This is a genomic window from Allocatelliglobosispora scoriae (genome assembly GCF_014204945.1).
Taxonomy (GTDB): Bacteria; Actinomycetota; Actinomycetes; order Mycobacteriales; family Micromonosporaceae; genus Allocatelliglobosispora; species Allocatelliglobosispora scoriae.
The window spans coordinates 749731-807401 of sequence record NZ_JACHMN010000003.1; the positions used below are offsets into that span (position 1 = coordinate 749731).

The 57671-nt window shown below is 70.3% G+C and carries 47 protein-coding genes (2 of these 47 only partly in view); 20 read left to right on the forward strand and 27 right to left on the reverse strand.

Annotation, left to right across the window (positions count from 1 at the left end):
• Positions 1–1290 carry the 5' portion of a vWA domain-containing protein gene (locus tag F4553_RS29935; protein WP_184842617.1) on the reverse strand. Its footprint begins 657 nt before the window's first position, so the window shows 1290 of its 1947 coding nt (coding positions 1–1290); its start codon is at positions 1288–1290; its stop codon lies off the left edge, out of view.
• Complete coding sequence (locus F4553_RS29940; RefSeq protein ID WP_184842620.1) at positions 1271–2680, reverse strand: magnesium chelatase ATPase subunit I; 1410 nt, start codon at positions 2678–2680, stop codon at positions 1271–1273. Before F4553_RS29940 ends, F4553_RS29935 begins: the two co-directional genes overlap by 20 nt.
• 159 nt (positions 2681–2839) lie before the next feature.
• On the opposite strand from F4553_RS29940, the gene F4553_RS29945 reads away from it, so the two are divergent.
• From F4553_RS29945 to F4553_RS29960, 4 genes are all read left to right on the forward strand, one after another.
• A complete protein-coding gene (locus F4553_RS29945) occupies positions 2840–4336 on the forward strand; it encodes a ricin-type beta-trefoil lectin domain protein (RefSeq protein ID WP_376776310.1) in 1497 nt (498 codons plus the stop codon).
• Between the two features lie 176 nt (positions 4337–4512).
• Complete coding sequence (locus F4553_RS29950) at positions 4513–4935, forward strand: MarR family winged helix-turn-helix transcriptional regulator (protein ID WP_184842623.1); 423 nt, start codon at positions 4513–4515, stop codon at positions 4933–4935.
• Between the two features lie 30 nt (positions 4936–4965).
• Positions 4966–6726, forward strand: a complete 1761-nt coding sequence (locus F4553_RS29955) for an MFS transporter (protein ID WP_184842627.1) — start codon at positions 4966–4968, stop codon at positions 6724–6726.
• Positions 6727–6890: 164 nt separating this feature from the next.
• A complete protein-coding gene (locus F4553_RS29960) occupies positions 6891–9899 on the forward strand; it encodes a phosphatidylglycerol lysyltransferase domain-containing protein (RefSeq protein ID WP_184842630.1) in 3009 nt (1002 codons plus the stop codon).
• A 351-nt stretch (positions 9900–10250) separates the two neighbouring features.
• Here F4553_RS29960 and F4553_RS29965 read toward each other — a convergent pair whose 3' ends face one another.
• The 7 genes from F4553_RS29965 to F4553_RS29990 all read right to left on the reverse strand — a co-directional run bounded on the left by F4553_RS29965 (position 10251) and on the right by F4553_RS29990 (position 17021).
• The gene (locus F4553_RS29965) at positions 10251–10931 is read right to left on the reverse strand and encodes a DUF4328 domain-containing protein (RefSeq protein WP_184842633.1); all 681 of its coding nucleotides are present in this window, start codon (positions 10929–10931) and stop codon (positions 10251–10253) included.
• Between the two features lie 78 nt (positions 10932–11009).
• Positions 11010–11858 carry a sugar phosphate isomerase/epimerase family protein gene (locus F4553_RS29970; protein ID WP_184842635.1) on the reverse strand — a complete coding sequence of 283 codons (849 nt, stop codon included), beginning with the start codon at positions 11856–11858 and terminating at the stop codon, positions 11010–11012.
• On the reverse strand, positions 11855–13003 hold the full coding sequence (locus tag F4553_RS29975; RefSeq protein ID WP_184842638.1) for a Gfo/Idh/MocA family protein: 1149 nt from the start codon (positions 13001–13003) through the stop codon (positions 11855–11857). The genes F4553_RS29970 and F4553_RS29975 overlap by 4 nt, the downstream gene beginning before the upstream one ends.
• Positions 13000–13836: a sugar phosphate isomerase/epimerase family protein gene (locus F4553_RS40270; protein ID WP_312875442.1), complete on the reverse strand. Its 837-nt coding sequence runs from the start codon at positions 13834–13836 to the stop codon at positions 13000–13002. Before F4553_RS40270 ends, F4553_RS29975 begins: the two co-directional genes overlap by 4 nt.
• Positions 13833–14702, reverse strand: a complete 870-nt coding sequence (locus F4553_RS40275) for a carbohydrate ABC transporter permease (RefSeq protein WP_312875443.1) — start codon at positions 14700–14702, stop codon at positions 13833–13835. Before F4553_RS40275 ends, F4553_RS40270 begins: the two co-directional genes overlap by 4 nt.
• Positions 14699–15679 carry a carbohydrate ABC transporter permease gene (locus F4553_RS29985; RefSeq protein ID WP_184842641.1) on the reverse strand — a complete coding sequence of 327 codons (981 nt, stop codon included), beginning with the start codon at positions 15677–15679 and terminating at the stop codon, positions 14699–14701. The genes F4553_RS40275 and F4553_RS29985 overlap by 4 nt, the downstream gene beginning before the upstream one ends.
• Before the next feature lie 10 nt (positions 15680–15689).
• A complete protein-coding gene (locus tag F4553_RS29990) occupies positions 15690–17021 on the reverse strand; it encodes a sugar ABC transporter substrate-binding protein (RefSeq protein ID WP_184842644.1) in 1332 nt (443 codons plus the stop codon).
• Positions 17022–17196: 175 nt separating this feature from the next.
• Between F4553_RS29990 and F4553_RS29995 the strand changes: the two genes are divergently transcribed.
• Together F4553_RS29995 and F4553_RS30000 are read left to right on the forward strand one after the other, a co-directional pair.
• Positions 17197–18225 (forward strand): LacI family DNA-binding transcriptional regulator, encoded by a 1029-nt coding sequence (locus tag F4553_RS29995; RefSeq protein WP_184842647.1) that lies wholly within the window; start codon positions 17197–17199, stop codon positions 18223–18225.
• Positions 18226–18355: 130 nt separating this feature from the next.
• Positions 18356–19432 (forward strand): hypothetical protein, encoded by a 1077-nt coding sequence (locus tag F4553_RS30000; RefSeq protein WP_184842650.1) that lies wholly within the window; start codon positions 18356–18358, stop codon positions 19430–19432.
• On the opposite strand, the gene otsB is transcribed toward F4553_RS30000, so the two are convergent.
• Positions 19388–20191, reverse strand: coding sequence for a trehalose-phosphatase (gene otsB / locus F4553_RS30005; RefSeq protein ID WP_184842653.1), 804 nt, complete (start codon positions 20189–20191; stop codon positions 19388–19390). The two genes, F4553_RS30000 and otsB, sit on opposite strands and share 45 nt — an antisense overlap.
• Before the next feature lie 302 nt (positions 20192–20493).
• Between otsB and F4553_RS30010 the strand changes: the two genes are divergently transcribed.
• The 7 genes from F4553_RS30010 (at position 20494) to F4553_RS30040 (ending at position 28011) form a co-directional block, all read left to right on the forward strand.
• Positions 20494–21807 (forward strand): L-fuconate dehydratase, encoded by a 1314-nt coding sequence (locus tag F4553_RS30010; RefSeq protein ID WP_184842656.1) that lies wholly within the window; start codon positions 20494–20496, stop codon positions 21805–21807.
• Complete coding sequence (locus tag F4553_RS30015; protein ID WP_184842658.1) at positions 21800–22552, forward strand: SDR family NAD(P)-dependent oxidoreductase; 753 nt, start codon at positions 21800–21802, stop codon at positions 22550–22552. The genes F4553_RS30010 and F4553_RS30015 overlap by 8 nt, the downstream gene beginning before the upstream one ends.
• The gene (locus tag F4553_RS30020) at positions 22549–22884 is read left to right on the forward strand and encodes an L-rhamnose mutarotase (protein ID WP_184842661.1); all 336 of its coding nucleotides are present in this window, start codon (positions 22549–22551) and stop codon (positions 22882–22884) included. The genes F4553_RS30015 and F4553_RS30020 overlap by 4 nt, the downstream gene beginning before the upstream one ends.
• Positions 22885–22903: 19 nt before the next feature.
• A complete protein-coding gene (locus F4553_RS30025) occupies positions 22904–23575 on the forward strand; it encodes a FadR/GntR family transcriptional regulator (RefSeq protein WP_184842664.1) in 672 nt (223 codons plus the stop codon).
• A 220-nt stretch (positions 23576–23795) separates the two neighbouring features.
• On the forward strand, positions 23796–26285 hold the full coding sequence (locus tag F4553_RS30030; RefSeq protein ID WP_184842667.1) for a discoidin domain-containing protein: 2490 nt from the start codon (positions 23796–23798) through the stop codon (positions 26283–26285).
• A 211-nt stretch (positions 26286–26496) separates the two neighbouring features.
• Positions 26497–27462, forward strand: a complete 966-nt coding sequence (locus tag F4553_RS30035; RefSeq protein ID WP_184842670.1) for a DUF4240 domain-containing protein — start codon at positions 26497–26499, stop codon at positions 27460–27462.
• Positions 27463–27525: 63 nt separating this feature from the next.
• Positions 27526–28011, forward strand: a complete 486-nt coding sequence (locus F4553_RS30040; RefSeq protein WP_184842672.1) for an RICIN domain-containing protein — start codon at positions 27526–27528, stop codon at positions 28009–28011.
• Positions 28012–28112: 101 nt separating this feature from the next.
• On the opposite strand, the gene F4553_RS30045 is transcribed toward F4553_RS30040, so the two are convergent.
• Genes F4553_RS30045 through F4553_RS30060 form a run of 4 tightly spaced genes read right to left on the reverse strand, consistent with a single transcriptional unit; the run spans position 28113 to position 31034 of the window.
• Complete coding sequence (locus tag F4553_RS30045; RefSeq protein WP_184842675.1) at positions 28113–28571, reverse strand: hypothetical protein; 459 nt, start codon at positions 28569–28571, stop codon at positions 28113–28115.
• A gap of 52 nt (positions 28572–28623) precedes the next feature.
• Positions 28624–29325, reverse strand: a complete 702-nt coding sequence (locus tag F4553_RS30050; protein ID WP_184842678.1) for a response regulator — start codon at positions 29323–29325, stop codon at positions 28624–28626.
• Between the two features lies 1 nt (position 29326).
• Positions 29327–30493: a sensor histidine kinase gene (locus F4553_RS30055; protein ID WP_184842681.1), complete on the reverse strand. Its 1167-nt coding sequence runs from the start codon at positions 30491–30493 to the stop codon at positions 29327–29329.
• A 10-nt stretch (positions 30494–30503) separates the two neighbouring features.
• On the reverse strand, positions 30504–31034 hold the full coding sequence (locus tag F4553_RS30060) for a hypothetical protein (protein WP_184842683.1): 531 nt from the start codon (positions 31032–31034) through the stop codon (positions 30504–30506).
• A 177-nt stretch (positions 31035–31211) separates the two neighbouring features.
• Here F4553_RS30060 and F4553_RS30065 point away from each other — a divergent pair, with 177 nt between their 5' ends.
• Entirely contained in the window at positions 31212–32435 is a 1224-nt protein-coding gene (locus F4553_RS30065; RefSeq protein WP_184842686.1) for a chymotrypsin family serine protease, read from the forward strand.
• Positions 32436–32536: 101 nt separating this feature from the next.
• Here F4553_RS30065 and F4553_RS41310 read toward each other — a convergent pair whose 3' ends face one another.
• The 3 genes from F4553_RS41310 to F4553_RS30080 form a co-directional block, all read right to left on the reverse strand.
• Complete coding sequence (locus F4553_RS41310; protein ID WP_246467519.1) at positions 32537–35413, reverse strand: beta-L-arabinofuranosidase domain-containing protein; 2877 nt, start codon at positions 35411–35413, stop codon at positions 32537–32539.
• A 111-nt stretch (positions 35414–35524) separates the two neighbouring features.
• Complete coding sequence (locus F4553_RS30075) at positions 35525–35731, reverse strand: hypothetical protein (protein WP_184842689.1); 207 nt, start codon at positions 35729–35731, stop codon at positions 35525–35527.
• Positions 35728–36771, reverse strand: a complete 1044-nt coding sequence (locus F4553_RS30080; protein WP_184842691.1) for a helix-turn-helix transcriptional regulator — start codon at positions 36769–36771, stop codon at positions 35728–35730. Before F4553_RS30080 ends, F4553_RS30075 begins: the two co-directional genes overlap by 4 nt.
• 201 nt (positions 36772–36972) lie before the next feature.
• Here F4553_RS30080 and F4553_RS30085 point away from each other — a divergent pair, with 201 nt between their 5' ends.
• Positions 36973–37683: a hypothetical protein gene (locus tag F4553_RS30085; RefSeq protein ID WP_184842694.1), complete on the forward strand. Its 711-nt coding sequence runs from the start codon at positions 36973–36975 to the stop codon at positions 37681–37683.
• A 151-nt stretch (positions 37684–37834) separates the two neighbouring features.
• Here F4553_RS30085 and F4553_RS30090 read toward each other — a convergent pair whose 3' ends face one another.
• From F4553_RS30090 to F4553_RS30100, 3 genes are read right to left on the reverse strand one after another with little or no spacing between them, the layout of a single operon-like run.
• The gene (locus tag F4553_RS30090; protein ID WP_184842696.1) at positions 37835–38761 is read right to left on the reverse strand and encodes an LLM class F420-dependent oxidoreductase; all 927 of its coding nucleotides are present in this window, start codon (positions 38759–38761) and stop codon (positions 37835–37837) included.
• 16 nt (positions 38762–38777) lie between these two features.
• Entirely contained in the window at positions 38778–40193 is a 1416-nt protein-coding gene (locus F4553_RS41975) for an ATP-binding protein (protein ID WP_184842699.1), read from the reverse strand.
• Complete coding sequence (locus F4553_RS30100; protein WP_184842702.1) at positions 40190–41848, reverse strand: NAD(P)/FAD-dependent oxidoreductase; 1659 nt, start codon at positions 41846–41848, stop codon at positions 40190–40192. Before F4553_RS30100 ends, F4553_RS41975 begins: the two co-directional genes overlap by 4 nt.
• 207 nt (positions 41849–42055) lie before the next feature.
• Here F4553_RS30100 and F4553_RS30105 point away from each other — a divergent pair, with 207 nt between their 5' ends.
• Positions 42056–42595 carry a SigE family RNA polymerase sigma factor gene (locus F4553_RS30105; protein ID WP_184842705.1) on the forward strand — a complete coding sequence of 180 codons (540 nt, stop codon included), beginning with the start codon at positions 42056–42058 and terminating at the stop codon, positions 42593–42595.
• Positions 42592–43680: a GerMN domain-containing protein gene (locus tag F4553_RS30110; protein ID WP_184842708.1), complete on the forward strand. Its 1089-nt coding sequence runs from the start codon at positions 42592–42594 to the stop codon at positions 43678–43680. Before F4553_RS30105 ends, F4553_RS30110 begins: the two co-directional genes overlap by 4 nt.
• Positions 43681–43685: 5 nt before the next feature.
• Here F4553_RS30110 and F4553_RS30115 read toward each other — a convergent pair whose 3' ends face one another.
• Complete coding sequence (locus F4553_RS30115) at positions 43686–44996, reverse strand: outer membrane protein assembly factor BamB family protein (protein ID WP_184842712.1); 1311 nt, start codon at positions 44994–44996, stop codon at positions 43686–43688.
• A 325-nt stretch (positions 44997–45321) separates the two neighbouring features.
• On the opposite strand from F4553_RS30115, the gene F4553_RS30120 reads away from it, so the two are divergent.
• Entirely contained in the window at positions 45322–45981 is a 660-nt protein-coding gene (locus F4553_RS30120) for a DUF998 domain-containing protein (RefSeq protein ID WP_184842715.1), read from the forward strand.
• A 78-nt stretch (positions 45982–46059) separates the two neighbouring features.
• On the opposite strand, the gene F4553_RS30125 is transcribed toward F4553_RS30120, so the two are convergent.
• Positions 46060–47640, reverse strand: a complete 1581-nt coding sequence (locus F4553_RS30125; RefSeq protein ID WP_184842718.1) for an LLM class flavin-dependent oxidoreductase — start codon at positions 47638–47640, stop codon at positions 46060–46062.
• A 135-nt stretch (positions 47641–47775) separates the two neighbouring features.
• Here F4553_RS30125 and F4553_RS30130 point away from each other — a divergent pair, with 135 nt between their 5' ends.
• On the forward strand, positions 47776–48546 hold the full coding sequence (locus F4553_RS30130; protein WP_184842721.1) for an SAM-dependent methyltransferase: 771 nt from the start codon (positions 47776–47778) through the stop codon (positions 48544–48546).
• A gap of 67 nt (positions 48547–48613) precedes the next feature.
• Here the strand turns inward: F4553_RS30130 and F4553_RS30135 are convergent, their stop codons facing one another.
• From F4553_RS30135 to F4553_RS30150, 4 genes are all read right to left on the reverse strand, one after another.
• Positions 48614–49492 (reverse strand): ADP-ribosylglycohydrolase family protein, encoded by an 879-nt coding sequence (locus tag F4553_RS30135; RefSeq protein ID WP_184842724.1) that lies wholly within the window; start codon positions 49490–49492, stop codon positions 48614–48616.
• An 86-nt stretch (positions 49493–49578) separates the two neighbouring features.
• Positions 49579–50223 (reverse strand): LysE family translocator, encoded by a 645-nt coding sequence (locus F4553_RS30140; protein ID WP_184842727.1) that lies wholly within the window; start codon positions 50221–50223, stop codon positions 49579–49581.
• A gap of 195 nt (positions 50224–50418) precedes the next feature.
• Positions 50419–51060, reverse strand: a complete 642-nt coding sequence (locus F4553_RS30145; protein WP_184842730.1) for a GOLPH3/VPS74 family protein — start codon at positions 51058–51060, stop codon at positions 50419–50421.
• 255 nt (positions 51061–51315) lie between these two features.
• Complete coding sequence (locus F4553_RS30150) at positions 51316–52719, reverse strand: APC family permease (RefSeq protein WP_184842732.1); 1404 nt, start codon at positions 52717–52719, stop codon at positions 51316–51318.
• Positions 52720–52995: 276 nt separating this feature from the next.
• Between F4553_RS30150 and asnB the strand changes: the two genes are divergently transcribed.
• Positions 52996–54822: an asparagine synthase (glutamine-hydrolyzing) gene (gene asnB / locus F4553_RS30155; RefSeq protein WP_184842735.1), complete on the forward strand. Its 1827-nt coding sequence runs from the start codon at positions 52996–52998 to the stop codon at positions 54820–54822.
• A 163-nt stretch (positions 54823–54985) separates the two neighbouring features.
• Here asnB and F4553_RS41980 read toward each other — a convergent pair whose 3' ends face one another.
• Positions 54986–57671 carry the end of an ExeM/NucH family extracellular endonuclease gene (locus tag F4553_RS41980; RefSeq protein ID WP_312875444.1) on the reverse strand. 3122 nt of this gene lie beyond the right edge of the window, so only the last 2686 of its 5808 coding nucleotides appear in the window; its start codon lies off the right edge, out of view; the stop codon is at positions 54986–54988.

Below are 57671 nucleotides of genomic sequence, written 5' to 3' on the forward strand. Positions count from 1 at the left end.
GGAGATGGTGCGCACCACGTCGAGGGGTTGCTCGTCGCCGTACTCCCAGGGGCGGGAGGCACCGGTGATCTCGCCGGACGCGCCGGCGTCGCGCACGTCGTGCTGACCTCGGCGTCTGCTGCCCAGGTCGGCGAAGACCTGGCGCAGCGCGGTGCCGCCGAGCCGCCGCAGCGCCTTGGGGCTCAGCGTCATGCCGTCGGCGCCCTGGGCCACCCAGCCCTGGCGGCGCAGCTCGCGCTCCAGTTCTTGCAGCTGGCGTACGTCGTCCGCCGCGGACCGGCCGAGCGTGCGCGACACCTGCTCGACATCGACGTCGTCGAGAGTGGCACCGGGGTGCTCCTGCCCGAGCTGGTCGAGCATGTCGTCGAGGTCGGCGATCTCGGCGAGGGCACCGGTCGCCTCGCCGTAACCGAGCGGCTGACCGCCACGCACCTGCTCGCTGCGGTTCCACGAGAGGTCGGGGCGCAGTGCGCGGAGGTTGTCGCTGAGCGCCGCCATCTGCCGGCCCAGCTCCCCGTCGCCCAGTGCCTGCTGCATGAGCTGGGCCAGCTCCTCGCGCTGCTGCGGGGAGAGCGAGCGCATGAGGCGCTCTCCGGCGGCGGCGCGACGGGCGAGGATGTCGACGAGCTCCTCGACGGAGCCCGGCTGCTCGGGGAAGAAGTCGCCGTGCCGCCGCATGAACTCGGCGAACTGATCGGTCGTGTCCTCGCCCCGGGCATGACGTTCGAGCAGCGCGTTGAGGTCGGTCACCATCTCCGCGACGCCCTGCTGCGCGGCGGGATTGGCGAGGCCCTGCTTGAGCCCCTGGAACCGCTGCTCCAGGACATCGCGGCGCAGCCCGTCGAGGATCTGCTGGTAGAGCTGGCGGGCCTCGTCGCTGGCCCACCGGTAACCCGAGAGCTCCTCGACCGCGCGAGCGGTGGAGCTCGGCAGGTTGTCGAGTGTGGACCGGGCGAAGGCGGCATCGTCGTCGTCGCGGTCGGCGAGCATGTCCCGCTCGGCCGCGAGCGCCTGGTCGAGCAGCTGCGCGGCCCGGGTGACCGCGCCGTCGAGATTGCCGCGGCGCAGTGCGTCGCGGCGCATCCGGCGGGCGCGGGCGAGCAGGTCGTCGAGGCCGCGGCGACCGTCGAGACCCCGGCGCAGCAGGTTGCGCAGGGCCTCGCGGAGGCTGCCCCCGGCGAGCACCTCCTCGCCGACGGAGTCGACGGCGGCCCGCACGTCGTAGGGCGGCGCGAGCGGGTCGGGCCCGTCCGCCCAGGCGCCGTAGCGGTTACGCTTCCCGGCTGCCATACAGGGTCCGTCCTTCGTCGGTCTGCGCCTTCGACATCCGCCTCGTCAGGTGCAGGCCCTCCAGCGTGAACTCGATGCCGGCGGCGGCCTCACCCCGGCTCGGCGCGTCACCGAGGCCGAGGCGTTCGAGCACCTTGGCGAGGCCGGGCACGGTGCCGACCTGGCGGAGCACCTCGTCGGCGCCGACGAGCTCGCCCGTCTCGACGATCTCGCCCTCGGCGACGAGGTTGATGAAGCCGGACAGGTCGAGGCCCGCGAGCCGGGCCCGGAAGGTCTCGGCGGTGGCCTGCCGGAGCAGGTGGCTGAGGATCTCGACCTCGCGCCCCTCCTCGCCGGACTCGAACTCGACCTTGCCCCGCAGCGTGCTGGTGACCGAGACGGTGTCGCCGATCCGGGCGACCGGGTCGGCCTCGTCGAGCAGCCCGCCTCGGCGCAGGGCGGAGGCGGCGACGGTCTCGGCGGCGGCGATGGCGAAGCGGGCGGAGACGCCGGAGCGGGAGTCGACCGCGGGGGACTCCCGGACCGCGCGGGCGAAGCGGGCCAGCACCTCCACGACGTGCTCGGGCACCCGGGCGACGAGCTGCGCCTCCTGCTGCACCAGCGCGATCTCCAGCTCCAGGTCGAGCGGGTAGTGGGTGCGGATCTCGGCGCCGAAGCGGTCCTTGAGCGGGGTGATGATGCGACCCCGGTTGGTGTAGTCCTCCGGGTTGGCGCTCGCGACGAGCAGCAGGTCGAGCGGCAGGCGCAGCTGGTAGCCGCGGATCTGGATGTCGCGCTCCTCCAGCACGTTGAGCAGCGAGACCTGGATGCGCTCGGCGAGGTCGGGCAGCTCGTTGACGGCGAAGATGCCCCGGTTGGTACGCGGAACGAGTCCGAAGTGGATGGTGTCGGGGTCGCCGAGCGTACGGCCCTGGGCGACCTTGATCGGGTCGACGTCGCCGACGAGGTCGCCGACGCTCGTGTCGGGGGTGGCGAGCTTCTCACCGTATCGGGCGGAGCGGTGCAGCCAGCCGATCGGGAGCTCGTCGCCGACCTCCTCGACCGCGCGGCGGGCCGACGGCGTGATGGGTTGCAGCGGGTGCTCGTTGAGCTCGGAGCCGGGGATCACCGGGGTCCACTCGTCGAGCAGGTCGACGAGCGAACGGATGAGCCTGGTCTTACCCTGGCCGCGCTCGCCGAGCAGGACCATGTCATGGCCGGCGAGGATGGCCCGCTCGACCTCGGGCAGGACGGTGGCGTCATAGCCGACGATGCCGGGGAAGCGCGGCTGGCCCGTGCGCAGGCGCGCGAGCAGGTTCTCCCGCAGCTCCTCCTTGACCGTGCGGTAGCGGTGTCCGGCGGCGCGCAGCTCGCCCAACGTCTTCGGAAGACCAACTGGTTCGAGTGTCACTACCGCACGTTAGCTCGTCACGGAGGCCATGGCCACGATCTGCCACGCTCTATAACGTTGCATCGAGATTCATTGACTTATTTCGACACAACTGTAAAGTCTCTTCAAAGAGAGCGCTCTCACGCCTCGTCCCATACCCCCTCCCGATAAGGACCTGACGTGAGATACACCGTGCTGACCAGCGCAGCGGTGCTCGCCGCCGCGCTCGTCCTCCCCGGATCCGCCCTGGGATCCGCTCCCACCGCTCCCACCACCCCCGCCGTAGGCATGGAGCAGGCGCTCCAGCGGGATCTCGGCCTCACCGCCGAGCAGTCCCGCATCCGCCAAGCCCACGAGGCCGCCGCTCCCGTCGTGGAGAAGCAGCTCAGAGCCGCCCTCGGCGACCGGTTCGCCGGCGCCTGGTTCGCCCCCGCCGAGGGCCGCCTCGCCGTCGGCGTCGTCACCACCCGCGACGCCGCGACGGTCCGGGCCGCCGGTGCGACCCCGGTCCTCGTCGCACGATCCGAGAAGCAGCTCGCCGGGCTCAAGGCCGCGCTCGACCGCACGTCCGCCGACCGTTCCGTTTTCGCCTGGTACGTGGACCCCGCGGCCAACTCCGTGGTGGTGGCTGCCGCCAGCACCGATGCCGCCGAGCGCTTCGTGAAGGCGAGCGCGATCGACCCCGCCTCGGTGAAGCTCACCATCGGCGAGGCGCCCCGGACCCTCTACGACATCCGGGGCGGGGATCAGTACGTCATCAACGGCAACACCCTCTGCTCGATCGGCTTCTCCGTCGCGGGCGGCTTCGTCACCGCCGGCCACTGCGGCGGCGCGGGCAGCCCTACCCTGGGTTACAACAACGTCAGCCAGGGCACCTTCGCCGGATCGTCGTTCCCGAACAACGACTACGCCTGGGTGCGGACCAACGGCAGCTGGACGCCGCAGCCGTGGGTCAACAACTACGGCGGCGGCAACGTCGTCGTGGCGGGCTCGCAGGAGTCGGCGGTCGGCGCGTCGATCTGCCGCTCGGGGCGTACCACGGGCTGGCGCTGCGGCACCGTCCAGGCGAAGAACGTCACCGTCAACTACAGCGGCTCCCTCGTCTACGGCCTGACCCAGACCAACGCGTGCGCCGAGGGCGGCGACTCGGGCGGTGCCTGGATGAGCGGCAACCAGGCGCAGGGCGTGACCTCGGGCGGCTCCGGCAACTGCTCCACCGGCGGCACCACCTTCTTCCAGCCGGTCAACGAGATCCTCGGCGCCTACGGTTTGTCGCTCACGACCAGCGGTGGCGGCGGCAGCACGAGCCGGATCATCGGGTGGCAGGGCAAGTGCATCGACGTCCCCAACTCCAACGGCGTACCGGGCCAGCGGCTCCAGCTCTGGGACTGCAACGGCACCAACGCGCAGAACTGGACCTGGCCCGGCGACGGCACGATCCGCGCCTTCGGCCTCTGCATGGACGTGGCGTGGGGCTCCACCGCCAACGGCGCGGCGATCCAGCTCGCGTCGTGCAGCGGCAACCCGGCGCAGCAGTTCGTCCTGTCCGGCGCCGGTGACCTGGTGAACCCGCAGGCCAACAAGTGCGTCGACGTCACCGGCTGGGGCGGCACCGGCACGCCCCTGTCGCAGTGGGAGTGCACCGGCGGCGCCAACCAGAAGTGGTACCGAGGCTGACCTCAGCCCCCCTCGAAAGATCCGTCCCACGCTGAGCCCGATCCCGCCCGGGGTCGGGCTCAGCCCCTGAATTTTAATGCTGGACACGCCGGGAAAAGCGTCACCAAAGTCAGGATCAACACCTCGTGTGGGGGATTGCATAAGCAACTTCTATAAGTCGGTGATATAAAAGTCGTATGCGCTCTGTCGATCTCGACGTGGACCTCGCGGTCACCGTGCAGCGGCTCTTCGGCTCGATCCGGCGGCTCAGCCCGCCCGGCCTCAGCCTCACCGCCGCCTCGACGCTCGCCACGCTGGAGCGCGAGGGTGCGCACCGGCTGACCGAGCTCGCGGCCAAGGAGGGTGTCACCCAGCCCGCGATGACCCAGCTCGTCACCCGGCTGGAGCGAGACGCGCTGGCGCAGCGGGTGCCCGATCCACAGGACGGCCGGGTCGTTCTCGTCGAGATCACCCAGGCGGGCCGTGACCTGCTCAATCACCGCCGCAGGGCCCGCGCCGACAAGGTCAATTCGCTGCTGGCAGAGCTGCCCGCAGCCGATCGGCGGGCCATCGAGTCCGCCCTGCCGGCCCTCAACCGGCTCGCCGACCTGATCCCCTGAAGCTCAATCCCCGGAGAGGGGCGCACGACCATGACCGACGATCGCTACAAGTGGATCGCGCTGTCCAACACCACCCTCGGCATGCTGCTCGCCACGATCAACTCGTCGATCGTGCTGATCTCGCTGCCCGCGATCTTCAACGGCGTCGACCTGAATCCGCTGCTCCCGGGCAACGTGAGCTACCTGCTCTGGATGCTCATGGGCTACATGCTCGTCACCGCCGTGCTGGTGGTGACGCTGGGCCGGCTCGGCGACATCTACGGTCGAGTCAAGATCTACAACCTGGGCTTCGCCCTCTTCGCCGTCACCTCGGTCATCCTCTCGCTCGACCCCTTCACCGGCGGCAAGGGCGCGCTGTGGCTGATCGGCTGGCGGGTCGTGCAGGCGGTCGGCGGCTCGATGCTGATGGCGAACTCGGCGGCGATCATCACCGACGCGTTCCCGGCCGCGCAGCGCGGGATGGCGCTCGGCATCAACATCGTCGCGGGCATCGCCGGATCCTTCATCGGGCTGGTCCTCGGCGGCGTGCTCGCCGAGTGGAACTGGCGCTCGGTCTTCTGGGTCAACGTGCCGATCGCCATCGTCGGGACGGTCTGGGCATACCGCTCGCTGCGCGACAACGGCGCCCGGCGCCCCGGCCGGATCGACTGGTGGGGCAACATCACCTTCGCGGCCGGGCTGACCTCGCTGCTCGCGGCGATCACCTACGGCATCCAGCCGTACGGCGGCCACAGCATGGGGTGGACCAACCCGTGGATCATCGCCGGGCTCGTCGGCGGTGTCGCGATCCTCGTCCTCTTCTGCGTCATCGAGTCGCGGACCGCCGAGCCGATGTTCCCACTGCACCTGTTCCGGATCCCGGCGTTCGCCAGCGGCAACGCGGCGAGCCTGCTCGGCTCGATCGCGCGCGGCGGGCTGCAGTTCATGCTCATCATCTGGCTGCAGGGGATCTGGCTGCCGCTGCACGGCTACGACTACGCCGAGACGCCGCTGTGGGCCGGCATCTACCTGCTGCCGCTCACCATCGGGTTCCTCGTCGCCGGGCCGCTCTCCGGCTGGCTCTCCGACCGCTTCGGCGCCCGGCTCTTCGCCGCGGGCGGGCTGCTCGTCATGGCGATCTCCTTCGCCGGGCTGCTGCTCGTGCCGACGAACTTCCACTACGGGGTCTTCGCGGCGCTCGTCTTCCTCAACGGGCTCGGCGGCGGACTCTTCTCCGCTCCGAACACGGCGCTGGTGATGTCGAGCGTTCCGGCGCACCTGCGCGGTGTCGCCTCGGGGATGCGGGCCACCTTCATGAACTCCGGCATGGTGCTCTCCATCGGCGTCTTCTTCTCGCTGATGGTCGCGGGGCTCTCCAGCTCGCTGCCGTCGACGCTCAACGCCGGACTGACCGCGCAGGGCGTACCGGCGGAGTCTGCGGCGACCATCGCGCAGCTCCCGCCGGTCGGGACGCTCTTCGCGGCGTTCCTGGGTTACAACCCGATCCAGGAGCTGCTCGGGCCGCAGGTGCTCGGTGCCCTGCCGCCGGAGAACGCGGCGACGCTGACCGACCGGCAGTTCTTCCCCAACCTGATCGCGGGCCCCTTCCACGATGGACTCGTCGTGGTGTTCTGGCTCGCGATCATCATGGGGCTGGTCGGAGCGGCGGCGAGCCTGATCGCGCCGCGCAAGGCGGTCACGCCGCCGGACCTGGTGAGCCAGGAGACCGAGCTGATCGACGAGACCTTCGGTGCTCAGCCGCTCACGGCGGTCCCGGCCGCCGCCGAGCCCCTGCCCGCCGGTCCGCGCTAGCCGCAAGATCGCCGCAACTCTTGAAGAGTTGTGCTTAAGGCCTGGCGGCCTGAAGCAACAACTCTTCAAGAGTTGCGACTATCTCGGGTTGAGTCGGCGATCAAGCAGCGCGGCGGGCCGGTTGACCGATGTGGCCGATCGGGCTGCTGGCGTACCTTCCGTGCATGTCCACCGATGAACCGGTCGAAGCCGTCACCGTGACCTTCCCGACTCCCTCGAAACGGCTGGTCGTGCTGCCGTGGCTGGTGCTCGGTGCGACCCTGCTGCTGGTGCTGCGCAGCATCGGTACGCTGCTGGCGCAGGTGCAGCTCGCGAGCGGACCGTCCTTCGGCGACCTGGAGGCGATCGCGAGCGGGCCGAGCTTCGACTTCGTCGGCGACACCCGGGAGCTGCTCGGGACCTGGAAGCAGGCGGCGCTCGAATCGGACTCGGCCTACTACCTGATCGCATGGGCGGCCCGGGCGTACACGATCGGTGACACGATCTTCATCGCCGTCTACACGGTGCTGCTGGTCCAGCTCTGGCGCCGCGTGCGCACCCACCTCCCCGCCAACATCGAGGACTCGCGGGCGACGTGGACGCGCCTGCGCCAGGCCGCGCACCGCAAGTACCTGCCCTACCTGGCGATCGGCGGTGCCGCCGCCGACGTCATCGAGAACACGCTGCGCCTGATCATGGTGGAGCGGGCGATCGGACAGCGCTCCGTGCCCGATGTGCTCATCGTCTTCTCGTGGATCTCGACGACCGCGAAGTTCGGCCTGCTGGTGGCCTTCGGCGTACTCGTCGCGGTGCTCCTGCTCGACACCGGGCTGCTGCGCCAGTGGCTGCGCCGGGCCGGGTGGGCGCTGTGGCGGCTGCGCGTCGCCTTCGCCGCCGCCACGCTCTACGTCCTGATCCTGCTCGCCGACGCGACCGGCCAGGCCGTGGACCTGGTCCGTCGCTGGGTCGACGATGCCTCCGGCATCCTCGTCGGCGTCTTCTCCATCCTCGCCGCGCTGCTGCTCGGGCTCGTCATCTGGATCCAGGCCCGGCGGGTCGTCCTCTCCGACCAGCACCACGACCACACGCCGAAAACCATCGACGTCGTTCGCTGGCAGGTTGCCCTGGCCGGTACGGCAGCAGTGCTCGCCGCCATCGCCTGGTTCCTCGACTGGCGGGAGCTCTTCGCCGCGGCCGCCATCGCCGCCGTCCTCTTCGGACTCGGCTTCCTCGGCCGCACGCAGAAGGCCATGGCCGCCGCCGCCGCGAACAAGCGGGCCGACGACGCCAGGGCACCCGGAGCCGCCGAGGACGTGCTCGCCGCCCGGCGGATGGCGAGGCTGCTCGCGATCACCGCACCCGTCACGCTGATGATGGTGATGGCGGTGGCGTTCGCGCCGGTCCTGATCGTGCTGCCGCTCTCCGGCGAGGCCGGATCCGGCCGCTTCATCGTCGCCTGCTGCTTCGTCGCCGTGGCCGTGGCGGGTGCGCCGCTCAGCGCACTCGGCGGCTGGAAGCTGCTGCGCAGGTGGGACGGCTCGGTGGAGAACGTGCCCGCCAGCTTCGAGCACAAGTACACCGTCGGCATCGTCGTCACCGCGATCGCCGTCGGGCTCAGCATCACCGGCGCGGTCACGCACGTCTCCGCCGTCGGCGTCTGCACGGTCGTGGCGACCTTCCTCGCCGCGGTGATGCTGATCCTCGGCGAGTTCCAGCGCTGGGCCGAGACGCACACCGCCCCGCCCGGGATCCTCATCCTCGGCATGAGCCGGATGCCGTTCGCCGCGCTCACCGCGATCACGGTGGTTCTGGCGAGCTTCTGGCTCAGCGACGGCTCGGCGCACGCGGTGCACCGCCAGCGGGAACTCCCCACCGGGCTGAGCCGCAACGGGGTCACCCTGGAGAAGGCATTCGGTGCCTGGGTCGCGGGCAACTGCGCCGGCTCCGGCCATGGCGGGCAGCGGGTGCCGCTCATCCTCGTCGCCGCACCGGGAGGCGGTGTGCGGGCGGCGTACTGGACGTCTTCCGCCCTCAGCGACCTGCTCGGGCCGACGCGGGCCGACCCCGTCCCCGGCTGTCCCGCTGCGCCCGCGGACCGCATCTTCGCGATGGGCGGCGCGTCCGGCGGCAGCCTCGGCGTGCTCGCCTACACCGCCGGGATCGACACCCCCAACCGCAGCGCCACCTGGTACGACGACCAGCTCGCCCGCCCCGACTTCCTCACCGACCCGATCACCTGGATGCTCACCACCGACCTCGCCCGTGCCGTGGTCGGCTACGGCGGCGAGGACCGTGCCAAGCGCCTCGAGGACAGCTTCTCCCGCAACGTCCCCGGCCTCGGCGACGACTTCTTCGCCGGATCGTGGGGGCTCGACGGGCACCACCCCGTCATGCTCATCACCGGTACGCAGGTCGAGAGCGGCTGCCGTCTCAACATCGGTGCCGTGCGCCTCACCGACGCCGCGAGCCGGGCACGGGCGGGCACCGACCGCACGGTCTGCACCTCGCTCGGCCGGGGGGACGCGCAGGACGACGCCCCGGTCACCACGGACGTGCTCGACGTCCTCTGCGGACCCGAGCCGGGCAGCGACCTGCTGAGCCTCTCGCGGTCGACGGCGGCGCTGCTCTCCGCCCGCTTCCCCTACGTCTCCCCGTCCGGGCAGTTCTACGGCTGCGGCGATGCCCGGCGGACCGCGATCGTCGACGGCGGGTACGCCGAGAACACCGGCATCGGCCTGCTCGCCGCCCTCTGGCCGCACCTCGAACCGCTGATCGCCCGGCACAACGCCACCCCCGGCAACGCGACGATCATCCCGGTCTTCGCCGAGGTCGACAACCACTACGAGCGGGTCGCGGCGTCGGGGGTTCCGGCGCGTACCGTCGAAGGGCTCGTGCCGCCGTCGACGCAGGCCCGCCCGGACCAGCTCGACGACCGGGCGATGGAGGCCATGATCGCTGGGCTATTCACCGGTGCCGTCCCGGGAACGGCCGCCTCGTGCGATGTGGCGTCGGGGGAGGGACGATTCGTGCGGATCAACCCGCGGACGTCCCCCGGACTGCCCGCCCCGCTCGCCTGGACGATGTCGAAGCTCGCCACCGACGACCTCACGGCGCAGCGGAAGATCGCCCTCGACGGTCCGGGCCCGAAGGCACTGGGCGTCTGGGCGACCGGCACGGTCGTCTGCGCTCCGTAACCGCGCCGCTCGTGCTGCGGCGCTGCGGCGCTGCTCGTCGCAGTGCGGTGATCACGTCTGGTTCAGGGAATCCGACGTGATCACCGCGCTAGATCACGTCGGATTCCCCGAACCAGACGTGATCGAGGAGGGGATGCCGCGCAGCATCGCGTCATTTCGAGCGGCACGCAGCTCGCGCCGATCTTGTCGATGCGGTGGTCACCGCCCGCGTTTGCGCGCCCCGACATCGGCGCACATGCGCGCGTTCAGACCACCCGACGCGCGGGGGTCGCGGATCTAAGCGTCGTAGCCGCGCCAGGGCATGCCCCCAACGCGCCATGATCTGCGATCACCCAGCGACCGCCGCACGGGTCAGGGCTGGGCGGCGGGGGCGAGGCTGTCGACGGTGAAGGCCGGGAAGTCGGCCGGGTCCGGCCGCCGCTCCCGATTCTCGAAACCGGCCGCCTGCGCGGCCCCGATCCGCTCCATCATCAGGATCGCGAACGCCCCCGTCGCCAGGTAGAGCACGTCGAACAGCGCGATCAACACCGTCAGCACCCGGTCGTCGACGGTGACCGGGAGCAGCGCGGTGACATAGACCCCGACCGTGTGCAGCGTGAAGCACGCCCACCACCCCCACACCACGGCGAGCAGCCCGCGCCGCGGGAACCGGCCGGGAACGGCGCTCGCCGAGGCGATGTCCGCGATGACGAGCGCGGGCAGGATGAGGTTGGCCAGCGGGATGAACCAGGCGCCGACGGTCCACCCCGGCGAGTAGGTCGGCCGGGCACCGGGGAGGTCGGCGACGTTGCGGCGGGCGCGGCCCAGCCAGGAGAGGAAGAGTACGCCGGACGCCAGCACCAGCAGCAGGCTCGCGACGGGCGGCAGGGTCAGGCCGGTGACCTTGCGCATCTCGTCGATCGTGAGGACGTTCCAGTGCATCATCAGCCGGGCGACCGACCCGGCGAGGTCGACGACCGTGGCGAGGCAGACCGCGATGATGCCCGCCGACGCGGCGAAGCAGAGCCGCCGGATGGAGGTGGTCTGTGGCACGGATCGGGCTCGCTCTCGATCATGACGGCGGGGTGGTGGCCGTGTGACGCTACGACCAACCACCCCGCATTGACAAGATCAGGCGGTACGGGCGGCGATGTCGCGAAGGTAGGCGAGGTTGTCGCGGGTGCGTTCGGCGAGGGGGAGCACGGTGGAGAAGTCCTCGACGGTGACCCACCCGTCGTACCCGTGCTGCGCCAGCGCCGTGAAGTACGCCTCGACGTCGGCCTGCCCGTCCCGCAGCGTCGCCCACTGCTCGGCCCAGATCGCCGTGCCGTCGGGTTTGCGGCCGGTCTGCCGCCACGCGACGTTCTTGACGTGCACGTGGGCCAGGTAGGGGCCGAGGAGCTGGAACCCGGCGAGCGGGTCCTCCTGCCCCTCGATGACGAGGTTGCCGAGGTCGTGGATGACCCCGACGTGCGCCGGGTCGAGGCCGTCGACGAGCCGGATCGCGGCCGACGCGGAGGCGACGATCGTGCGGTGGTGCAGTTCGATGAGGGCGGTGACGCCGTGGTGCGCGGCCCGCTCCGACACCCAGGCGAGGTCGCGGCGGGCGCCGTCGAAGAGGTCGCGGTAGTCGCCGGTGCCCAGCATCGGCATCGTGACCCGGACCCGGTCCGCGCCGAGGACGGCGGTGGCGGCGAGCATCCGCTCCACGTTGTCGTGGTCGTAGCACCGGGCGTACCCGCCGATGGCGGAGAGGGCGAGTCCGGCCTGGCTGGAGAGGGCCGCGATCGTCTCGAGGTGGTCCTCCAGGCCGGTCAGGGGGAAGGTGGCGCGGTTGCCCGCCCAGAAGCCCGGTTGCGGTGCGTCGTCCTGGTCGGTGATGCGCCACTCGACGCCGTCCCAGCCCTGGTTCGCGAGGTGGGCGACGGCCTCGGCGGGCGTCCACTCCGGTGTCGAGGCGGTGAAGACCGAGAATTTCACGGGTGATCCTCCGTGCCGTTGGTGTCGAACGCGCCTTCGATGACCGTCTGCACTTCGATGGGCTGGGCCAGCTCGGCGGAGAGATAGATCGCCTTGACCACGGCGAGTGCCAGCAGCGCGTCGGAGACGCCGATGCTCGACGGGGTGCCCTGGTCGATGGCGTTGACGATGTCGTCGTACTGGCGCAGGTGGCCGACGATGAAGTTGTCCGCGGGCTTGGCAGCGCCGTGCAGGTCGGCGGCGGGGACCTCGGCGGCCGCGAGGTTGACCGGTCCGGCCGGGTCGGGTGCGTCGGCGTCGGGTGCCGCGTAGAAGTACTCGAGCTGGTCGTCGTTGATGATCGCCGAGCCGCGCGAGCCGTGGATCTGCAACCGCACCGAGAGCCCGGGATAGGCGGCGGTCGTCGCGTGCAGCACGGCGAGCGCGCCGGAGGCGAACCGGATGCTCGCGACCGCGACGTCCTCGACCTCGATCCGCTCGTGCGCGAGCCGCCCGGTGTAGGCGAAGACCTCGGTCGGCTGGCCGAGCAGCCAGACGAGCAGGTCGACGGTGTGGATGCCCTGGTTCATCGTGGCGCCGCCGCCGTCGAGCTCCCAGGTGCCGCGCCAGCCCGCCGAGTCGTAATATGCCTGGCTGCGCCACCAGGCGACCGATGCGACGGCGGAGGTGAGGGTGCCGAGGCGGCCCTGTGCGACGGCCTGGGCGACCGCGACGCTCGCGGGGTCGAAGCGGTGCTGGCTGATCACGGCACAGACCTGGCCGCGGAGTTCTGCCTCGCGGGCGAGCTTGACGAGGTGGCCGGCGCGGGGCAGCGACACGTCGACGGGCTTCTCGATGACGACGTGCTTGCCCGCCGCGAGGGACTCGGCAGCGGCCTCGACGTGCATGCCGCTCGGGGTGCAGATGACGACGAGGTCGATCTCGCGGTCGGCGAAGGCGTCGGCGAGCGTGGCGAAGCGGCCCGGGTCGGCACCGCCGTTGCCGGTGATCCGGTCGGCGAGCGCGGCGTTGGCGGCGGCGTCGGGGTCGACGACGGCGTCGACGCGCAGGCGGGGATGGCGCAGCATCGCCAGGGCGTGGTTGTGCCCGATGATGCCGCTGCCGACGATGGCCGCCCGGATGGGGCCGCCGGAGGTGCCGCTCATACGGTCTGGACTCCGATCGATTGGGTGAGCGCCGCGAACGCGCGGGCTGCCCGGCCGAAGGCGGCCGGTCCGGAGAATCCGCCCAGCGAGTGCTGGTCGGCGAGGTGGGGTTCCAGCGACGCGAAGCCGGCGAAGCCGTCGTCGCGCAGCGCGGTCACGGTCTCCAGCAGCTCGCCGTCGCCCTCACCGGCGGGCACGACCACGCCGGTGTCGGCCAGCGCGTCTTTCACCTGCAGATATTCGAGGTACGGGCGGAGCTGGGCGTATCCGTCGGTGAAGGGCCGGACCCCGCACTGGACGAAGTTGGCGTTGTCCCAGGCGACGCGCAGTGCCGGTGACCCGACGGACTCGATGAGGTCGAGCACCCGTGCGGGGATGTCGCCGTAGATGTCCTTCTCGTTCTCGTGGACCAGGATCAGGCCCTCGCGCTCGGCGACATCGGCGAAGGCGCGCATCCGGGCCAGGACCGTGTCGCGGATCGCCTCGACCGGCACGTCCTCGCCGCGATAGAAGGAGAAGAGCCGGATGTATCGGCTGCCCAGGTGGTGTGCGGCGGCGACGGCGCGGTCGAGGCGAGCCAGCTCGGCGTCGGCGTCGCCGAAGACGTCGACCTTGCCGATGGGGGAGGCGATCGCCGAGACGCCCATCTCCCGCTGGTCGAGGAGGGTCTTCAGCGTGTCCAGCTGGTCGGTGGTGAGGTCGACGATGTTGGTGCCCCACGCACTGCGTACCTCGATGTGGTTTGCTCCGAGCGCTTGCAGCACGCTGAGCTGGACCACCGGGTCGGCGTCGATCTCGTCGCCGAAGCCGGACAGCGTCCAGGTTGTCGTCACTTGACTCCTCCTGCGGTGAGCCCGCCGACCAGGTATCGCTGGAAGGCGAGGTAGAGCACGACCACGGGGACGGCGCAGACGAGTGCCGCCGCCATCATCTGGCCGTAGACGGGGATCGCGCCGCCCTCCTGGGTGGCGCCGAAGACCTGCAGCGCAACGGCTGCGGTCCGGGTGTCGGGGTTGGTCATCACGGAGGCGAAGAGTACGTCGTTCCAGCCGAGCAGGAACGCGAAGATCGCCGATACGACGAGACCGGGCCAGCTGAGCGGGACGACGATCCGGGTGAGGATGCCCCAGGACGAGGCGCCGTCGATGCGGGCCGCCTCGTCGAGCTCCCGGGGCAGCCCGCGCAGGTAGGTCACCATCACCCAGGTCGAGAAGGGCAGGGCGAAGGTGAGATAGGTGATCAGCAGCGCCCACCGCGTGCCGATCACCTGCACGTCGAGGAAGGTCGCGGCGCTGGCGAAGAGCACGAAGACCGGCAGCAGCAGCAGCGTGCCCGGGATCGACTGCAGCGCCAGCAGCCCGCGCAGGATGCTCAGCCGCCCCCGGAAGCTGAAGCGCACCAGCACATAGGCGGTGGCGATCGAGACGAAGGCGCAGAGCACCGCGACCGACCCCGCGACGAGGACGCTGTTGACCAGCCCGTCGCCGAGCTCGACCGTCGACCAGATCAGGCTGTAGTTGGTGAGCGAGAAGTCCTGCGGCCAGTAGGCGCCGCCGGCGACGGCGAGGTCGGAGCTGACCGAGGCGAAGACCATGTAGGAGACGGGCAGCAGCACCACGGCGAGGAGCGCGATGATCACGACGGCGCGCAGCCATCGCGGCAGCAGCTGGGTGACGGCGTTATGACGGCTACTGCTCACGGGTTCTTCCCCTCCTGACCGACGTCGAGCTTCACCGCGCGCAGGTAGATCCCGAGCGGGATCGCGATGAGCAGCAGCGACAGCACCGCCATCGCGGCGCTGAGCCCGAAGCGGAAGTTCTGGAAGCTCTCCACATAGGTGAGCACGGGCAGCACCTCCACGTCGTGCGGGCTCGGTACGCCGAACATCACGAACGGCAGCGTGAAGCTGTTGATGTTGTGCAGAAACGCGATGAGCAGCGCCAACGAGACCGGCCCCCGGAGGTAGGGGAAGATCACGTAGCGCAGCTTGACCCACCACTCGGCCCCGTCGAGGGCGGCCGCCTCGTGCACGGCGGGGTCGACGGACTGCAACCCGGCCAGCGCCAGCAGGTAGATCAGCGGCCAGCTGGCCCACGTCTGCACGATGATCAGCGCCCAGTAGCTCTGCGGCCCGTTGAGCCAGAGCCCGGAGTGGATGCCGACCTTCTCCAGCAGGCCGTTGGCGACGCCATCGGGTTGCAGGATGATCCGCCACACCGTGCCGACGACGAAGGCGGGCAGGACATAGGGGATGAGGAAGACCGAGCGGACCAGCCCGCGCCCCCGGAAGCCCTGCTGGGTGGCGAGCGCGGCGGCGAGCCCGATCGGCAGCGTCGCCACGGTCACGATCGCGGCGTAGGAGGTGCTGACGCCGATCGAGTGCAGCAGCGGCGAGACCTGCACCGCCTCGACGTAGTTGGCGAGCCCGATGAAGGGCGCCTGCACCCACTGGCGGAACGTGTACTGGTCGAGGTCGAGCAGGGAGATGTAGAGGGCGACGAGCAGCGGGACCACGATCACCACGACCATGAGCAGCCCGCCCGGCGCGAGCATCCACAGGGGACGGTTGCGCTCGGTGATGGTGCGGCGCCGGGCCCGGCCGGTCGCGGGGGGAAGCTCCGCAACCGGCCGGTCGGTCGCCACGTCCGGCTTTGTCGCCGGAATCGACGTGGTCATCTGCGCTAGATCACTTGACCTTGTCGAGCGCGGCCTGCGCCGTCGTCTGCGCGGTGGCGAGCAGCGCCTTCAGTGCCGCCTCGTCGACCTTGCCGGCCGCGAGGTTGGGCACCGACTGCACCACGACGTTGACCAGGGCGAGCTGCACCTGGCTCCAGGCGCCGCTGAACGGGGTGCCGACCGCCTTCGACGAGGAGTCGATGATCGCCGCGAGGGCCGGGTCGCTCTGCAGCGTCCGCGCCGCCTCGGCGTTGGTCGGCATCTCCCCGAAGGTCTTGTAGTAGGCGGCCTGGCTGTCGGCGCTGGTCAGCATCTTCACCAGCGACAGGGCGAGGTCCTTGTTCTTGGTGTACTTCGCCACGACGAGGTTGTCGCCGGAGAGGATGCTCGTGGCACCCTGCCCGCCGCTGGGCAGCGCGCTCTCACCCGGCGGGATCGTCGGCATGATGGCGTAGGCGTACTTGCCCGCGACCGCGGACTTGTCGAGGGTCACCTTGGAGGTGGCGGAGACCATCGGCAGGAACGCCGCCTTGCCCGCGCCGAAGGCCGCGATCGCCTGCGCGTTCTTCCAGCCGGCCGCGGCCGGGTCGACGACCTTGTCGGTGGCGAGCCAGCCGAGGTAGGTCTGGTAGGCCTTCAACGTCGCGGGCTGGTCGAGCTGCGCCTTGCCGTCCTTGACGAGCTGGTTGCCCGCCTGGGTGTTCATCGCCCAGATGAACTTCCACGGGTCGAAGCTGTCACCGTATGCGACGGCGAGGCCGAAGGTGCCGCCCTTGGTGAGCGACTTCGCCTGCGTGAGCAGGCCGTCCCAGGAGTCGGCCGGCTTGTCGATCCCGGCGGCGGTGAGCAGGTCCTTGTTGTAGGCCATGACGAACGGCCGGCTCGTGAACGGGACGCCGACCTCGTGGTCCTTGTCCGGACCCGAGATGCCGAGCGTGGCCGGCAGGAACTTGTCGCGCCCGCCGAGCTTGCTCCAGTCGTCCGCCGTCAACTCCACAAAAGCCTTCGTCGCGTACGCCGTGGGCGTGAACGTCGTACCCAGTGAGTAGACGTCGGGGCCCTGCCCGGAGAGGACGGAGGTCTGGATCTTCGTGAGCTCGTCGTTCGGGGAGGCGAAGGTCTCGAAGGCGACCGAGGCGCCCGTCTCCTTCTTGAACTTCTCCGAAACGTCGGTGAACCACTGCTTCTGCTGCGTCGGATAGATCGAGTTGGCTTGCACCAGCACGTTGAGGGTCTTGCCGGCGTTGGATTCGCCGTCGGTGCTGTCAGAGCCGCACGCGGCGATGGTCGATCCGAGCAGGATCACGCCGGCCAGCGCTACGAGACCGCGTTTCACTTTCATCTATTTAAACTCCTCAGTGGAGCGATGCGCGTGTCGCTACCGCTGTCGCTACCGAGTAGGGCCGGTGGCAGGCGTTTTCGGGCGCATCGGGTGGCGAGCTGGCGGCCAACGTATCAATCTGGAAATGTGGTGGCAATCGTTTGCCAATTTTTGCCACGTATGGTTGCCTGGCCGCATGGAGACCCCTGAGGCGCCCAAGCGGACGCGCCCGGTGACGATCAACGACATCGCCGCGCTGACCGGCGTCGCGGCCTCGACGGTCTCCCGCGCGCTCAGCAAACCCGGCCGCGTCAACGCCGTCACCCGGGAGCGGATCGAGGCGGCCGCCCGCGAACTCAATTACGTGCCCAACACCCAGGCCCGGGCATTGAGCTCCGGCCGCACCGGCACGATCGCCGTGCTCGTCTCGGCGATCACCAACCCGTTTTACTTCGGCATCATCCGGGGCACCCAGCAGCAGCTCAAGGCAGCCAGCTATGCCCAGCTGCTGATCGACACCGAGGACTCGGGCGAGCTGGAGATCGCGATGCTGCACAAGATGCGCCAGTCCCTCGACGGCGCGGTGCTCGCCGCCTCCCGCCTCTCCGAGCGGGCCCTGCACAACCTGTCGAACGAGATCCCGATCGTGACGATCAACCGGCACGTCGAGGGCGTACCGAGCGTGATGATCGATACGCCGGGCGGGGTGAGCCAGGCCGTCGAGCACCTGATCTCGCTGGGGCACCGGGACATCGTCTACGTCTCCGGCCCGGCGACCTCGTGGCCCAACGAGGCCCGCTGGCACGCCGTCCGGGCGACCACCGCCGCGCACGGGCTGCCCACCCAGCGGATCGGCCCCTTCCCGGCCGAGCGCCTCTCCGGTTCGGCCGCGGCCGACGCGCTCGTCAACACCAGGGCCACCGCCTGCGTCGTCTTCAACGACATGCTCGCGATCGGCATGCTCACCCGGCTGCGCGAGCGCGGCGTGCGGGTGCCCGAGGACGTCAGCATGGTCGGCTGCGACGACATCTTCGGCGCCGACTTCTGCCACCCCACGCTCACCACGCTGACCGCGCCGATCGAGCAGGCGGGCCGGGTCGCCGTCGCGATGCTGCTGTCGCTGATCACCGATCGCTCGCCCGCGCACACCCAGCGCCGGTCCGTGGTGCTGCCGACACACCTGACGATCCGGGAGTCCACCGGGCACGCGGTCGCCGTTCGCTGACCGCTCGGGCGGCGCCGCCCGCCCGGCCGCAGATCCTCATCGGACCTCTCGGCCGATCAATGGACGCGGATGCGTGTGACTACCATACGTCGTCGGTTCTTCACCGCATGCGACTTCTCCCGGAGGACTCGTGTTCGCGTTCTTGAACGAGGTCTCGGTCCAGTTCGTCACCGGGGTGATCGCCTCGATCTTCCTGCTGCCGCTGATCCGGGTCTTCTCCTGGTTGACGCGGCGGCGCTGGCGCTCGCACCTGCGGGATTTCTTCGGCATCAACGGCGAGAGCCGCGGCGCGGTGCAGATCAAGGTCTCGTGCATCCCGGTGATCCCCCGGGGCACGGTCGCGGTCACCGATCACACCGCCGGCTTCAACGGCAACGCCATCACCGAGCCGGAGTACCAGGCGGCTCTCGTCCTCACCCAGGCGATCCAGGCGAAGCCGCTCGCGAGCTTCCTGCGGGCGTTCGCCGAGCACCTCGGCGGCGAGTCGATCGACCCGCCCGAGATGTGCCAGATCTCGCTGAGCCCGCCGCGGCCGGCCGGCCACCCCCGGCTGCCGGACTTCCCCAAGAGCTACGTCGGCGAGCACCCCACCGACGTCTACGAGAAGCCGGTGCGCGAGCAGATCGAGAAGGTGCTCGGCCGGGGCGGTACGACGGTGCTGATCGGCTCCAACGTCTACAACCTGCTCACCGACTTCGCGCTGCGGATCCTCACCGAGCGCGACAACGCCAACCACGTGGTCTTCTACCGATCCCAGGTGGCCGACTCCTGGGAGCGCGGCGTGGTCATCCGGACGCAGGACGCCAACGCGTCGGCCCGGCGCGTCTTCGAGCGGCTGCCCCTCGCGGTCGAGACGCCCGACAGCGGTGCCTACACGGGTGAGACCGTGCACACGGAGTATTTCGTCATCCAGCGGCTCTCGGTGAAGCGGCGGCAGTGGCCCGGTGCCAGGGCCGGCACGGTCTTCGTCTGCGCCGGTAACAGCTCCGACACCTCGGCACTCGCCGTGGAGACGCTCGCGCAGACCTGGAAGTCGCTGCACAAGGAGTACGGCGATGCCGACTTCACCAAGGTCTTCAAGGTCAAGCTGGTCAAGCGGGGCGATGAGCCGGCCGATGTGCTGCCCAACTATCCCCGGATGCAGTGGGCGTCGTCGCGGCTCTCACGCAGTGGTCGGGCGGAGCGCGGCAACGACTCGTTCAAGTAGCGCCACCACGTCGTGGGGGCTCGCCACCACGATGTCGGCGGCCGCGACGACCTCCTCGACGGTCTCGGTGTTGGCGACCGCCACGTTGACGGAGGTGAATCCCGGGTCCTGCTCGGCGCGTTCGCGCAGCGCCAGCATCGCCGGGACATCACCGAGGTCGTCGCCGAAATACCACACGCAGGACAGGTCCTTGGCGATCGCGCGGACGACCGCACCCTTGTCGCGGTGGACCGGCGGCGCGAGCTCGATCACCATCCTGCCCGGCAGGGCGCGTACGCCGTACTCGGCGGCGATCTTCTGGGCCCACTCGGTGATGCCGCCCTCCTGCTGCGGGGCGGTGCGGAAGTGCAGGCCGACCGAGAGGCGCTTGAACTCCACCAGCACCGACGGATCGAGCTCCGCCCGAGCGCGCCGCTCGATCTCCACGAAGACGGGCAGGAACGGCTCGACCTCGGGGTCGGTCTGGATCTCGCCCTGCTCGTCGATCCACTCCATGCCGTAGAGGCCGAAGCGGCTGATCGGGAGCTCACCGGTCTGCTGATGCAGGAAGCCCGCCGGTCGGCCGGAGATGACGGCGATCGTCCCGACGAGGGCCGCGAGCTGCGAGATCGCGGTGATAGCGCCCTCGGCGGGCTTGACCGTGGCGGGGTTGTCCTGCAGCGGCGAGAGGGTGCCGTCGAAGTCGAAGAAAAAGCCGCACCGCTCTGCCTGGCGGGCGGTCGTCTCCAGCGCCGTGGTGAGCTGAAGATCGTCGATCATGGGCTCAATATATCCGACAGGTGCCTCGCGCGACGTCATACAGGCTCTGTTACCGCCCTGTCGGGTTCCTAAACCTGGATCGCCAGCGCCACCGAAAGTAATCGGATGTATGTCTCCGTCAATCGAAACGCTGTCGAAATCTGTACTGCACTTTCTCAGAAATTCTCAGGTCTTGTGTGCGGCGCAATGAAGCTGGTAGACATCAGTCATCCGATGTATGAGTCAGTCGGGCGACCGGCGCGGCTGCGGTGGACGGTGTGGTCCGATGCGGCGGTCGGCCTAGGCGGAGGTTCGAGAGCGCCATGTTGACTAGATTCGTGTCCCTGGAGACCCACGACGTGCGGTTCCCCACGTCGCGGGAGCTCGACGGGTCCGACGCCATGAATCCCGACCCGGACTACTCCGCCGCCTATGTGGTGCTGAGCACGGACGCGCCGGACGGGCTCGAGGGGCACGGGTTCGCCTTCACGATCGGCCGGGGCAACGACGTGCAGGTCGCGGCCATCGCTGCGCTGCGTCCCCACCTGGTCGGGCGGTCGGTCGACGAGGTGCTGGGGGACCTCGGCGGGCTCTGGCGCGAGCTCGTCCACGACTCCCAGCTGCGCTGGCTCGGCCCGGAGAAGGGCGTCATGCACATGGCGATCTCCGCGGTCGTCAACGCACTCTGGGACCTGCGGGCCAAGCGGGCCGGTCTGCCGCTGTGGCGGCTGCTCGCCTCGATGACGCCGGAGGAGCTGGTCGAGCTGGTCGACTTCCGCTACCTCACCGATGCCCTCACCCCCGACGAGGCACTGGAGATCCTGCGGCGGGGGCTGGCGGGGCGCGAGGAGCGGACACAGGTCCTGCTCGCCGACGGCTACCCCGGCTACACCACCTCGCCGGGCTGGCTGGGCTATGACGACGAGAAGCTCCGCCGCCTCTGCGCCGAGGCGATCGCCGACGGGTTCACCCAGATCAAGCTCAAGGTCGGCGCGGACCTCGAGGACGACATCCGCCGGCTGAAGGTCGCCCGCGAGGTCTGCGGCCCGGCGATGCGCATCGCCGTCGACGCCAACCAGCGCTGGGACGTGGCCGAGGCGATCGAGTGGGTCCGGGCCCTCGCACCCTTCGACCCGTGGTGGATCGAGGAGCCGACCAGCCCGGACGATGTCGTCGGCCACGCCGCCATCGCCCGGGGGATCGCCCCGATCAGGGTCGCGACCGGCGAGCACGTCGCCAACCGGGTCGTCTTCAAGCAGCTGCTCCAGCTCGACGCGATCTCCTACCTGCAGATCGACGCCGCACGCGTAGCCGGGGTCAACGAGAACATCGCGATCCTGCTGCTGGCGGCGAAGTTCGGCGTACCGGTCTGCCCGCACGCCGGTGGGGTCGGGCTCTGCGAGCTGGTCCAGCACCTGTCGATGTTCGACTTCGTCGCGATCTCCGGCACCATGCGCGATCGCGTGATCGAATACGTCGACCACCTGCACGAGCACTTCATCGATCCGGTCCGGATGCACCGGGGCCATTACCAGGCGCCGATCGCGGCCGGCTTCAGCTCCACCATCCGCCCGGAGACCCTCATCGCGTACGCATACCCTGCTGGACCGATCTGGAAGGAGAGCCTCGATGGCTGATTTCGACGGCCTGAGCGCCATCGTCACCGGCGGCGCGTCCGGCATCGGGCTCGCGACCGCCGAGTACCTCGCCGAGCGCGGCGCCCGGGTCGCCTGCCTCGACCTGCGCATCGACGACCTGCCCGCGCCGTTCGCCGGGTTCGTCGCCGACGTCGCCGACGACGCCGCTGTCCGTGCCGCGGTGGCGGGCGCGGTCGAGCACCTCGGCGGCCTCGACATCCTCGTCAACAATGCCGGGATCGGGGCGATCGGCACGGTCGAGACCAACCCCGACGAGGAGTGGCACCGCGTCCTCGATGTCAACGTGGTCGGTCTGGTCCGGGTCAGCCGGGCGGCCCTGCCGCACCTGCGCCGCTCGGAGCACGCCGCGATCGTCAACACCTGCTCGATCGCGGCCTGGGCCGGGCTGCCCCAGCGGGCGCTCTACAGCGCCAGCAAGGGCGCGGTGCAGGCGCTCACCGCGGCGATGGCCGCCGACCACCTCGCCGACGGGATCCGGGTCTGCTGCGTCAACCCCGGCACCGCCGACACCCCGTGGGTCCGGCGACTGCTCGCCCAGGCCGCCGACCCCGAGGCGGAGCTCGCGGCGCTCAAGGCCCGCCAGCCCAACGGACGGCTCGTCAGTGCCGAGGAGGTCGCCGCGGCGATCGGATACCTCGCCAGCCCGCTCGCGGGTGCCACGACCGGCACCGTGCTCGCTGTCGACGGCGGCATGCACGCGCTGCGGCTGCGGAGCCGGTCATGAACCGGATCGCCCTGCACACGGTGCTCCGCGAGGGTGCGCAGGAGCAGTACGACCGGGTCCACGCCACCATCCCGACGGAGCTGCGGGCGGCGCTGATCGAGGCGGGCGTGCACCAGTGGCGGATCTGGCGCGACGGCGTGCACCTGTTCCACCTCGTCGACGTCGAGGACTACCGGGCCATGCGCGACGCGCTGCGGGATCACCCGGCCAACGTGCCGTGGCAGGCGAGGATGGCGGAGCTGCTCGCCGTCGCCGACGACTACTCCGGCACCGACGACGGTCTGGGCCTCGTCTGGGAGCTGACCCCGCGCGACGACCGGCCGGCGGCGTAGAGTCACCTCGGAGGCATCGATGGCACTGACGGACGAGGCGATCGACAAGATCAAAGGCATGATCACCTCGGGTGAGCTGGGCCCGGGGGATCGACTGCCCAAGGAGGCGGACCTCGCCGTGCGGCTGGGCCTGTCGCGCAATTCGCTGCGCGAAGCGGTCAAGGCGCTGTCGATGATCCGCGTGCTCGATGTCCGCCAAGGTGACGGCACCTATGTGACGAGCCTGGAGCCGCGCCTGCTGCTCGACGCGCTCAGCTTCGTCGTCGACTTCCACCGCGACGACACGGTGCTGCAGTTCTTCGAGGTCCGCCGCATCCTGGAGCCCGCCGCCACCGCGCTCGCCGCCGAGCGGATGCCCGACGAGGAGATCGCGAAGCTCCAGTCCGTGCTGGACGACCTCGGCGAGACCCCGACGGTCGAGGCGCTGGTCGCCAACGACCTGGACTTCCACCGGCAGATCGCGGCGGGCGCCGACAACGCGGTCCTCTGCTCCCTCATCGACGGCCTCTCCGGCCCCACGACCAGGGCGAGAATCTGGCGCGGCCTGACCCAGGAGGGCGCGGCCCGCAAGACCCGCGAGCAGCATCAGGCGATCGTCGACGCGATCGCGTCGAGGTCCCCCGACCTGGCCCGCTCCTGGGCGACGATCCACGTGGCTGGCGTCGAGGAATGGCTCCGTCAGGCCCTCTGAAAATTCGCGTTGATCAAGGGAAGACTCGCCGCATATCGGACCCCCGACATGGTGAGTCTTCCCTTGATCAACGCGAATTTAAGGTCGGCATGGACTTTTTGCGTTGGGGGCTAGAGTTTTTGCATAGGCATATTTATTCTTTTGCCTACATCCGTAGGAAACGTGGGCGCTACATGGTTGAGACGCACCGGCAACCTTTGTGCCCCGGGAAGGAATTCTTATGTCCGTTTGGGCACGAATGCTGCGCGTGGGGGTGGTGGCGGCGGTGGCTCTGGGGCTCGGGCTCGTCGTCTTGCCGCCTGCTCTCGCCGCGGACCCGCCTCCCTCGCCCAACGTGCACCTCTTCTACTACTCGTGGTACGGCAGTCCCGCCGGCTACGGGCAGTACCGGCACTGGCAGCAGGGCGGGCACACGCCGCCCGGCGATGTCGGGGCCAACCTCTATCCGACGCTGGGTGCCTACGACTCGGCCGACTACGCCGGGGCCGTCGCGCAGCACATGGCCTGGGTCAAGCGCTCCGGCGCCGGAGTCATCGTCTACAGCTGGTGGGGACAGGGGTCCTATGAGGACCAGCGCGCTGCGGGAGTGCTCGCCGCCGCAGCCGCGCAGGGGATCAAGGTCGCTTGGCACCTGGAGCCTTACGCGGGGCGGTCCGCCGCCTCGACCGTGGCCGACATCAACTACATCAACAGCACCTACGGCGCCAGCCCCGGCTTCTACCGGGACGCGGCGCACGGCAACCGACCGGCCTTCTACGTCTTCGAGAGCCTGCTCATCTCGGACTGGTCGGCGATCGCCCCGCTGAAGGCCACCAACATCATCCTGGCGCAGACGACCGACACGTCCAAGGTCGCGGGCTTCGGCGGGATGTACACCTACGACGGGATCGCCGGCTCCACGGCACCCGGCTGGGCCAACGCGGCAGCCTTCTGCAAGGCCAACGGGCTGATCTGGGCACCGTCGGTGGCACCCGGCTACATCGACGACCGGGCCGTCCCCGGCAACACCACGCCCACCGTCGGGCGGGCCAACGGCGCCACCTATGACCTGCAGTGGAACAACGCGCTCGGCACCGCCACCGGTGGCCTGCCGGACTGGGTCTCGGTCACCTCGTTCAACGAATGGCACGAGGGCTCGTCGATCGAACCCGCGAGCTCCACGCCGCCCGCGGGCCAGGGCTACCAGACCTTCGACGGCGCCTACGGTCTCACCGGGGTCGCCGCCGAGACCGCCTACCTGGACCGGACCCGCTACTGGGCCACCGAGTTCGCCAACCGGGCCGGGCCCGGCGACGTGGTGCCGCCGAGCGTACCGGCCGGATTGACCGTGACCGGCAAGACCGCGACCTCGGTCTCGCTCTCGTGGAGCCCGTCGGTCGACAACGTCGCGGTGGTCGGCTACACCGTCTATCGCGAGGCCGGGGCCACCGATCCGGTGGTCGCGAGCCCGACCGGCACCTCGACGACGATCACCGGATTGTCGCCGAGCACCTCCTACGGCTTCTACGTCCGGGCGCGGGACGCGGCGGGGTCCTTCTCGGGTCCCAGCACCACCGTCACCGTCGTGACCGACGCGCAGTCGCCGCAGGCGAACCTCGCCTACCAGCGGCCGGTCACCGCATCGACCAGCAACGGCGGATTCCCGGCGAGCAATGCGGTCGACGGCGGCGCAGGGTCCTACTGGGAGAGCGCCAACAACGTCTTCCCGCAGACGATCACCGTGGACCTGGGCGCCGCGCAGCCGGTCGGCCGGGTCGTGCTCAAGCTGCCGCCGTCGTGGGGCACGCGTACGCAGGGCATCGCGGTCCTCGGCTCCACCGACAACGCCACCTTCGGCACCCTCGCCGCGACCGCGGGCCGGATCTTCGACCCGGCCGCGGCGAACACCGTCACCATCCCCTTCCCGCCGGGGGTGGCCCGCTGGGTGCGGCTCGCGATCGCCTCCAACACCGGCTGGCCGGCGGGGCAGATCGGTGAATTCGAGGTGTACGCCGGAACGCCGGTCGACACCGACGTCCCGACGGTGCCGGCGAACCTGATCAGCACCGGCAAGACCCAGACGACGATCTCCCTCTCGTGGAGCCCGTCAACCGACAGCAGCGGCATCGCCAACTACCTGGTCCGGCAGAACGGCGTTCTCGTCGGCACCCCGACCGGCACGACCTTCACGGCGACGGGGCTGACGGCGAACACCGCATACACCTTCACCGTCGCCGCGGTGGACCCGCCCGGGAACGCCTCGGGGCAGTCGGCACCGCTGACGGTGACGACGAGCCCGGTCACGCCCGGCAACCCCAACGTGGTGCTGGGCAAGCCGATCACGTGCACCGGCCAGACCCAGACCTACGTTCCGGCGAACGCGGTCGACGGCAACGCCAACACCTACTGGGAGAGCCCGACGGGTGCCTTCCCGCAGTGGTGCGTCATCGACCTCGGTGCGGTCACGACGATCAGCCGGGTCGTCGTGAAGCTGCCGCCGTCGGGGTCGTGGGCCACCCGTACCCAGACGATTGCTCTTCTGGGCGGCACGAACGGCACCTCCTTCACGGCGCTCACGCCGCCGACCGCCTACACCTTCAATCCGGCGACCGGCAACACGGTGGTCATCACCTTCACGCCGACGCCGGTCCGCTACCTGCGGATCACCTTCACCACCAACTCGGGCTGGCCCGCGGCCCAGGCGTCGGAGATCGAGGCATACGCCTCCTGAGGTGTGCGGGCCGTCCGCGGGGCGCTCGTTCCGCGGACGGCCCGGCGCCCGGGTAGTGAAGCGCGCGCGACGCTTTGCTCTGCTTACACCTGCGCATCACCAGGAATATCCGGACTTTCCCGGTGATGCGTCCGTGTAAGCAGAGCAAAGCGTCGCGCGCACCTATCCAGCGGTCCCCACGGGCACATGCCCGGGGCTAGGCTCCGCTGTCATGGATCACGACGGCTTCTGGCGGCTGATCGACGAGTCGGGCACGCACTACCGGCAGCGGGCGATCCGCCTCAAGTGGCTGGAGCTGCACCTCGCCGAGCTGCCACCCGCGGAGATCGTCGACTTCCACATCCTGCTCGACACCTGCCGCGAGCGCGTCGACAACCAGGCGATGTGGGGCGCGGCGCACCAGATCTGCGACGGCATCGGCGGCGACTCCTTCTGGTATTTCCAGGCATGGCTGTTCAGCCTCGGCCGGACCGCGTTCGAGCACGCTGCCGCGTCCCCCGACAACCTCGCCGACCTCGACGCGGTCCGCCGCCTCGCGGGCTCCGCACCGGCGGAGTGGGGTGACGAGCAGTGGCCCGAGTGGGAGGGGCTCAACTACGTGGCGCGCTACGCCTTCGACGAGGCGACGGATGCGCCCCGCGACGGCGAGGCGATCGAGGAGCAGCTCCAGGCGCGCGGCCACGCCAGCCCCTCCGATCCGGCGGAGCCGACCGAGCAGTGGTGGGACCTCGACGATCCGGCCGAGGCGCTGCGGCGCTACCCGAAGCTCGCCGCGATCTTCCCCCGCAACGGGAACTACCAGCTCCTCGTACCCGAGGAGGAACGGTATCCGGCGGTGGCCGAGCCGGCCTGGCACGCGTACAACTCGGATGGTTCGAGCTGGATGGACCCGCAGCGCGAGGTGCTCGCGGTCTTCCTCGACGACCTCCGGCAGGCCGGCGACTGGCTGGTGCTCAACCGGATCGGCGGCACGGCCGGTTACGCGCAGGTGGAGCTGGCGGCCGGCGGCCTCTTCGTGTCGCTGCACCAGGCGGATCAGCCGACGGTGACAGGGCACTGTGACAGCGGGCGGACGGCGCTGGCGGTGCTGACGGCGTGGGCCGCCGGGGCGACCGGATGGCCCGCGGGGGTCACCTGGCAATCGGCGGACCAAAACGCCCAGGTGGGGCCGCATTGACATCAGTGCATGCGTGAAGTGGAATCAATCGATCTCTTGTTCCTCTGATGTGAGAGGTTCCACATGCAACGACGCACGCTGCGCGCCGCGCTGACGACAGCCGCCGCCCTGATCACCGTCGCGATCCTGCCCGCACCGGCGCAGGCGAGCCCGTGGGTCGGTGTCTGGATCGAGAGCCACATCTCGGGTACCTGCGTCTCGGTCCCCAGCGCCGCCGACGGTGTCTCGGCGACCCAGGAGATCTGCGAGGACCTCGGCACGCAGCTCTGGACCTTCGACGACGCGGCGACGGGCAAATACCGGATCCGCAGCCTCGGCACCGGGAAATGCCTCACCGGCGTCGGCACGGCGACCGGCTCACCGGTCCAGCAGTTCGCCTGCGGCACCGGCACCAACCAGCAGTGGACCCTCACCGGCAGCGGCAACACCTTCCGGATCACCAACGTGGCGAGCGGCAAGTGCCTCGCGCGACCGGGCAAGGACCCCGGCACGCAGCTCGTCCAGGGCACCTGCCTGATCACCCTGGCGCAGTGGCAGCTGCTCTTCTGACCGAGCCCGGCGGGCGGCCGTGGAGCGATCCCGCAGCCGCCTGCCCGGGTCTCACGGCGGGTGGCCGACCCCGCTGTGATCGCACCGGGTGCAGGCCTCGATCAGGTGTCGTAATCGCCCGACCACGGCTCGTAGAAGCCCAGCTCGTCGGGGTAGAGCTCGACGTAGCCGTCGTCGTCGGAGGTCTCGTCGATCAGCCCGAAGGTCACCCCGTCGACCTCGACCTGGAAGAGCCGGATCGAGATGTCGCCGAAGCTGCGTCCGGGCAGCTCGTCGAGCCACTGCCGGAGCATGCCCGTGGCCTTGTCGACGACGCGGCTCTCCCCGTCGGCCGTGGTGCCGGCGAACTGGATGTCCGAGCTGACGTGGTTGCCCTCCTGGTCGAAGCGGTGCAGCACCGCATACCACCGCTTGTGAGCGGCCCAGTCGCCGTCGGGGGCGATGCCGTCGGCGAAGCCCGCGACGACGGAGCCGAAGAACTGGCCATCGGCGAAGCGACCGATTGTGTCGGTGCGATAGCCGGGCTCATGGTTGATCGGGATCAGATCCGGAGTTGCCACGACGCGGATCGTATGCCGGATCTCCGACAAACGCCCGAGGATCTTTGACGCGTCAACCATTCTGCCGCGCGGGCAGGGCTGCATCGGGCCGTACCAGCCCCGACTGGTAGGCCACCATCACCGCCTGGGCCCGATCCCGCAGCCCGAGTTTCATCAGTACCCGGCCCAGGTGGGTCTTGACGGTGGACTCACCGATGTAGAGGTACCCGGCGATCTCCGTGTTGGAGAGGCCGTGCGCCACCAGGACCAGCGTCTCGCGTTCCCGCGCCGTGAGGCCCGCCAGAGCGGCCGGGCTCGGCCGGGCCGGCTCCGGGCGAGTGGTGAACTCGCCCAGCAGGGAGCGCGTCACCGCCGGATCGAGCCAGGCCTCGCCCGCGGCGACGGCCCGCACCGCCAGCACCAGCTCGGCGGGGGCGGCGTCCTTGAGCAGGAAGCCGGATGCCCCGGCCCGCAGGGCGTCGTGCACCGCCTCGTCGACGTGGTAGGTGGTCAGGATGATGACCTTGGCAGGCCGGTCGGGATCGGCGGCGAAGGCGTCGGCGGTGAGACGCCGGGTGGCGTCGACGCCGCTCATGCCGGGCATCCGCACATCCATCAGCACCACGTCGGGCTGCAACCGGGCAGCCTCGACGAGCGCCGCGCCGCCGTCGCCGCACTCGCCGACCACGTCGATGCCGTCCTCGGCGGCGAGCAGCATCGCGATGCCCGCCCGCACGAGCGGCTGGTCGTCGACGATGAGGATCCGGATCGCCATCTCAACGCCCCGCGGGCAGCAGTGCGGTGACCTGGAAGCCGCCGCTGTCGGTCGGGCCCGCGTCGAGGCGCCCGCCCACCACGGCCACCCGTTCCCGCAGGCCGAGCAGGCCGTGGCCGGTGGAGAGGGTGGCGCTGATGCCGGGCCGCTGCACGGGTGCCGCGTTGGTCACCTGGACCCGCAGGCCCTCCGACCACCGCAGTGTCACGGTCGCCGCGCCGCCCGCGTGCTTGGCGACGTTGGTGAGCGACTCCTGGACCGTCCGGTAGGCCGCGAGCCCCACGCTGGGGTCGACCGGTTGCGGCCGTCCCTCCACGACCAACTCCACCGGTACGCCGGTGGCCCGCACCCGCTCCATTAGCGCGCTCAGGTCGTCGAGCCCGAGCTGGTGCTCCGCCTCCGCACCGTCCGGACCGGAGTGCCCGTGACCGGCGAGACCCTGGACGGCGAGCATCCGCCGCAGCTCGCTCATGGCCTGGCGGCCGAGCTCCTCGACCTGGGTCAGCGCGTCGGCCGCCCGCTCGGGGTCGGCGCGCAGCACCTTTCGTGCCCCGGCGGCCTGCAGCACCATGACGGTGACGGCGTGGGCGACGATGTCGTGCAGCTCGCGGGAGATCCGCTGCCGTTCGGCGTCGACGGCTGCCCGTGCCTCGCCGAGGCGGCGCTGCTCGGAGTCGGCGAGCCGGCGGCGGCTGCGCCCGGCGAGCAGGCCCAGCGCCCACACCCCGGTGCTGAGCAGGGCATAGAAGAGGGTGAGCCCGACCAGCGTGGTGACCGGGTTGGACTCGTCGCGGCGCAGCCACGCCTCGTTGGCGGCGACGACGGCGAAGGATCCCGTGGCGGGCGCGATCAGCCAGGCGAAGCGGCGCGGTGCGTGGGCGCCGACGGAGTAGAGCGCCACGAGCAGGCCGAGCACGGGCTGGTAGCCGGAGACGAGCAGCGTACCGAGGACGGAGTGGAGCAGGAGCGCGCCGAAGACCGCGGCCGGCGCGTGGCGGCGCCAGAGCAAGGCGACGCAGCCGAGCGCGGCGTATCCGAGCAGGCCCAGCGAGGAAAGGTCGCCGTCGCCGAGCTGGCCGAGGTCGCCGCCGAAGGTGGAGAAGAAGAGCACGTCCAGCGTGCAGACGGCGAGGACCAGGAGCGTGTCGCGGATCGTCGGCTTCGCCATGGTGATCGGCCTACTTCGGGTGGTGCGGGTGGCAGAAGCAGAAGAAGATGCAGAACCCGTCGGTCATCTGGCGGTGCGACTCGAAGGTGTGGTCGGCCCGGCGCGGCTCGCGCTGGACCTGCTCGATGGCGGTGACGCGGGCGAGCAGGTCGGGGTCGATGTCCCGGGCGTCGGCGGGAATGGCGTCGAGCCGCAGCAGCGCCTCCCAGAGCCCGTCGCCCGCGTCGAGGGCGGCGGCGAGGTTCTCGCTCGTCACCTCGCCGAGCTGCGCGGCGTAGGTGCTGTGATGGGAGAGCTTCAGCGTGATCGCGGCGGTCGGCGCTCCGGCGAGGGTGAAGCGGCTCCACTTCCAGCCGGTGAGCTGGTCGATCCGGTCGTGCTCGCCCGGGCGGGCCGGGAAGATGAGCACCTCGATGTCGGCGGCGGCGTCCCACAGGGACTCCGGCGGCGACGGGATCAGCACGATGTCGGCGTCGACGAGCAGGCCCGCGGCGAGATGCCCGGCTGCTCGGTCCGGCGCTGAACGATCCTGAATGGACACTCGAATGTCGGCATGGACCGCCGTTCCCTGACACATGACGGCACGATAACTCCCGGCATCAAGCATCACCGATCAGCTTCCAGGCTGATGCCGGGCGGATATCCGACCCTGGGGGGAGGGCGGAGGTCAGCTCCCGGCCGGACGACCGCGGCGCCGTGCTCGCACAGCATGAGGAGCATGAGAATCAGGTACCGCGCCGCCGGGATGTCCGCGCTGGCAGCCGCCCTCGTGGTGGGACTGCTGGCGGGACCGGCGGGCGCAGAGGGCGACAAGCCCGGCGACAACGACGATCCGACCGCGGGTTCCAACGCCGCGCGGGAGATCATGGCGGCCCAGCTGCCCCTGGTGGACGCGGCGCAGCGGTTCACCGAGCTGGACAAGGACGGCCAGCTCGGCGGCGTCGAGCTGGTGGTGAAGAAGAAGACCCTGAACCTGTGGTGGAAGGGCGACCCGCCGGCCGAGATCCGCGCGGAGATCGAGCGCCAGCAGGCGGAGCACGGCATCCAGATCAAGCTCGCGACCTCCGCTTACAGCCAGCGCGAGCTGGTCGAGATCACCCACGGGCTCGTCGACCGCTTCCCCAAGGGGCTGACGCGGATCGGTCCGAAAGTCGACGGCAGCGGGCTGACCGCAGCCGTCCTCGACGGCTACGAGCTCGACCGCGAACTCGTCCCCGTGCCGGTCGAGGTGGTGCACGAGCCGGTGCTGACGCCGACCAGCCGCGGCAACGACTCCGCACCGTGGTGGGCCGGCGGTGTGACGCGGGGAGCCTTCCCCAACGCCGGGACCTGCAGCACGGGCTTCGCGATCGCCCGCTACTTCCTCTGGTGGGAGACGACCCGGGGCATCCTCACCGCGGAGCACTGCGGTTTCGGTGGCGGTCTCGGCTTCAACGACGGTGCCGGCCAACGCATCGGGCAGGCTGAGCCCGCCCCGGCCCGGCGCCTGAGCGACTCGCTCTTCATCACGACCAACTCCGGTGCGCGTACGTTCGACGGCGGGGTCGGGGTGGGCGAGTTCTCCAAGCCGGTCGTCGGCGCGGTCGGCAACTTCCCGGGCCAGTTCGTCTGCACGTCGGGTGCGGCGACCGGGGTGCACTGCAACATCCGGACCGACCTCATCAACCAGCTCGTGCTCAACGGCGGATTCTTCTTCGTCGAGAGCGTCGCGATCGCCACGCAGATCAACGGCGTGGTCGCGACCGGTGTCGGCGACAGCGGCGGCCCGGTCTTCACCCTCGCCGCCGACCCGAGCAAGGTGCGGGCGGCGGGCATGATGACCGGCGCGCTGAACCCGGTGCCGTGCCAGATCGGTGGCCAGACCGGCTGCTTCAACCGGGTGGCCTTCGTCGATCTCGGCTTCGTCCTCATCGCCCAGCAGGCCAGTCTCCTGACCTCCTGACCCGCGGGGTAGCGCCAAGATCGTCGCAACTCTTCAAGAGTTGGTCCTAAGGCCTGGCGGCCTGAGACACCAACTCTTGAAGAGTTGCGACGATCTTGCGGTCAGCCGAGCAGGCGCCAGCGGTGGTCGGCGGTGCCGTTGTCCTCGAACTGGACCACCTGGGCGCCGTCTGCCGTGGACATGCCCGAGACGCCGAGGACCAGGCCGCTGTGCAGGTTGCGGATGCGGATGCGGCCCGCACCGTCGCCGAGCAGCTGCCAGAGGTGGTCGTCGCTGCCGCTGTCGGCGAACTGCTGCACCGGCGCGCTGTTGGCCTGGGACATGTTCTGCACCGCGAGCAGCTTGCCGCTGTTCTGATTGACGATCTTGTACCAGTTGTTGCCGACGTGGTCGAAGCGCCACAGGTGGTCGGTGGTGCCGTTGTCGGCCCACTGGGTGACGTTGGCACTGTCCGCAGTGGACGCACCCGAGACGGCGAGGACCTTGCCGCTGTTGAGGTTCTGCACCCTGTACCACACCCCGGCGCGCACGGTCGCGGGCGTCGCGGTCACCGCCCACTGCAGGATCCCGCCCGAGAAACCGGCCCGCAGCTGCGCGACGATCCGCAGCGCCGTCGTGGTCACGGCCGGGAAGGTCACGCTGTTGTACGCGTTGAGCGCCACCCCGTACGCCGACGCCCCCGGCACGGCCGCCCAGCTGCCGCCGCTGGTGAGGTACTCCAGGCGCCAGCTCGCGGGCACCCGGCACTGCCCGTGCCCGGTGTCGTCGAACCAGTAGACCCCGGTCCCCGTGATCGTCACCGGCGCCGGGTAGGTGTACTGCGCCCACTCCGACGTGCCCGTGTGGTCCCACCAGGTGTGCCGCCGGTGCGAGAGGTCATAGGAGCTCGTCGGGTCGTAGCCGCTGTTGAACGCGGTGACGGTGTCGCCACTGAAGCACCACGAGGCGGACGGGGTGGCGGGCAGCTGCCAGCCCCGGCCGCCGCCGATCACCGGGAACGACGAGATGCGCAGGCTCGCCGCGCCCATCGGGATCAGCCGGACGGACCTCGTCGGCTCCGGGGAGGCGACCGGGCTCTGCTGGAGGGTGCTGACGACGTTTTCCGTGTCGGCCTGCCAGTTGGGGATGGCCTTGGCCTGCGCGGTGATGGCCACCGGCGTACCCGCCGGAGTGAAGGGGTTGCCCGAAGCGCCCGTGGCGACGGCGCTGAACGTGCCGGGGATCAGGCCGTAGTTCCAGGCCGAGGTTGCGAAGACCTGGTATTCCGGCCACGCGTTGGCGGGGTCGTTGTAGCGCAGGAAGTTCTGCCCGATCTCCAGCGAGTAGGCGAGCGGGCCGTTGCTGACCGAGATCGCGCCGTGGTTGGCGGTCCAGGTGGTGGTCCGCGGCGCCATCGGGAAGGTGATCGTCACCGTGTCGCCGTTCTGCCAGGTCCGGTTGACCGGCACATAGGCCGGGCCGCCGTAGGCGGAGACCGCGCCGCCGTTGACCGTGATCGACGGGTTGGCGCACCAGCCGGGAATCCGCAGGTAGAGCGGGAACGCCACCGCCGATGGCGTGGTGATCCGCAGCGACACCGACCCGCTGAACGGGTAGGTGGTCGTCGTCGCCACCGAGACCGTCGTCGCCGCGCTGCCGACCTTGGCGGTGACGGTGCTGGGGGCGTACATCGTGGCGGCGAGGCCGCGGTCGGCGGTCGCCTGCCACAGGTTGTCGGTGAAGTAGGGCCAGCCCTGGCCGTAATTGTGCGGGCAGCACCGATATTGATCCACACCGAGCAGGAAGGCCTGCATCGCGAAGCCGTTCTGGAACTGTCCCTGCGTCTTGGCCCGGTTGTCGAGCTGGACGCTGTTGGCGCTGACGATGTAGTGCAGCGAGCGGTGCTCCGGCGAGAGCGCGGCGGGCAGCGAGTTGAAGGCGAGGTTCTCGCAGCCGTCGGCCCAGCTCGCGTCACCGGTGAGGCGGCTCATCGTCTCGAACGACTGCATGTACTCCACGATCCCGCAGGTCTCGAAGCCCTGCCGGGGGTCGCGGTAGTCGGTGCGGATGTTCTCGTCGCCCGCGAAACCGCCGCCGGGGAACTGCCCCCAGGTGCCCTGGATGGCGGCGTAGTTGTTGTAGGACGCCTGGGTGAGCGAGGCGTTACCGCGCAGCGCGATCAGCGCGGGCTCGGTGAACCCCTGCGCGAGGTCGACGTTGTGCATCGAGGGCAGGTTGTTGACGTAGTTCTTGCTGTACTGATGGATCTTGTCGGCGAGGCTGAGCAGGAACGACTGCCCGGTCCGCGCGAAGACCCAGTAGACGGTGTCGAGGTTGGTGGCCCAGCGCACCGAACCCCAGCTCTGATTGAAGACCGACGCGCCGAAGGTGTTCTGGTACTGCAGGAACCTCGTCAGCATCGGCAGGATCCGGGTGTCGCCGGAATACTCCTGGTAGGTGCGCAGGGCCTGGAGCAGCGGCATGAAGGGCCAGAAGTCCGGGCCGCCGCCGAGCGAGGTCCGCAGCGCCGACGGGCCGAAGAAGCCGTCCGCCTGCTGGGTGGCGACGATGCCGTTGACCCAGGTCGCGACCTTGGAACGCAGCCCGGCGTCGCCGGTCACGGCGGCGAGCGCGCTCAACCCGCGCAGCCAGTAGGGCAGCTCCTCCCAGCCGCCCTTCGCCGGGTTGACCCAGCCGCAGTCGGCGTAGACGAGGAAGTGCGAGATCTGGTCGTAGCTCCCGGCGATGCCGGTCGTCTCCAGCGCGAGCTGCTGGGCCAGCCAGCCGGTCGCGCGCGTCGAGCCCGCGGGCAGCTTCACGAAGGGGGTACGCGACAAGCCGGCCGGATAGGGGAAGTAGTGGCCGCCGCTGCTGGCGTCGCCGACGAGGGTGACCGGCGTACCGGTGCCGCCCGCCCAGGATTCGGTGATGGCGTGACCGGCCAGAGCCAGCCCGCCCGCGATGGCGAGGCCGCCGCGAAGGACGGTTCGACGGTGCATGGGTGCCTCCTATAACGTTATAGAAGGGACCCTAAGTTCGAAGTATGCGAATGTAAACGAATGTTTCGTGCCAGTGTCGGCAGGGTCGCCCGACCTCTCCGGCCCGCCGGCTCAGCCCAGGGCCGGTCCGGTCGGGTCGGCCGACTCCGGAGCGAGGTCCAGGCAGTTCGGGCAGCGGGGCATGAGCAGGCGGAGCCGGGTGACCGGCCTCGGCGCGATCGACCTGGCCGGGTCGGTGAGGGGAATGCGCTGCTCTCCGGCGCGCCGGACCGCCGGCAGCATCGGGGCGAGCGCCGTCGCACTCTCGTGGTCTGTCATGGCCTGCTCCGTCTGATAGTCGTGTCGCTGGGCATGGAGGTGTCGCCCGCCCGGAGCACTTCGGCGCCGAGCGCGAGTCCTAGCTGGAAGCGGGTGGTGACTCCGTTGCGCTCCATCAGCTCCCGAACCGTGTAGGCGATCGTGCGGACGCTGAGCCCCAGCGTCGTCGCGACCGAGCCGTCGGTCTCCCCACGGGCGAGGAGCGTGATGATCGCCCGCTCCCGGCTGCTGAGCGGCATCGGGGCGGCCGCCCGCGGCAGCGGCTCGACGGCGCTGTGCCAGCGGCCGAGGAAGAAGGCGACCAGCCTGCTCACGGCCTGAGCGGACGAGATCTCCCACACGCCCCGGCTGAAGTTGCTGTCCGGCTCCAGCGGGAGGAACGCCGTGGTTCGATCCATGATCATGAGCTTGATGGGTTGGCTGGCCTGCTCCCGGTACTGCAGACCGTAATCGTCGAGCTCGACCGCGTGGAGTTCGCTCTCGTCCTCGACGGCCGCCGGAACACCCAGCGTCATCGTCGCCACGCCGCGCAGCAGCACCTCCCGGGCCGTCGGAATCGCCGCCTTCGTCGTGGCGCCGGTGAACGCCTGCTCCGGATTCATCGCCAGGTGCTCATGGCGTTCGGCAGCCATCAGCTCGCCCAGGCGTCGCCGAGCGGCGTCGACCGTCGTGATCGGCCGGGCCTCCCGCAGCTCGGCCGGGGTGATCTCGACGAGATCCAGCACCGACAGCTGTCGATGCAGCTCACGGCGGGCGGTGGCGAGCCGGTGCTGCTGCTCGCGCAGGGTGCGCACCGCCGACTCCGGTGGATGCCCCCGCCAGACCCTGCCCTGCGCCAGCTTCGCGTCGGCGACGAGGGCGACGATGCCGAGCCCGTGCAGTTCATCGAGGGCGGCGCTCACCGTACGGGCGGAGAGCTCCAACGACCTCGTCAGCTCGCCGCCGGACCGGGAGCCCTGCAAGGTGAGCGTGCGATAGACCAGATCCGCATGGATCGAGACGCCCCACCGCGTCAGCAGTGGGGGAGCTGTCGTGATCATGGGGCTTACCTCACCCTCCCGTGGCGGTCCGTCGCAGACATCGCACCGTGTCCGGTGTCGAATGTCGATGTGTTTCGGTTGGATCCGAAACAGCCGGGCCGCACGCCTGACCGTGTCGGATATCCGGGCGTATCAGCCTCCGCCCAGCCGCCTCTGTTGAGCAGACGGGTCACCACGGCCCGGGCACGGGAGGAGACCATCATGGGTTGGCAGCAGGCGGGCAAGCTCGAACCACACGAGGACAGCACCTTCGGCGGCACACCGATCGATGCCGAGGCGCTCGCCGAGATCGAGAAGGCCGTCGAGGCGGTCTGCATCGCCCGGGCCAAGGCGGCCGTCGGCAAGCTGGACCTGCCCACGCTGCTCTTCCTCGGCGTCGGGGTCGGCAACCCCGGCGGCGCCTGGCACAATCCGAGCGGCACCGAGAGGTTCGACGCGGCCTCGCAGATCAGCCCACCGCTGCTGCGCGACGCGATCGCCAACGGCTACTTCGTGGTCGGCCTGAACTTCAACGTCAAGGGCACGCCGGAGCCCGCCGCACTGCCGGCTGCGAACGGCATCCACCTGCACGTCCCCGTACGCTTCCCGCTCGGCCGCAACTCCACCTACTGCCGCAAGGCGCTCGACCTGCTCGTCTCGCTCGCGGTCGACTGCCGCCGGGTGGTCGTGCTCAACGCCGTCACCGACCACCTCTACCCGGGACTTTGCGAGCTCGCCACGGTCCGGACGGGCATGGGGATCATCGGTAAGAAGGAGGGCGGCATCCTGCCGACGGTGCTCGCCGTCTCCTATGCCGAGACCGGCGCGCAACGGCTCATCGCGCCCTTCGCGGGCATCATGAGCGCGGTCCACGAGGGCGCCACCCTCACCACCGTCGCCGAAGTCTTCCCGACGACGGAAGTCTTCCAATAGGAGCGCTGGGCCCAGGCGCGCAGCGGAGCGCGCCGCGACGCCTGGACTGAGGAGCGCAGCGACGAGGGAAGGCGTCGCATAGAGGCGCGCGGAGCGGAGCGACCCAGAAATAGAGCGACCCAGAAATAGAGGCGACCCCGAAACAGGACGCCTACAGCTGGGGCATGACCTCGGCGGCGATGAGATCGATGTGGTCGAGGTCGTCGAGGTCGAGCACCTGGAGATAGACGCGCTCGGCGCCGAGCTCGGCGTACTGGCCGATGCGGTCGACGATCTCGGCCGGCGTACCGGCGAGGTGGTTGGCGCGTAGCTCGTCCAGGTCCCGGCCGATCGCGTCGGCGCGGCGCTTCACCTCGCCCTCATCGGCGCCGCAGCAGACGGCGAGCGCGTTGGAGTAGGTGAGGCTCGCCGGGTCACGCCCGACGTCCACGCAGGCCTGACGGACCCGCTGGAACTGTTTGCCCGACTGCTCCAGTCCATGGAACGGGATGTTGAACTCGGTCGCGTAGCGAGCGGCGAGCGCCGGTGTCCGTTTGGGGCCGCCGCCGCCGATCATGACGGGTATCCGTGCCTGCACCGGCTTGGGCAGGGCGGGGGAGTCGGTGAGCGTGTAGTGCTCGCCGGTGAAGGAGTATCGGTCGCCGACCGGTGTCGACCAGAGGCCGGTGATGATCTCCAGCTGCTCTTCGAGCCGGTCGAACCGCTCGCCCAGCGGCGGGAACTCGATCCCGTAGGCCTCGTGCTCGCGGGCGAACCAGCCAGAACCGAGCCCGAACTCGACCCGGCCGCCGCTCATCGCGTCGACCGTCGCGACCGCGATCGCCAGCGGCCCCGGCAGCCGGAACGTGGCGGCGGTGACGAGGGTGCCGAGCCGGATGGTGGTCGTGTCGCGGGCGAGGCCCGCCAGCGTGATCCAGGCATCGGTCGGACCGGGCAGACCGTCGCCGTCGCCCATGAACACGTAGTGGTCCGAGCGGAAGAACGCACCGAACCCGGCGTCCTCGGCTCGTCGGGCGACCCGCAGAAGCTGGTCGTAACTGGCACCCTGCTGTGGTTCGGTGAAGATCCGCAACTCCATGCAGAGATCTTATGGGTTAAGCATCGGGGTTGATCGGGAGCAGGACCCGGAACCGGGTGTCGCCCGGGACGGATTCGACCTTGATGTCGCCGTGGTGCTTGTTGACCACAATGCGATAGGAGATGTCGAGGCCGAGACCGGTGCCCTGGCCGACCGGCTTGGTGGTGAAGAACGGCTCGAAGATGCGGGGCCGGACCGCCGGATCGATGCCCGGCCCGGTGTCGGCGATCTCGACGAAGATCCGGTCATCGGCGAGCCCGGTGCGGATCGTCAGGGTGCCGGAGTCGCCCATGGCGCCGAGCGCGTTGTCGATGAGGTTGGTCCACACCTGGTTGAGCTCCGCCGCGTAGGCCGGGATCGTCGGGATGCTCCGATCGAACTCCTTCACCACCGTGATGCCCTTGCCGATCTTGCCGGTGAGCATCACAAGGGTCGCCTTGAGCAGGTCGTGCACATCGACGACCTGATAGGGCGTGCGGTCGAGCTGCGAATACTGCTTCGCCGCCGCGACCAGGCTGGAGATCCGGGTCACCGAGTCCTCGATCTCGCCCATCAGCAGCTCGGTGTCGAGGGTGTAGGTCAGCCATCGCACGGCTGCCTCCAGGTTGTCGGTGCCGACGGCCTGCGACACCTGACCCATCCACTCCGGGTCGACGCCGCCCGCCACCAGCGTCGGCGCGATGTCCCACGCGCCGGTGATGTCGTGCTCGTCGAGCCAGTCGGCGAGGGAGTCCTCGGCGTCGGAGGTCTGCATCGGTGTCAGCGTCGGCGCGCTCGCGACCCGCTTGACCGCCTCCTCCTGCAGGTCGACGAGGTGCCGGAGCTGACTGCCGTCGAGCCGTCCGTCAGCGATCATCGCGAGCTTGTGGCGCATGCCGGTGATCCGGTTGCGCAGCACCGAGGTGGCCCGCACGGCCGCCGCAGCCGGGTTGTTGAGCTCGTGGGTCAGCCCGGCCGAGAGCGAACCCAGCGCGAGCAGCCGCTCCCGCTCGCCGATGATCGTCTGCATGTTGCGCATCCCGAAGAAGAGCCCCTCCATCAGGTGCATCGCCATCGGGAACCAGGACCGCATCATGTCGGAGAACTCGGTCGCCGGCAGCACGAAGAACTCGGCGTCGGTCACCGCGCGCAGCGAGTTGGGGTAGACCTGGTCCACCCGGTCGCCGAGGTAGGCCTGGGTGGCACCGGCGTAGACGCCGCGCTGCTCGGTGCGGGTCACCTCGACCTGGTCGCCGTGGACCTGCCGGGTCAGCGTCACCGTGCCCGCGAGCAGCACGTAGAAGCAGGTCGCCGGGTCGCCCTCGGCGTAGACGATGCCGGGAGCGTGCTGCTCCACGGCGCCGTGCTCGACGAGCCACCGCAGCTGCTCCTCATCGAGCGCCTCGAACAGGAACAGCGTCCGCAGATCGTCGCAGGTCAGCCGCTCGGTCATTGCGCCTCCAGATAGCGGTGCACCAGGGAGATCGCCATCGCGCCCTCGCCCACCGCCGACGCTACGCGCTTGACCGAGTCGGCCCGCACGTCGCCCGCGGCGAAGACGCCGGGCACGCTGCACTCCAGGTGGTACGGGTCGCGGGGCAGACCCCATCCGGCCGGGCGCCTGCCCTCGACGACGAGGTCCGGCCCCGTGACCACGAAACCGCGCGAGTCCCGGGCGACGACACCGTCGAGCCAGTCCGTCCGCGGCTCGGCCCCGATGAAGATGAACAGCCACGACGTCTCGACGAGGCGCGTGTTGCCGGTGCGCGCGTCGATCAGCGTCAGCCGCTCCAGGTGCTCGTCGCCCTCGCTCGCGCAGACCTGCGTGAACGGGTGCACCGTGATGTTGTCGATCGCCTCGATCTGACCCACCAGATACTGCGACATCGAGCTGCGCAGGTCCTCGGCCCTGATCAGGATGTGCACGTGCGACGCGTACCGGGCGAAGTAGACGGCGGCCTGCCCGGCGGAGTTGGCCCCGCCGACGACGTAGATCTCCTGCCCGGCGCAGTTGGCCGCCTCGGTCGCCGCCGAGCCGTAGAAGACGCCCCGGCCGGTCAGATCGGCGCAGCCCGGCACGTCGAGCATCCGGTAGGAGACGCCGGTGGCGAGCACCACGCTGTGCGCGGCGATCCGGGTGTCGTCGGCGAACCGCACCACCCGGGTCGAGCCCGTGTTCTCCAGCGCCACCACCTCGCGGGCGCTGAGCAGCTCGGCGCCGAACTTCAACGCCTGGCGGCGGGCCCGCTCGGTGAGCTGCGAACCGGAGACCCCGTCGGGGAAGCCCAGGTAATTCTCGATCCGGCTGCTCTGCCCCGCCTGGCCCCCGGTGGCGCGGCGCTCGACGAGCACCGTCCGCAGCCCCTCGGAGGCGCCGTAGACCGCGGCACCCAGGCCGGCCGGGCCGGCGCCGATCACGATCACGTCGTAGAAGTCGGCGGCGGGCGTGATGGTCAGCCCGACGCTCGCGGCGAGCTCCGCCTCGCTCGGCTGCACCAGCGACTTGCCCTCGGCCGTCACGACCAGCGGCACGTCCGCGCCGGTCAGCCCGGCTGCGGAGAGCAGTCGGGCACCCTCGGGGTCGTCGGCGAGGTGCCAGCGATAGGGGACCAGGTTGCGGGCGAGGAAGTCGCGCACCTTGTAGGAGGGGGCCGACCAGCGATGCCCGACCACCCGGATCTCCGCGCTCGTCGCGTCGGGGCTCGCGAGCCAGACGTCGAGCAGCGCGTCGACGACCGGATAGAGCTGCTCCTCCGGCGGATTCCACGGCTTGAGCAGGTAGTGGTCGACGTCCACGACGTTGATGGCGCTGATCGCCGCGTCGGTGTCGGCATAGGCGGTCAGCAGGACCCGGCGAGCGCGCGGGAAGAGATCCATCGCCGCTTCGAGGAACTGCACGCCGTTCATCTGCGGCATCCGGTAGTCGGCGAGGAGCAGCGCGACCTGCTCGCCGCGCAGCTTGATCTCCCGCAGCGCGTCGAGCGCCTCCAGGCCGGTGGCCGCGCGCACGACGCGGTAACGCTCGCCGTAACGGCGGCGCAGGTCCCGGGCGACGGCTCGGGAGACAGCCGGATCGTCGTCGACGGTGAGGATGGCCGGGTGGGTCATGCCTCCATCAAAACACCTCCCGGTGACATCGCCGTGAAGTCGGTGAAGACCGCCACATCAGCCCATGGCATCGAGCCTGCTCAGGGCGGTAAACCGGATACCGGGGTCGCGCGTCGTATCGGCGTGGCACCCCGACCGCGTCTGACCGGTGAGCCCGCGATCCTCGCGGGCGGGTCAGGCGTACCCACCGCTTCTTTATCCGGGGGGATGATCAAGCTGAGGTCGTCCGATCCGACCGACGCCGGGCTCTGGGACGCCGATGAGGCGGTCACGGAGCTCTTCCGGGCGCACTACCCCGCGCTGGTCCGGCTCGCGCTGCTGCTCTGCGGCGACGCCAGCCGGGCGGAGGAGCTCGCCCAGGACGCCTACGTGCAGCTGCACGCCCGCTGGAAGCACCTGCGCGACGCCGACAAGGCCCTGGCCTACCTGCGGCAGAGCGTGGTCAACCGGTCCCGGTCGGCGCATCGGCACCGGGCGGTGGTGAGCCAGTACCTCGCGGCGCAGCCACCACCGGCACCGGCGCCCTCGGCCGAGCACGGCGCCCTCGACCTCCTCGCCCAGGCGAGCATGATCGAGGCGCTGGGCGGGCTACCGGGGCGGCAGCGGGAGGCGCTGATCCTGCGCTACTACCTGGATCTGTCGGAGGCTGACATCGCCGTGGCGATGGGTGTCAGCCGGGGTGCCGTGAAGAGCCACACCGCGCGGGGGATCGCCGCCCTGCGACAGTCGTTGGGAGCCGCGTCATGACCCCCTCGCCAGGCTGGTCCGAGCCGGACGAGCCGACCGAAGAGCTGCTGCGCCGCGCGCTGCGTACGCGAGCGGCCGGGGCTGACGTGGACCCCGACGCCCTGTCGATCATCAGGGCACGCACGCGGCACCGTTCGTGGTGGCATCGCATCCGAGGAGGAGCCATGCCGTTCGCGTTCACCACCGGATCGGCGGCAGCAGTCGCCGCCACCGTCACCGCCGTCGTCGTCGGTGTCGGCAGTTGCGCGCCGCCGACCGTACCCGACCCCACCCTGGCGCCCGGGGGCACCTCGGCGCCCGCCACCGCGGAGCCGACGCCGTCGGGTTCGCCGCGACCCGCGTCGCCGAGTGCCGCCGCCACCACCGCCAACGTGCCCATCTACTACCTGCACGATGTCGCCACCAAGCCGCTGCTCTACCGCGAGTTCCACCGGCTGCCCGCGGGTGACGGCAGCAAGGCGGCGAAGACGAAGGCCGCGATCACCGCGATGCTCGACGGCCGGACCGCCTACGACCCGGACTACTACAGCTCGTGGCCGGCGAGCGCGGCGGTACGCAGTGTCCGGGTCGACGGCAACACCGTCACCGTCGACCTCTCCGGTGCCGCGGTCAACGCCTACGACCCGCCGAGCGAGAAGGCGGCGCTCCAGCAGCTCATCTGGACCGCCACCGCGGCGAGCGACGCCGATGGGATGAAGCTGCTGCTCGACGGTAAGGCGGTCGGCAAGCTGTGGAACCTGCTGCCGGTCAGCGGCACCCTGCGGCGGGGACCCGCCGTGGACGTGCTCGGCCCGGTCTGGGTGATCGATCCGCAGCAGGGCGCCGTGCTCAGCGCCGGACCCGTCACCGTCAACGTCGCCGCGATCGTCTGGGAGGCGACGATGCGGGTACGCATCCGCAACTCGGCCGACGCGATCGTCTTCGACAAGTCCGTGCTGGTCAACGCCGGGCCGCCGAGCCAGGGCACCGCCACGGTCCGGACGCAGGCGCTGCCGGCCGGCACATACACCGTGGAGGGGTTCTACTTCTCCGCCAGGGACGGGTCCATCCAGGCGATGGAGAACCACACCTTCACGATCAGGTGACCTGCTCAGCCCAGCCCTAGTGCGAAGACCCGCATCCGCCGATCGGTGCCTGCGCAGACGAGCCAGTCGTCGCGGAGATCGCAGGCACCGGCCGGTTCGGCACCCGGCAGCGGGGCGATGGGGCGCACGGTGACACCGGCCGCGTCGAGCTCACCGAGCCAGGCGCGGCCGCCGGTGCGCTGGGCCTGCAACACGAGGAGTACGCGTCCCGCCCGCACCCCCGCGAAACGCCAGTCGCCGACCTCGGCGAGGGGTGCCGCCGCGTTCCAGACGATCGACGAGATGAAGCCGTTGGTCTGGATGGTGAAGGAGGCATGCCGGGCCTCGGTGACCAGCCGTGCGGTCGAGAGCCCGACCTGGCGCAGCTCGGCAGCCTGGCCCAGTGGCACGATCCGGCCCGTGCGGGGTTCGCGTACCTGCACGGCGCCGGTGCCGAAGCCGCAGATCAGGGCACCGCAGACGACGACCTCGTTGATCGCGTCGCGGTCCACCCGCTCCTGCCACAGCCGCCCGCCGTGCACGACGTCATAGGCGGCGAGCTCGTAGTGCTGTGCCGCCGGATCGGTGTCGTCGGTGCGGGCCAGCAGTACGCCGTCGTGCAGCAGGACCGCCGCCGCGCCGGGACCTATCCCGCCCTCGTCCGGCACGGTGACGCCACCCGTACGCGGATCGATCACCCTCACGTCCCCCTCGGGCCCGATCACCGCCAGCGGGTCGGTCGCCGGATCGGCACCGGGGATCGGCGTGCCGTCGGATTGGGGCTTCTGCCAGCGCAGCGTGCCGGTCAGCGAGTCGAGCCCCCAGACCCGGCCGCCGTCGGAGAGCACGAGCACGGAACCGTCCGTCGACGCCTGCACGAGCAGCCCGCGCTGCACCCACAGGCGGCGGCCGGTGGCGGCGTCAAGGCCGATGACCTTGGCGGTCGGCAGGGCGTAGAAGGTCGGGATGAGGCTCACCGCGACCACCGGGCCGAGCGCGGCCACGTCGAGGGCGACGTAGCCGTCGTCGAGCGGGAGCTGCCAGCGGGCCGCGCCGGTGTGCTCGTCCGTGGCGGTGAGCGCGTCGCCGCTCGCCACGACCGCCACCCCGGCCGTGCGGACCAGCTTCCCCGCGGGCAGGTCTGGTCCGGGCACCACCGGCGGCGCGACCGGCGCCGCCGCGGCACCGAGCACGATCAGCGAGGCGAACACGACGACAGCCGTGCCGAGGGCCCTGGCCCGGCGCCGCCACCAGGCACGCAGATCGAAGGGCCCGGAGATCTCGACGATCTCCTCGTCGTCCTCGACGACCTGCCCCAGCTCGATCACGCTGTCCATAGTGTCCTCATGCCGCAGATCGGCCCGTGCATCCCATTCTCGCGCCCACCACCACCGTCGATCAATAGCGCAGGAGCGTAGCGGAGCACGCCACGGTGTCTGGACCGAGGAGCCCGGGAGCGCAGGAGCGTAGCGGAGCACGCCGCGGTGTCTGGACTGAGGAGCCCGGGAGCGCAGGAGCGTAGCGGAGCACGCCGCGGTGTCTGGACTGAGGAGCGCAGCGACGAGGGAAGACACCGCACAGGGGCGTGCGGGAGCGGAGCGACCCAGAGATAGTGCGCGTGCGGGAGCGGAGCGACCCAGAAATAGAGTGCATCATGGGGAGATGTCACCGGCCAGTCTTGCCCGTCCGCTCGCGGTTCTCGGTCTGGGTGCCGCGCTCATCGGATCGCTCGCGGTCGGCGTGCTGCACCTGCTCCCGCCGACCGCCGATCTCAGCCCCATCCGGCGGACCATCAGCGAGTACGCCTTCTACGACACCGGCTGGATCTTCAACTACGGAGTGCTCGCGTTGGCGGCCGGTTCCCTCGCCGTGCTGCTGGCACTCGCCGGGGCGGGTCTGGTGCGGCCGACATCGGCGGGGGCGGTCGGCGTACTCGTTTGGTGTCTGGGGCTCGCCGCCGTCGTCTACTTCCCCAAGCACAACTGGGCTGTCGGCCCGTCGCCCAGCGGCACCATCCACCGGGCTGCCAGCCTGCTCGCCTTCGTGGCGCTCCCGCTCGCGGCGATCCTCATCGCCCGGGCGTGGCGCGGTGACGAGCGCTGGCGCCGCAGTGCACTGTGGACGATCGCGCTGGCGGTCGGGGCGCTGGCCTGGTTCGGGGTGATTCTGGGTGCGGTGCTGCTGGAGCCTTTCACGGGGGTGAGCTGGTGGCGGGCGATTCCGCTCGGTGCCGTCGAGCGGGCGCTCGCGCTGGCGGAGGTCTCGGTCGTGCTGGCCCTGGGCTGGTGGGCGCTCACCGCAGCCCGACCGATCCGCACCTAGCCCAAGATCCCCACAACTCTTGAAGAGTTGGTGCCGGAAGAGACCAACTCTTCAAGAGTTGCGACGATTGTGCGCGGGCTACAGGACGCGGAGGCGGGCGAGGGGTTCGAGCAGTTCCCGCTCCTCGTAGGAGAGGTGCGACAGCAGCGTGTCGGAGAGCAGGTCCACCACCGCCCGCAGGTCGGAGATGTCGCCTTCGCCGCTGACCAGGGCTACCAGGGCCTGGTCGACATCCTCGATCACGCCGTGGATGATCTCGTGCTCCTCCTGCAGCCGGTCCACCACCGGCGCCAGGCGGGCGTCCGCGCGGCGCAGCCGGGGGAAGAGGCTGGTGTCCTCGATCGTGTGGTGTGTCGTCACGACCCGGCAGTACGACTCGCAGTAGACGCCGAGCGTCCAGTTGTTCTGCCGCAGGGTCATCGTGTTGATCGCCGAGCGGGCCGACCCGACGTCGAGCCCGCCGGTCGCCACCTGCTCGACGAGGTCGCGGATCTGCAGCAGTTCGGTGCGCAGGTGGTCGTGGACGTCGACGAGCTGCCGGCTGCCGGCCCGTTCGCGAGCCGTGTAGACGCGATCGGCGTCCGGGGCGGGGCCGGTCGGGCGGGCGGATTCGTCCCAGAGCCGGGCTTCGCTGAGGCGGGTGCCGTCGTCCGGGGTCGCCACCACACCCAGGCCCGTCACGTCCGAGGCCGGCACGCCCTGACCCGCGGCACCCGGGCCCGTGGCGCCGCCCTCGGTCACCACGACGGGTGCACGGGTGTCGCGGGGAGCGGGTGGGCGTACCCGATGGGTGGTGGTCATTTCGCGGACGCGCGGCGCGACCTCCTCGCCGAAGCGCTGGATGTCGGTGGGGTTGTCGCTGGCGAGGATGTAGCCGCTGATGCCCTCGGCGAGCGTGAGTGCCGTGAGCTGCTCGGCCCAGTCGGCGGCCGAGCCCTGCAGGAAGTCGCCGCTGCGGCCGAAGCGGCCGTTGATGTTGTAGAGGCGGCGGATCGCGGCCGGTGACCTGCCCGCCTTCTCGGCGGCGTCGTCGATGGTGCGGTTCATCGCGGGCAGCGCGTCGAGGCCCGCATAGCCGAGGCTGGGCAGCCAGCCGTCGGCGAGCCGACCCGTCACCCGCAGCATCCTGGGCTTGTAGGCGCCGAGCCAGATGCCGATCTCGTGGGCCGGTGCCGGTCCGGCCTTCGCCCCGACGACGCGGTAGTGCTCGCCCTCGACCCGGACCGAGCGGCCGCCCGCCCAGATCGCGCGGATGACGGCGATCGCCTCCTCCAGCGCGTCGACCGCCGCGCCGGGCTCGCGGTGCGGCCCGCCGTTGGCGACGATCGCCTCCCAGAAGGCACCGGTGCCGAGGCCGAGCTCGACCCGGCCGCCGCTGAGCAGGTCGAGGCTCGCGGCGCTGCGCGCGAGCAGCGTGGGCGGGCGCAGCGGCAGGTTGGCGACGTTGGGGAAGACGCGCACGCGGTCGGTCGCGGCCGCGATCACGCTCAGCAGCGTCCAGGCGTCGAGAAACGCCGGTTGGTACGGGTGGTCCTGCACGCTGACGAGGTCGAGTCCGGCCGCCTCGCTGACCTGCGCCAGCGCGACGACTGCCGTGGGGTCCGCCGCCGACGGGGTGAGAAACGTCCCGAATAGCAGCTCATGTCCGTAGTCCGTCATGCCACACCGCCTCGCATATAGTTGACCGATCAACTATATGTCACCGTTTTCGGCACTCGACGGTGACCATACTGTGCCCTGTCGCACTTCGGACATTGACGGGCGTATGCCACCGCTGGTCGGGAGGCTGGAGGCATGGAACCGAGCACCCCCAACGTGGCCCGGATGTACGACTACTACCTCGGCGGCGATGAGGCTCTTCCGGTCGATCGGGAGGCCGCCGAGCTGGTCCTCGCCACCGCACCGCAGGTACGCACAGCGGTGGCGGAGAATCGCGGCTTCCTCGAACGCGTCGTCACCCACATGGCGGCGCAGGGCATCGACCAGTTCCTCGACATCGGCAGCGGGCTGCCCACCCAGCGCAACGTGCACCAGATCCTCGCCGAGGTCTCGCCCGGCGCCCGCGTGGTCTACGTCGACTACGACCCGGTCGTCGTCGAGCGCAGCATCCACCTGCTCGCCGGCATCGACACCGCCGACTGCATGCTCGGTGACGTGCGCAAACTCTCCGCGCTCTGCGACGAGCCGCGGGTCAGCGAGCTCATCAACTTCGACCGGCCGGTGGGGGTGCTGCTGCTCGCGGTCCTCAACTTCGTCGGCGACGAGGACAACCCCGCCGAGGTCGTCTCCGAGCTGCGGCGGCTGACCGCGCCGGGCAGCCTGGTGGCGCTCTCCCACGGCGCACGGGAGCAGAGCCTGTCCACGTCACGGGGCATCGAGCACGCGTACCGGCGGGCGAGCGGACAGGCCGTGCTGCGGACGCGTACCGAGGTGCTGCGGCTGCTCGACGGCTGCGAGATCCTGCCGCCGGGGCTGGTCTACGGCGCGCAGTGGACGGCCGAACCCAGCGCACCGATGGGCGATCCCGGAACGGCGATGACCTTCGCCGCCCTCGCCCGGCTGTGACCGATACTCAAGCCGCAACTCTTCAAGAGTTGGTGTCGAGGACGGAGAGCCTGCGGCACTGCACCTGCTAGGCGGGCAGAGGTTCGCAGGCGTCGAGCCACTCCGCCGGTACGCCGTCCAGCCCCGTGCGGGCTGCCACGATCCCGCCCACGATGGCGCAGGTCGTGTCGATGTCGCCACCGGCGGACGCCGTTGCCCAGAGCGCTTCGGGCAGGTCGTCGAGGTGCCGGGCAGCGCACCACACCGCGAACGGCACGGTGTCCGGTGCCGAGATCCGCAGCCCGCTGCCGACCTCCCCGGCGATCCACGAGGGCGAGCGGTCGAAGGGACGCTGCGCCACCCGATGCAGCAGGGAGGCGACCTCGCTCGGCGGCGTCAGCTCCGCCACGGCACCGATGAACCGGTCGGCGGCGACGCCGCGGACGGCGAGCGCAGCCGCGACAGCCACGGCGACCGCACCCGCCACGGCCTCGGGATGGGCATGTGTCACCCGCGCGGAGAGCACCGCCTGCTCGCGTACCCGGTCGAGATCGTCGGCGAACCACGCGCCGAGGGGCGCGACGCGCATCGCGGCACCGTTGCCCCAGGACCCCTGACCGTCGAACTGGCGCGAGGTCACCGCGAGCCACGGCTCGCCCGCACCGATCGCGGTGAGCACGCCGTGCATCGACGGGCCGTAGTTGCGGTGGGCGTCGGCCGCGTAGGCGGCGGCGAACCGGTCCGCGAGCTCGTCCTGCCGGATCTCGCCGAGGTCGACCAGCATGCCGTGGACGGAGAGCGCCATCGCGGTGTCGTCGGTGTAGGGCCACTCGCCGTCCGCGAGCACGCGATCGGCGATCTGCGCGTCGAACCAGCCCGGGGGTCGGAAGAACCAGGTCTCGCCGAAGCAGTCTCCCAGGGCGAGCCCGTGCAGTGAGCGGTCGGCGGCGGCGCGGTCGGCGGTCATCGTCCGATGATCGCAGGCGGCCGGGACGGCGTCAGGTCGTTATCACCGGGGGACGGAGCCGTCGGGCGTGAAACCGACGACGCGGATCAGGCAGGGATCGGGCGGGCCGGGTCGGTGACGAGCTTCACGGCGATCAGCCCGAGCAGGCCACCGGTCACATAGCGCTGGATCCGCAGCCAGCCCGGCTGCCGGGCGAGGAACACCGCGATGGTCCCGGCCGCGACCACCAGGGCCGAGTTCACCAGAAGACTCACCACGATCTGTACGCCACCCAGCTGCACGCTCTGCAGGAGGAGGTGCCCGGCGGGCACGTCGATGAACTGGGGGATGAGGGAGGCGTACATGATGGCGGCCTTGGGGTTGAGCAGGTTGGTGACCATGCCCATCAGGAAGAGCTTGTGCGGCGGGTGCGCGGGCAGCTCGACCGGGGCGAAGACCGAGTTGCCGCCGGGCCGGACCGCCTGCCACGCGAGCCATCCGATGTAGCCGGCGCCCGCCAGCTTCACGGTGAGGTAGAGCTCGGGGACCGCGCTGAAGAGTGCGGAGAGCCCGAGCGCCGTGGCGAAGATGTAGACGACGAAGCCGAGCGCGACACCGCCGAGGGAGATCAGGCCTGCTCGGCGGCCCTGGGTGATGCTGCGGGAGACGACATACATCATGTTGGGGCCGGGGGTGAGCACCATGCCGAGTGCGACGGCGGCGACCCCGAGCACCGCACCGAGACTGATCATGCGTCCCAACCTGCCAGCGCGGTCTGGTCGGGTCGAGCGCCAATCCGGCTCGGGTGGCCTGCGCGGAGATCACGTCTGGTCCGGGGAAGCAGACGTGATCACCGGCCACGATCACGCCTGCTTCGGCGAATCACGTGTGATCTTGCGCGGCGCGGCGCGGCGCGGCGAGGCGAGGCGCGGCGCTGCGCGAAGCGGCTAGTCGAAGGCGCGCAGTGCGATCCGGCTGGCGACCTCGCGGACCGCGTCGGCGAGGTGGCGCAGGCCGGGGTTGCCGTGCCGGTTGGCGAGGCTGCGCAGCCGCTCCCGGTCGTCGCCACCGCCGCCCATCAGCTCGGTGAGGTGCTCCACCTGGGTGGCGAGCACCAGCGAGGCGAGCATCGAGAGCCCGGCGTCGGCGTCGTCGGGGCGGGCGATGCCGTTGCGCAGCCGGACGCGGGGCATCGAGGCGAGGTGCGGGTTGAGCCGGGAGGTGACCTTCTCCCGGCCGAACATGCCCCGGGTCACCTCGGGGCGCAGGTCGCCGCTGGCGGCGAGGCGCTGCGCGATGATCTCGGGCGCCTTGAGGCGGAGGATCTCGACCCACTGGTCGGCGCGGAGCACGCGGGGAGCGGCCTGGAACGCGGCGACGGCGCCGTCGACCACGATGTCGTCGGCGGCCCAGGCGCCACGCAGGGTGACGCTGGTGGGCGTGATGTCGAGGCGGTTGCCGAGGGCGAGCTCGCCGAGGACCGCACCGGCCGTGCCGGTGGCGAAGACCTCGTGGTTGACGTGCAGCTTCCCGCTGTCAGGGTCGTGGCAGAGGAGGAAGTATTCGTCTGCTAGCCGCCGGTATTGCATGTGCGGGGTTCTCCTCATAGCGCCTGGTGCTGCTTCAATCGCCGTTCCGTTGCGGGCATCGTGCACGGGCACATCGTCGATGAACTTCCCGTGGTTTGCAACTTGTCCATGCGTGAGTTTCACGAATGTTGGTTTCGCGGGTATTGCCGCCGCGCAACGAATGTCATTCACAATGATATATAAAAGCTCGCCCCGCACCATTGCGAGTTGTTAACGATGCGGGCTCCATCAATATGGAACCCGCATCGTCAAAGGTCAGCGATGCGACCCGGCGTAGGCGAGGCCGGCCAGCGCCGGCCGCCGTCCGAAGACGTAGAGGCCGATCAGCACGATCACGCCGACGCCCAGCCAGATCCCGCCGATCTGCTGCGCCAGCAGGCGGGCGTTCCAGACCACGCCGACGAGGATCCCGAAGCCGACCAGCGGCAGGATCAGGTGCACGAAGATCCGGTTGCTGCGCTTGCGCACCATGTAGTGCCAGATCACGCTCAGGTGCAGGGTGAGGAAGGCGATCACCGCACCGAAGTTGACCAGGTTGGCGAGGAGCAGGATCCCGTCCGCCCGGGTCGACATGTAGAGGCCGAGGACGAGCGAGACCACGCCGACGAGGAGCACGCTGTTGGTCGGTACGCCGCGCCGCGCCGAGACCCGGGCGAGGAAGCTGGGCATCTGCCGGTCCCGGGCCATGGCGTAGAGCAGCCGCGACGTGGCGACCTGGGCGACGAGCGAGTCGGCGATGCCCCACGCGATGGCGGTCGCCACGGCGGTGAGCACCTGCAGCCAGTTGCCCGCGATGACGGCGGCCGTGTCATAGAAGGCGCTGCCGTTGGGGTCGCCGTTGGCGAGCAGGCCGGCCGGGTCGGGCACGAGGAGGCTGGCGACCCAGGACTGGGCGATGAAGAGGAGTCCGGCGAGGAGCAGGGCGAGCGCCATTGCCCGTCCGATGTGCTTGGCCGGGCTGCGGGTCTCCTCGGAGAGCATCGAGATGCCGTCGAAGCCGAGGAAGGACAGGACCGCGACGGAGACGGCGGCGAAGAGCACGCCCCAGGAGAAGGTTGCGGAGTTGAAGATCGGGTCGAGGGTGAATCCGCGGCCCTTGCCCTGCGCCAGGGCCCAGCCGCCGAGGACGAGGAAGAGGCCGAGGACCGCGAGTTCGGCGATGAGGAACACCTTGATGAAGCTCGCGGTGAGCCGGATGCCGAGGTAGTTGATGATCGTGTTCACCACGATGAACGCGGCGAGGTAGCCCCAGATGGGCAGGATCGGCCAGATCGCGTGCAACGACGTCGCCGCCACGACGTAGAGCAGGCACGGCGCGAGGATGTAGTCGAGCAGGATCGCCCAGCCCGCGAGGAACCCGACGGACGGCGCGATGCCGCGACCGGCGTAGGTGTACACCGATCCGGACATCGGGAACGCCTTGACCATCTGGAAGTACGACGCCGCGGTGATCATCATGGCGAGCATCCCGGCGAGGTACGCGAGGGCCACCATGCCGCCCGATACCTGGAATACGTTGCCGAAGATCGCGAATGGCGCGATCGGCACCATGAAGACCATGCCGTAGAAGATGAGGTCGGGCAGCCGCAACGTCCTGCGCAGCTCTTGGGTGTATCCGAACTGTTCGAGATTGGAGTCGGCAAGGAAAGGGGAGGCCATGGCGAGAGAGGATATCGGTGGCGCCAAATGGCGATGACGGCAGATGCCTCGTTTCCCGTCGCTCCGCGTGCTGGTCACAGAGCGTGAGCACGACCGTCCTAAGTCGATTGTCTGGGCACTATTTGCACCCCCGATGTGGACCGGCAACCTAACGTACTTACTCCGTCTCTTTCAGTAATGATAGATCTATCTCTAGGCGTCGATGACGGCTAGAGTCCGACCTTGCGAGTTGGCAGCCCTTGGGCGCCAAGGGTTCTGGTGTCAAAGGAGCGCTGCATGTGCGGGGTTACCGGATGTATCGACTGGTCAACCGAGGTTATCGACCCGGCCGTGATCGGAGCGATGACCGACACCCTGCAACTGCGCGGCCCGGACGACTCGGGAACATGGCACGCGCCGCACGTGGCGCTCGGGCATACCCGGCTCGCCATCATCGATCTGGCGACCGGATCGCAGCCCATGGTCTTCACCGGCAAGCACGGCAAACCGGTGGCGCTGGTCTTCAGCGGAGAGATCTACAACTACCGAGAGTTGCGGGATGAGCTGCGCCGCCGGGGCCGCGCCTTCCGCACCACCTCCGACACCGAGGTGCTCTGGCACGCCTACGACGAGTGGGGTGCCGGCTGCGTCGAGCACCTCAACGGGATGTTCGCCTTCGCCGTCTGGGACGGCCACGCCCAGGAGCTGCTGCTCGTCCGCGACCGGCTCGGCATCAAGCCGCTGTTCTACTTCCGCACCCCGCACGGCGTCGTCTTCGGCTCCGAGCTCAAGGCCGTGCTCGCCCACCCGGAGGTCCCGGCCGAGGTCGACGAGCAGGGCCTCAACGAACTCTTCGCGATGGCCCCGATGACCACGCCGGGCACGGCCGTCTTCAAGGACATGATCGAGGTACGCCCGGGGTGGCTGGTCCGCGTGAACCGCTCCGGTGTCCGCGAGCACCGCTACTGGCAGCTCGAGTCGCGCCCGCACACCGACGACCTGCCGGCCACGGTGGCGTACATCCGGGAGCTTTTCGACGACATCATCGCGCGACAGTCGGTCGCGGATCGACCCGTCGCGGCCCTGCTCTCCGGCGGGGTCGACTCCAGCGCCACCGCCGCCGCGCTCGCGAAGGTCTTCGCCGCGAGCGGTGAGCCGCTGCCGACCTTCTCCATCGACTACAAGCTCGAGGACGGCGTGCGCTACTCGTCGAGTTCGCTGCACCTCGACAGCGACGCGCCCTTCGCCGAGATGGTCGCCAAGCACATCGGCTCCGACCACACCGCCTGGCAGGTGAGCACCGACGACCTCGTCGGCGCGCAGCAGGAGAGCCGCCGGGCGATGGACCTGCCGTCGCTGCCGCACGTCAACGTCTCGCTGCTGCTGCTGTTCCGCCGGATCGCCGAATACGGCCCGGTGGCTATCTCCGGCGAGGTGGCCGACGAGATCTTCCGCGGCTACCGCTGGCACCGGGACCCGGACCACTACGCCCACGCGGGCTTCCCCTGGGCGTCGACCTACCCGCCCGCGATGGGGCTGCTCGCCCGGGGTGTCCGGCGCCAGCTCGACCCGGAGCGATACCTGCGCGACCGCTACCTCGCGGCGCTCGACGACGTGCCGCACCTCGCCGGGGAGACCGGCGACGACCGGCGCCGACGCGAGGTCACCCACCTGACGATCACGCATTACCTGCGGTTCCTACTGGCGCGCAAGGACCGGGCCAGCATGGCGGCTGGGGTCGAGGCGCGGGTGCCCTTCGGCGACCACCGCCTCGTGGAGTACGCCTGGAACATCCCCAACGAGATCCTCACCGCGGGCGGGATGGAGAAGGGGGTGCTGCGGATGGCGATCGGCGATCTGCTGCCCCGGGAGGTCGCCTGGCGCCCCAAGAGCGGCTACCCGGTGGCGCAGACCCGGCGCTACCAGAAGGTGCTGTGGGGCAGGCTGCGCGACGTGCTCGCCGAGCCGGACGCCCCGCTGCTCACGCTCGTCGACCACGACCGGGTGCACGCGCTGCTGGACGGGTCCGCCGGTGATCTCTCCACCTGGGACAGCTTCCTGCACGTCTCCTACCTGCTCGACGTCAACGACTGGCTGACCGAATACAACGTCCGCATCCGCTGACCCTCACGCAGCGCGACGCGGCCCCTCCCGGTGTCACGTTTTGCAGCAAAGCGTGGCCATGTCGCTTCGCGAAGCCACGCTTTGCTGCAAAACGTGACACCGGACAACGTCAGGGCCTGCCGGCGGGGTACCCGGCAGGCCCTGATCTATCCGTTCAGCGTGCTCAGGTGAGCGTGATCGGCGTGCTCACCACCTGTGCCGGAGCACCCGGGTAGGTGATGGTGATCGACACCGTCACCGCACCCGCCGGGCGCCGAGCCGTGAACCACAGCGTCCCGAAGCTCCGGGAGAGGGGCTCGTAGATCACCGGCACCGGCGAGAGCGACTGCGCGCCGCTCGCCGAGACCTTCACCCGGCCCGACAGCGCCAGCAGCGCCGCGTCGACCAGCGGGATCGGGGTGCCGTTGGCGTCGGTCACCTGGAAGAGCACCGGCACGATCGCACCGCCGGGGTAGCGGGCGCCCGCGGTCGGGGTGATCACCTTGATGGCGTACCGGACGAGGTGGGTGACCGAACCGGCGCTCGCCAGGTGCGACGCGCTGCCGGAGTAGGTCGCCGTCACCTGGTGCGAGCCGACCGTGAGCGAGGAGATCGGGCTGCTCACAGCCGCACCGTTCACGAGCGGGACCGGACCGCCCAGGGGCGCGCCGTCCACCGCGAACTGCACCGTGCCGGTCGGCTTCGGACCGGCCGGGCCGGTCACGGTCGCCGTGAACCTCACCGGACCACCCACCGTGGACGGGTTCACCGACGCGACGACCGACGTGCTCGTCGCCGCCTTGCCGATCGCCACGGCATAGGCCTTGGAGACCGAGCCGACCGGGTTGGTGGCGGTGATGGTGAAGGTGAATCCGCCACCCGTCGTCGGTGTGCCCGAGAGGACACCCGCCGCGGAGAGGGACAGGCCCGGCGGCAGCGAACCGGCGGTGACCGCGAAGGTCACCGGCCCGCCACCGGTGAAGGGCACCGTCGCGTGGTAGGCCACGCCCACCGTGCCGTCGGGCAGCGCGCCCAGCGACCCCTGGTCCACGACGGAGACCGTCAGCGGACCCGACGTGGACGGCAGCAGGTCGCTGCTGCCGGCGTACGCCGCCGTGATCGTGTGCGTGCCGTTGCCGAGCGCCGAGGTCACCAGGACCGCGGTCCCGGCACCCGTGAGCGCCACCGTGCCGATCGGGGTGGCCCCGTCGGCGAAGGTGACCGAGCCGGTGGGTGCGACCGCCGCCGTGACCGTGGCGGTGAGGGTGAGCGCGGCACCGGTCGCGACCGGGTTCGGGCTCGCCGTGACGGTGGTGGCGCTGACGCCCGCACCGATGTGGATCGTGGCCGCGAGGTCGGCGGCGCCGAACGCGTTGGCCGCGTGCACCGTGAAGGCGTAGTCACCCGCGCTGGTCGGAGCCCCGGTCAGCGCGCCCGCGGCGCTGAGCGTGACGCCCGGCGGCAGCGAGCCCGAACCCAGGGTGACCGTCGTCGTGCCGGTCCCCGTCACCGTGAAGGCGAAGGAGTAGGGCTCGCCGACCGTGCCCGCCGGCGGGGTGCCGGTGATGGTGGGCTTGACGCCGAGGTCGATGCCGACCAGGACCGGGTCGTGGTCGCTGGTGCGGAAGCGGTCCGGCGCGTAGAGCGAGGCGATCTGGCCCGCGGTCTTGAAATCGGTGTTGTAGTCCAGCACCGACGGCTCGTCCGCGTTGTGGTGCGCGTCCCCGGCACCGGTGATCTGCGCCGTCAGCGAGCTCGACGACAGCGCGTAGTCGAGGTAGCCCCACTGCGCGTCGAAGACGTACGAGTAGGCCTCCTGGCCGTGGTAGGCCTTGACGAGGTTGGTGTACCCGGCGGCCTCGATCACCGCGATGGGGTCCTCGCCCGCGTAGGAGTTGAGGTCGCCGACGATCAGGACATCCGGGTCACCGGAGCCCGGCACGACGGTGCCGTTGATCCAGCTGACCAGCTCGGTGGCCTGAGCGGTACGCCGGACGTTCCAGCAGCTCTGACCGTCGCCCTGGTCGGTGTCGGGCCCGGAGGTCGGGCAGGACCCCTTCGACTTGAAGTGGTTGGCGATCAGCGAGAACTTCGCGCCGGAAGCCGTCTGGAAGGTCTGCGCCACCGGCCGCCGCTCGAAGATGCTGTTCTGGTCGGCGAAGGTGGCACCGGCCACCGGCTGCACCGAGGCGGTGCGGTAGAGGATGCCGGAGCGGATGGCGTCGGTGCCCGCCGAGTCGACGATGCCCGTCGCGGCGTCGGGGTTGACGAACGCCCAGGCGCCCGGCCCGTCCACCGCGTTGAGCGCGTCCGTCAGAGCCTGCACCGCGCTCGTCGAGCCGTAGCCGTCGTTCTCGATCTCCATGTAGCCGATGACATCGGCGTCGAGGAACCGCAGCGAGGCGACCTCCTTGGCGAGCTGGCGCTGGTACTCCACGTCGCTCGTCGCGCCGCGGCAGTCCGTCGTGCCGCCCTGCGTACCCAGCTTGCACCCGGTGTAGGTGTTGAAGAAGTTGAGCAGGTTGGCACCCGCCACCTTCACGCCACCGGTGCCCACGGCGGGAGCCGCCGTCGGGCGCGGGTTGCCCTCGTCGATGACGGCCGTGCCGCCGAGCGCGCCGAGCGGGCGCAGCCGGTAGGCGTTGCCGCTCGCCGCGTTGCCGGCCCAGGTGAAGGTGAGTACGCCCACCGGCGCCGCGATCGTGTCGCCGCCGCGCACCGTGTTCGCCGCCGAGAGCGGCTGACCGGCCCGGCCGAAGACGATCGGGTCCGGGTTCTGCGCCTGGTTCACGTCATCCAGGATGATCTTGTTGAGGTTGTTGGCCGCCTGGGCAGCCGCGACGGCCGCCGTGTCGGTGGCCCGGATGTCG

Coding starts and splice junctions, on each gene's coding strand:
- F4553_RS29950 (WP_184842623.1), top strand. CDS start 4,513: ATGCGCTCTGTCGATCTCGACGTGGACCTCGCGGTCACCGTGCAGCGG.
- F4553_RS29955 (WP_184842627.1), top strand. CDS start 4,966: ATGACCGACGATCGCTACAAGTGGATCGCGCTGTCCAACACCACCCTC.
- F4553_RS29960 (WP_184842630.1), top strand. CDS start 6,891: ATGTCCACCGATGAACCGGTCGAAGCCGTCACCGTGACCTTCCCGACT.
- F4553_RS29975 (WP_184842638.1), bottom strand. CDS start 13,003: ATGAGCGGCACCTCCGGCGGCCCCATCCGGGCGGCCATCGTCGGCAGC.
- F4553_RS29985 (WP_184842641.1), bottom strand. CDS start 15,679: ATGACCACGTCGATTCCGGCGACAAAGCCGGACGTGGCGACCGACCGG.
- F4553_RS29990 (WP_184842644.1), bottom strand. CDS start 17,021: ATGAAAGTGAAACGCGGTCTCGTAGCGCTGGCCGGCGTGATCCTGCTC.
- F4553_RS29995 (WP_184842647.1), top strand. CDS start 17,197: ATGGAGACCCCTGAGGCGCCCAAGCGGACGCGCCCGGTGACGATCAAC.
- otsB (WP_184842653.1), bottom strand. CDS start 20,191: ATGATCGACGATCTTCAGCTCACCACGGCGCTGGAGACGACCGCCCGC.
- F4553_RS30010 (WP_184842656.1), top strand. CDS start 20,494: ATGTTGACTAGATTCGTGTCCCTGGAGACCCACGACGTGCGGTTCCCC.
- F4553_RS30015 (WP_184842658.1), top strand. CDS start 21,800: ATGGCTGATTTCGACGGCCTGAGCGCCATCGTCACCGGCGGCGCGTCC.
- F4553_RS30020 (WP_184842661.1), top strand. CDS start 22,549: ATGAACCGGATCGCCCTGCACACGGTGCTCCGCGAGGGTGCGCAGGAG.
- F4553_RS30025 (WP_184842664.1), top strand. CDS start 22,904: ATGGCACTGACGGACGAGGCGATCGACAAGATCAAAGGCATGATCACC.
- F4553_RS30030 (WP_184842667.1), top strand. CDS start 23,796: ATGTCCGTTTGGGCACGAATGCTGCGCGTGGGGGTGGTGGCGGCGGTG.
- F4553_RS30035 (WP_184842670.1), top strand. CDS start 26,497: ATGGATCACGACGGCTTCTGGCGGCTGATCGACGAGTCGGGCACGCAC.
- F4553_RS30040 (WP_184842672.1), top strand. CDS start 27,526: ATGCAACGACGCACGCTGCGCGCCGCGCTGACGACAGCCGCCGCCCTG.
- F4553_RS30050 (WP_184842678.1), bottom strand. CDS start 29,325: ATGGCGATCCGGATCCTCATCGTCGACGACCAGCCGCTCGTGCGGGCG.
- F4553_RS30055 (WP_184842681.1), bottom strand. CDS start 30,493: ATGGCGAAGCCGACGATCCGCGACACGCTCCTGGTCCTCGCCGTCTGC.
- F4553_RS30065 (WP_184842686.1), top strand. CDS start 31,212: ATGAGAATCAGGTACCGCGCCGCCGGGATGTCCGCGCTGGCAGCCGCC.
- F4553_RS41310 (WP_246467519.1), bottom strand. CDS start 35,413: ATGCACCGTCGAACCGTCCTTCGCGGCGGCCTCGCCATCGCGGGCGGG.
- F4553_RS30075 (WP_184842689.1), bottom strand. CDS start 35,731: ATGACAGACCACGAGAGTGCGACGGCGCTCGCCCCGATGCTGCCGGCG.
- F4553_RS30080 (WP_184842691.1), bottom strand. CDS start 36,771: ATGATCACGACAGCTCCCCCACTGCTGACGCGGTGGGGCGTCTCGATC.
- F4553_RS30085 (WP_184842694.1), top strand. CDS start 36,973: ATGGGTTGGCAGCAGGCGGGCAAGCTCGAACCACACGAGGACAGCACC.
- F4553_RS30090 (WP_184842696.1), bottom strand. CDS start 38,761: ATGGAGTTGCGGATCTTCACCGAACCACAGCAGGGTGCCAGTTACGAC.
- F4553_RS41975 (WP_184842699.1), bottom strand. CDS start 40,193: ATGACCGAGCGGCTGACCTGCGACGATCTGCGGACGCTGTTCCTGTTC.
- F4553_RS30100 (WP_184842702.1), bottom strand. CDS start 41,848: ATGACCCACCCGGCCATCCTCACCGTCGACGACGATCCGGCTGTCTCC.
- F4553_RS30105 (WP_184842705.1), top strand. CDS start 42,056: ATGATCAAGCTGAGGTCGTCCGATCCGACCGACGCCGGGCTCTGGGAC.
- F4553_RS30110 (WP_184842708.1), top strand. CDS start 42,592: ATGACCCCCTCGCCAGGCTGGTCCGAGCCGGACGAGCCGACCGAAGAG.
- F4553_RS30115 (WP_184842712.1), bottom strand. CDS start 44,996: ATGGACAGCGTGATCGAGCTGGGGCAGGTCGTCGAGGACGACGAGGAG.
- F4553_RS30120 (WP_184842715.1), top strand. CDS start 45,322: ATGTCACCGGCCAGTCTTGCCCGTCCGCTCGCGGTTCTCGGTCTGGGT.
- F4553_RS30125 (WP_184842718.1), bottom strand. CDS start 47,640: ATGACGGACTACGGACATGAGCTGCTATTCGGGACGTTTCTCACCCCG.
- F4553_RS30130 (WP_184842721.1), top strand. CDS start 47,776: ATGGAACCGAGCACCCCCAACGTGGCCCGGATGTACGACTACTACCTC.
- F4553_RS30135 (WP_184842724.1), bottom strand. CDS start 49,492: ATGACCGCCGACCGCGCCGCCGCCGACCGCTCACTGCACGGGCTCGCC.
- F4553_RS30140 (WP_184842727.1), bottom strand. CDS start 50,223: ATGATCAGTCTCGGTGCGGTGCTCGGGGTCGCCGCCGTCGCACTCGGC.
- F4553_RS30145 (WP_184842730.1), bottom strand. CDS start 51,060: ATGCAATACCGGCGGCTAGCAGACGAATACTTCCTCCTCTGCCACGAC.
- F4553_RS30150 (WP_184842732.1), bottom strand. CDS start 52,719: ATGGCCTCCCCTTTCCTTGCCGACTCCAATCTCGAACAGTTCGGATAC.
- asnB (WP_184842735.1), top strand. CDS start 52,996: ATGTGCGGGGTTACCGGATGTATCGACTGGTCAACCGAGGTTATCGAC.